Source organism: Neobacillus sp. PVCKKU3, assembly GCF_058323225.1.
Map to the genome: position 1 here is coordinate 1 of NZ_JBLVQN010000055.1, position 42,398 is coordinate 42,398.

41 protein-coding genes are annotated in these 42,398 nt (G+C 40.1%); 15 read left to right on the plus strand and 26 right to left on the minus strand.

Annotation, left to right across the window (positions count from 1 at the left end; translation table 11 throughout):
* Nucleotides 1–32: 32 nt before the first annotated feature.
* Nucleotides 33–332 carry an aldehyde dehydrogenase family protein gene (locus ACNQGS_RS25910; RefSeq protein WP_491489870.1) on the minus strand — a complete coding sequence of 100 codons (300 nt, stop codon included), beginning with the start codon at nucleotides 330–332 and terminating at the stop codon, nucleotides 33–35.
* A 551-nt stretch (nucleotides 333–883) separates the two neighbouring features.
* Here ACNQGS_RS25910 and ACNQGS_RS25915 point away from each other — a divergent pair.
* From ACNQGS_RS25915 to ACNQGS_RS25930, 4 genes are all read left to right on the plus strand, one after another.
* A complete protein-coding gene (locus ACNQGS_RS25915) occupies nucleotides 884–1,006 on the plus strand; it encodes a hypothetical protein (protein ID WP_491489872.1) in 123 nt (40 codons plus the stop codon).
* 618 nt (nucleotides 1,007–1,624) lie between these two features.
* Nucleotides 1,625–2,506, plus strand: a complete 882-nt coding sequence (locus tag ACNQGS_RS25920; protein WP_491489874.1) for a selenium metabolism-associated LysR family transcriptional regulator — start codon at nucleotides 1,625–1,627, stop codon at nucleotides 2,504–2,506.
* Between the two features lie 21 nt (nucleotides 2,507–2,527).
* Nucleotides 2,528–3,103, plus strand: coding sequence for a CD3073 family putative ECF transporter S component (locus tag ACNQGS_RS25925; RefSeq protein WP_491489876.1), 576 nt, complete (start codon nucleotides 2,528–2,530; stop codon nucleotides 3,101–3,103).
* A complete protein-coding gene (locus ACNQGS_RS25930; RefSeq protein ID WP_491489878.1) occupies nucleotides 3,093–3,557 on the plus strand; it encodes a CD3072 family TudS-related putative desulfidase in 465 nt (154 codons plus the stop codon). Before ACNQGS_RS25925 ends, ACNQGS_RS25930 begins: the two co-directional genes overlap by 11 nt.
* A 132-nt stretch (nucleotides 3,558–3,689) precedes the next feature.
* On the opposite strand, the gene ACNQGS_RS25935 is transcribed toward ACNQGS_RS25930, so the two are convergent.
* Together ACNQGS_RS25935 and ACNQGS_RS25940 are read right to left on the minus strand one after the other, a co-directional pair.
* Nucleotides 3,690–4,625, minus strand: coding sequence for a diguanylate cyclase domain-containing protein (locus ACNQGS_RS25935; protein WP_491489879.1), 936 nt, complete (start codon nucleotides 4,623–4,625; stop codon nucleotides 3,690–3,692).
* Between the two features lie 26 nt (nucleotides 4,626–4,651).
* Nucleotides 4,652–5,422: an EAL domain-containing protein gene (locus tag ACNQGS_RS25940; protein ID WP_491489880.1), complete on the minus strand. Its 771-nt coding sequence runs from the start codon at nucleotides 5,420–5,422 to the stop codon at nucleotides 4,652–4,654.
* A gap of 444 nt (nucleotides 5,423–5,866) precedes the next feature.
* On the opposite strand from ACNQGS_RS25940, the gene ACNQGS_RS25945 reads away from it, so the two are divergent.
* From ACNQGS_RS25945 to ACNQGS_RS25960, 4 genes are all read left to right on the plus strand, one after another.
* Nucleotides 5,867–6,460 carry a DUF5317 domain-containing protein gene (locus ACNQGS_RS25945; RefSeq protein WP_491489881.1) on the plus strand — a complete coding sequence of 198 codons (594 nt, stop codon included), beginning with the start codon at nucleotides 5,867–5,869 and terminating at the stop codon, nucleotides 6,458–6,460.
* A gap of 169 nt (nucleotides 6,461–6,629) precedes the next feature.
* A complete protein-coding gene (locus tag ACNQGS_RS25950) occupies nucleotides 6,630–8,444 on the plus strand; it encodes a bifunctional diguanylate cyclase/phosphohydrolase (RefSeq protein WP_491489882.1) in 1,815 nt (604 codons plus the stop codon).
* A 3-nt stretch (nucleotides 8,445–8,447) separates the two neighbouring features.
* Entirely contained in the window at nucleotides 8,448–8,633 is a 186-nt protein-coding gene (locus ACNQGS_RS25955) for a hypothetical protein (protein WP_491489883.1), read from the plus strand.
* Between the two features lie 24 nt (nucleotides 8,634–8,657).
* On the plus strand, nucleotides 8,658–9,476 hold the full coding sequence (locus ACNQGS_RS25960) for a mechanosensitive ion channel family protein (RefSeq protein ID WP_491489884.1): 819 nt from the start codon (nucleotides 8,658–8,660) through the stop codon (nucleotides 9,474–9,476).
* 74 nt (nucleotides 9,477–9,550) lie between these two features.
* Here the strand turns inward: ACNQGS_RS25960 and ACNQGS_RS25965 are convergent, their stop codons facing one another.
* The 9 genes from ACNQGS_RS25965 to ACNQGS_RS26005 form a co-directional block, all read right to left on the minus strand.
* Nucleotides 9,551–10,231: a serine/threonine protein kinase gene (locus ACNQGS_RS25965; RefSeq protein WP_491489885.1), complete on the minus strand. Its 681-nt coding sequence runs from the start codon at nucleotides 10,229–10,231 to the stop codon at nucleotides 9,551–9,553.
* A 473-nt stretch (nucleotides 10,232–10,704) separates the two neighbouring features.
* Nucleotides 10,705–11,088 carry a RidA family protein gene (locus ACNQGS_RS25970; RefSeq protein ID WP_491489923.1) on the minus strand — a complete coding sequence of 128 codons (384 nt, stop codon included), beginning with the start codon at nucleotides 11,086–11,088 and terminating at the stop codon, nucleotides 10,705–10,707.
* Between the two features lie 21 nt (nucleotides 11,089–11,109).
* Nucleotides 11,110–12,153: an aldose epimerase family protein gene (locus tag ACNQGS_RS25975; RefSeq protein WP_491489887.1), complete on the minus strand. Its 1,044-nt coding sequence runs from the start codon at nucleotides 12,151–12,153 to the stop codon at nucleotides 11,110–11,112.
* A gap of 64 nt (nucleotides 12,154–12,217) precedes the next feature.
* Nucleotides 12,218–13,708 carry a Na+/H+ antiporter NhaC gene (gene nhaC, locus ACNQGS_RS25980; protein ID WP_491489889.1) on the minus strand — a complete coding sequence of 497 codons (1,491 nt, stop codon included), beginning with the start codon at nucleotides 13,706–13,708 and terminating at the stop codon, nucleotides 12,218–12,220.
* Nucleotides 13,709–13,731: 23 nt separating this feature from the next.
* A complete protein-coding gene (locus ACNQGS_RS25985; RefSeq protein WP_491489891.1) occupies nucleotides 13,732–14,907 on the minus strand; it encodes a MalY/PatB family protein in 1,176 nt (391 codons plus the stop codon).
* Between the two features lie 12 nt (nucleotides 14,908–14,919).
* Nucleotides 14,920–16,416, minus strand: coding sequence for a xylulokinase (gene xylB, locus ACNQGS_RS25990; RefSeq protein ID WP_491489892.1), 1,497 nt, complete (start codon nucleotides 16,414–16,416; stop codon nucleotides 14,920–14,922).
* Between the two features lie 12 nt (nucleotides 16,417–16,428).
* A complete protein-coding gene (locus ACNQGS_RS25995) occupies nucleotides 16,429–17,595 on the minus strand; it encodes an ROK family transcriptional regulator (protein ID WP_491489894.1) in 1,167 nt (388 codons plus the stop codon).
* A gap of 18 nt (nucleotides 17,596–17,613) precedes the next feature.
* Complete coding sequence (xylA, locus tag ACNQGS_RS26000) at nucleotides 17,614–18,939, minus strand: xylose isomerase (RefSeq protein ID WP_491489924.1); 1,326 nt, start codon at nucleotides 18,937–18,939, stop codon at nucleotides 17,614–17,616.
* Between the two features lie 484 nt (nucleotides 18,940–19,423).
* Entirely contained in the window at nucleotides 19,424–20,887 is a 1,464-nt protein-coding gene (locus ACNQGS_RS26005; RefSeq protein WP_491489895.1) for an amidohydrolase, read from the minus strand.
* Nucleotides 20,888–21,205: 318 nt separating this feature from the next.
* On the opposite strand from ACNQGS_RS26005, the gene deoD reads away from it, so the two are divergent.
* The 4 genes from deoD (at nucleotide 21,206) to ACNQGS_RS26025 (ending at nucleotide 25,408) form a co-directional block, all read left to right on the plus strand.
* The gene (deoD, locus tag ACNQGS_RS26010; protein WP_491489897.1) at nucleotides 21,206–21,919 is read left to right on the plus strand and encodes a purine-nucleoside phosphorylase; all 714 of its coding nucleotides are present in this window, start codon (nucleotides 21,206–21,208) and stop codon (nucleotides 21,917–21,919) included.
* 156 nt (nucleotides 21,920–22,075) lie between these two features.
* Entirely contained in the window at nucleotides 22,076–23,485 is a 1,410-nt protein-coding gene (locus ACNQGS_RS26015) for an MFS transporter (RefSeq protein WP_491489898.1), read from the plus strand.
* On the plus strand, nucleotides 23,482–24,660 hold the full coding sequence (gene deoB / locus ACNQGS_RS26020; protein WP_491489899.1) for a phosphopentomutase: 1,179 nt from the start codon (nucleotides 23,482–23,484) through the stop codon (nucleotides 24,658–24,660). Before ACNQGS_RS26015 ends, deoB begins: the two co-directional genes overlap by 4 nt.
* A 13-nt stretch (nucleotides 24,661–24,673) precedes the next feature.
* Nucleotides 24,674–25,408: a GntR family transcriptional regulator gene (locus ACNQGS_RS26025; protein WP_491489901.1), complete on the plus strand. Its 735-nt coding sequence runs from the start codon at nucleotides 24,674–24,676 to the stop codon at nucleotides 25,406–25,408.
* Nucleotides 25,409–25,588: 180 nt separating this feature from the next.
* Here the strand turns inward: ACNQGS_RS26025 and ACNQGS_RS26030 are convergent, their stop codons facing one another.
* The 4 genes from ACNQGS_RS26030 to ACNQGS_RS26045 form a co-directional block, all read right to left on the minus strand.
* Nucleotides 25,589–25,888 carry a hypothetical protein gene (locus tag ACNQGS_RS26030; RefSeq protein ID WP_423799984.1) on the minus strand — a complete coding sequence of 100 codons (300 nt, stop codon included), beginning with the start codon at nucleotides 25,886–25,888 and terminating at the stop codon, nucleotides 25,589–25,591.
* Nucleotides 25,889–26,322: 434 nt separating this feature from the next.
* Complete coding sequence (locus ACNQGS_RS26035; protein WP_491489902.1) at nucleotides 26,323–26,706, minus strand: VOC family protein; 384 nt, start codon at nucleotides 26,704–26,706, stop codon at nucleotides 26,323–26,325.
* 161 nt (nucleotides 26,707–26,867) lie between these two features.
* A complete protein-coding gene (locus ACNQGS_RS26040) occupies nucleotides 26,868–27,554 on the minus strand; it encodes a tetratricopeptide repeat protein (RefSeq protein WP_491489903.1) in 687 nt (228 codons plus the stop codon).
* The gene (locus ACNQGS_RS26045) at nucleotides 27,443–28,753 is read right to left on the minus strand and encodes an SEL1-like repeat protein (RefSeq protein WP_491489904.1); all 1,311 of its coding nucleotides are present in this window, start codon (nucleotides 28,751–28,753) and stop codon (nucleotides 27,443–27,445) included. The genes ACNQGS_RS26040 and ACNQGS_RS26045 overlap by 112 nt, the downstream gene beginning before the upstream one ends.
* A 689-nt stretch (nucleotides 28,754–29,442) precedes the next feature.
* Between ACNQGS_RS26045 and tagU the strand changes: the two genes are divergently transcribed.
* On the plus strand, nucleotides 29,443–30,372 hold the full coding sequence (gene tagU / locus ACNQGS_RS26050; RefSeq protein ID WP_491489905.1) for a polyisoprenyl-teichoic acid--peptidoglycan teichoic acid transferase TagU: 930 nt from the start codon (nucleotides 29,443–29,445) through the stop codon (nucleotides 30,370–30,372).
* A gap of 164 nt (nucleotides 30,373–30,536) precedes the next feature.
* On the opposite strand, the gene ACNQGS_RS26055 is transcribed toward tagU, so the two are convergent.
* The 6 genes from ACNQGS_RS26055 to ACNQGS_RS26080 all read right to left on the minus strand — a co-directional run bounded on the left by ACNQGS_RS26055 (nucleotide 30,537) and on the right by ACNQGS_RS26080 (nucleotide 38,533).
* Nucleotides 30,537–31,949 carry a sodium:solute symporter family transporter gene (locus tag ACNQGS_RS26055; RefSeq protein ID WP_491489907.1) on the minus strand — a complete coding sequence of 471 codons (1,413 nt, stop codon included), beginning with the start codon at nucleotides 31,947–31,949 and terminating at the stop codon, nucleotides 30,537–30,539.
* A gap of 54 nt (nucleotides 31,950–32,003) precedes the next feature.
* Nucleotides 32,004–33,638, minus strand: coding sequence for an N-acyl-D-amino-acid deacylase family protein (locus tag ACNQGS_RS26060; protein ID WP_491489909.1), 1,635 nt, complete (start codon nucleotides 33,636–33,638; stop codon nucleotides 32,004–32,006).
* A complete protein-coding gene (locus ACNQGS_RS26065; protein ID WP_491489910.1) occupies nucleotides 33,631–34,848 on the minus strand; it encodes a YgeY family selenium metabolism-linked hydrolase in 1,218 nt (405 codons plus the stop codon). Before ACNQGS_RS26065 ends, ACNQGS_RS26060 begins: the two co-directional genes overlap by 8 nt.
* Before the next feature lie 121 nt (nucleotides 34,849–34,969).
* A complete protein-coding gene (gene dpaL / locus ACNQGS_RS26070) occupies nucleotides 34,970–36,196 on the minus strand; it encodes a diaminopropionate ammonia-lyase (RefSeq protein ID WP_491489911.1) in 1,227 nt (408 codons plus the stop codon).
* A gap of 17 nt (nucleotides 36,197–36,213) precedes the next feature.
* Nucleotides 36,214–36,591, minus strand: a complete 378-nt coding sequence (locus tag ACNQGS_RS26075) for a RidA family protein (protein ID WP_491489926.1) — start codon at nucleotides 36,589–36,591, stop codon at nucleotides 36,214–36,216.
* Nucleotides 36,592–36,775: 184 nt separating this feature from the next.
* Nucleotides 36,776–38,533, minus strand: a complete 1,758-nt coding sequence (locus ACNQGS_RS26080) for a sigma 54-interacting transcriptional regulator (RefSeq protein WP_491489912.1) — start codon at nucleotides 38,531–38,533, stop codon at nucleotides 36,776–36,778.
* Between the two features lie 366 nt (nucleotides 38,534–38,899).
* Here ACNQGS_RS26080 and ACNQGS_RS26085 point away from each other — a divergent pair, with 366 nt between their 5' ends.
* Nucleotides 38,900–39,079 carry a YvrJ family protein gene (locus ACNQGS_RS26085; RefSeq protein ID WP_491489914.1) on the plus strand — a complete coding sequence of 60 codons (180 nt, stop codon included), beginning with the start codon at nucleotides 38,900–38,902 and terminating at the stop codon, nucleotides 39,077–39,079.
* Nucleotides 39,080–39,112: 33 nt separating this feature from the next.
* On the opposite strand, the gene ACNQGS_RS26090 is transcribed toward ACNQGS_RS26085, so the two are convergent.
* The 3 genes from ACNQGS_RS26090 to ACNQGS_RS26100 all read right to left on the minus strand — a co-directional run bounded on the left by ACNQGS_RS26090 (nucleotide 39,113) and on the right by ACNQGS_RS26100 (nucleotide 40,961).
* A complete protein-coding gene (locus ACNQGS_RS26090) occupies nucleotides 39,113–39,472 on the minus strand; it encodes a hypothetical protein (RefSeq protein WP_491489916.1) in 360 nt (119 codons plus the stop codon).
* Nucleotides 39,473–39,639: 167 nt separating this feature from the next.
* On the minus strand, nucleotides 39,640–40,077 hold the full coding sequence (locus ACNQGS_RS26095) for a GNAT family N-acetyltransferase (protein ID WP_491489928.1): 438 nt from the start codon (nucleotides 40,075–40,077) through the stop codon (nucleotides 39,640–39,642).
* 335 nt (nucleotides 40,078–40,412) lie between these two features.
* Entirely contained in the window at nucleotides 40,413–40,961 is a 549-nt protein-coding gene (locus tag ACNQGS_RS26100; protein WP_491489918.1) for a hypothetical protein, read from the minus strand.
* 360 nt (nucleotides 40,962–41,321) lie between these two features.
* On the opposite strand from ACNQGS_RS26100, the gene ACNQGS_RS26105 reads away from it, so the two are divergent.
* The gene (locus ACNQGS_RS26105; protein ID WP_491489919.1) at nucleotides 41,322–42,020 is read left to right on the plus strand and encodes a VIT1/CCC1 transporter family protein; all 699 of its coding nucleotides are present in this window, start codon (nucleotides 41,322–41,324) and stop codon (nucleotides 42,018–42,020) included.
* Nucleotides 42,021–42,094: 74 nt separating this feature from the next.
* Here the strand turns inward: ACNQGS_RS26105 and ACNQGS_RS26110 are convergent.
* Nucleotides 42,095–42,398: DinB family protein (locus tag ACNQGS_RS26110; RefSeq protein WP_491489921.1), on the minus strand; the 304-nt coding region annotated here is incomplete at its 5' end.

Genomic DNA, 42,398 nt, shown 5'->3' on the forward strand with positions numbered 1-42,398 from the left:
AATCAGTTCAACCTTCTTTTTTACATATTAAATTATTCCGCATCCATAAATGGATAAGCAATATCTGCAGTTGGCGCAAAGTTTTCTTTGATGACACGAGGACTGGTCCAACGAATCATGTTAAAGACAGAACCTGCTTTGTCATTTGTACCAGAACCACGTGAACCGCCAAATGGCTGTTGATTGATCATCGCACCTGTAGGTTTGTCATTGATATAGAAGTTTCCAGCTGCACCGGATAGACGGCGTTCTAAGTGAAGAATGGCCCCGCGATCTTTAGCAAAGATCGAACCTGTTAAGGCATACATAGATGCTGTATCTACTGCATGCAATGTTTCTTCTAATTGACTTCCGCTGCTGAATTAATAATCACAATGGCTTGATTTCAGATAGAGGGCCAATTTGTTCCTGTAAACAAAAAGCCTTCTTTATTGGCTACCCAAATTGCTCTTATTTCTCGATTTCAGTCGCCAAGTGCCTCGGTTGGCTACCCAAATTGCTCCTGTTCCCTGATTTCAGTCGCCAAGAGCCTCGATTGGCTACCCAAATTGCTCTTGTTCCCTGATTTCGGTCACCAAGAGCCTCGATTGGCTACCCAAAATACTCCTGTTCCTCGATTTCGGTCACCTAGAGCCCCGATTGGCTACCCAAATTGCTCTTGTTCCCTGATTTCGGTCACCAAGAGCCTCGATTGGCTACCCAAAATACTACTGTTCCTCGATTTCGGTCACCTAGAGCCCCGATTGGCTACCCAAATTGCTCTATTAAACATATTCCAGTCGTCAAACCATATGTAATTTATCTTGAGAATTTAGTAGTGAAAAACCTTGCGAATGAGCTAGTAATAGTTTGTGATTAGAGTACAGGGATGGAGGCTTTTTTAATGGTGAATGATCTAAAATCAGTTTGGAAAAACACCAATCGGGCAGTAAAAATGAAAGAACCAAACGTACGAATGATGCACGAGAACCGTCCCCATGCATCACCCCCTTTTAATTTGGAATAATTTTGTATATAATGGATATATAATAGAAAAAGAGAAGTGCTGGAACACTTCTCTCTTTGCAACTGCTACCGTCAGGGTGGTGGTTGTTAATGTGGATTTATTTTCGCGAACCACCCTTATGCTTGCTACGGCGCGGGGTGGTTTTTTCGTCTTCTAGGACGTTTTTTCCAAAAAAACAAGCGCTCGTTTCACGCAAAATTCCTTTCAAAACTTCTCGTAGAATTTCAAGAAAAGTTTCCAGGGGCATCACTCCTTTCCATAATAGAGAAAAGGAAGATCAACAACCTGGACACCCTCACAATATTCAGTTGCAACTCTATTCTAGCATTTTCTAAACATAAAATACTCTATCAATCTTCGACAAAATTCTAGTCGTGACCACAGCAACCATTCATTATGTTAGTGAATATGAAGGCAGAATAAAAGCCTTGCACTCTGTCAATTAAGGGTAATTAACAGCCTTCCCCTCGTAGGCAAAATCAAATTTCCCCCAAATAACCAGAGTGTATTCAATCCCAGCTTTCCAATAAATGATGCACGAGAACCGTCCCCATGCATCACCCTATAAAATTTTTAAATATCAAATATAAAAAATGCTAATACGGATGGAGCGAGCATATGAATTTAAATAAACTTGATGCTTTTGTTTTAGTTGTAGAGAAAGGGAGCTTTTCCGAGGCGGCAGCTGCTCTAAATAGTTCCCAGCCAGCGATTAGCCTTAAGATTAAGAGTCTGGAAGATCAGCTCGGACTCCCCCTGCTTGACAGGGGGATAGCGGGGATTCAGCCAACGGCTGCAGGGGCCCTGGTTTACCAGGCAGCGAAAGAATTGCGACGAAGATGGCAGAGACTTGAGGATGATCTGCATGGACTTCAAGAGACCCTAACCGGAAACCTGACCATCGGCGCCAGCACGATTCCAGGTACATACCTAGTTCCCGGTTTGGTAAAAGCTTTTCTCGATCATTTTCCAAACGTCGAGGTATCCATCGATATCAATGATTCCGAAGACACGCTTAAGAAGCTGCTCGACCAGCAATCGGATATCGCCATCGTAGGGCTGAAACCTACTTCCCCCAAACTAAGCTCCCGCCAGCTTACAAATGATTCGCTTGTGTTAATCACGCCGAATCATCACCCGCTCATTCATACGGCGGAGGCGGATTTTAGCCAGCTGCACCACTATGAATTTGTCGTCAGAGAAAGCGGTTCGGGCACCAGAAAGAGAATGGAAGAATTTCTCGCTGGGCATGGTTTAGAATTAACTGATTTAAAAATTGGATTATCCATTGGAAGCACAGAGGGGGTGATTGCCGCTGTCGAAGCCGGGCTTGGCATCAGCTTTATTTCAAAACTGGCTGCCCTTCCCGCAGTAAAGGCTGGCCGCGTCCAAATGGTCGAAAATATCGATCCAATTCAGCGCAGCTTTTATTTTACTACCCTTAAAGAAGCTGAAAATCGGCCGTTAATCAAAGAGTTTGCCAATTTATTATTTAAATAGTTTTTAAAGGGAGTGGAAACCATGAAAACCAGCAAAACGATGATTTTAACCTATTCGGCGATGGGAATTGCCTTAAATGTGATTTTAGGCACCGTCGTCTCATCTTTAAAAATTCCACTTTTGTTCTTAGATACGATTGGCACCGTGTTAATTGCTGTTTTATTCGGGCCTTGGTGGGGAGCGTTGGCGGGCGCTTTAACAAATGTAGTGCTTGGCGTGACAACTGGTGGTTCCGCTATTTTCTTCGGCCTTGTGAATGTAGCGATCGCATTAGTGGTAGGATATATTGCGAAAAGGTTTGATTTCACCAAATGGTATGTCGCACTCATAACAGGACTGATTTTATCGGTCGTGGCCCCATTAATCGGCACGCCCATTGCCGTTGCCGTTTTCGGCGGTTTGAATGGCAGCGGGATGGATGTAGTGGTGCTCTGGCTCCGGGCTGCCGGTGATAGTGTGTTTGCTTCCACGTTTATTTCCAGAATAAGCGGGAACTTTGTCGATAAAATCATTACTTGCCTGCTCGTTATGTTCATGGTCACCAGGCTGCCGTATTTTGCAAAACTGGTAAAGAAGGAGAACCGAAATGCAGCGTAGTAAACAGATTCTCATTGTTTCCCATTGTATCTTAAACCAGAATACCGTCATTCCGGATGAGGCCCGAGCAGCGGGAGCGATTATTTCAGCTGTCGAATGGGCAATGAAACAAGGCTATGGATTGCTTCAGCTTCCCTGTCCGGAATTCACTTTTCTAGGACTGGACCGCCCGCCAATGACGTATGAGCAATACAATACGCCGGAATACCGAAAGCATTGCCGTGAAATCCTGAAGTCTGTTTTGTTTCAAGCCGAGGATTACTTAAAAAACGGCTATGAGATTGCAGGAATTCTCGGCATCCAAAGCAGCCCTTCCTGTGACCCCACGCGCGGCGTTTTTATGGAAGAATTGACTGCGATGTTTGCGGAAAAGGCCATCAAACTAAAGACACTTTGGTATTTGCACAATACCAGCGAACCTGTTTTTGACAGCGATAAACATGTTGTAAAGTGACGCCCCTTATCATAAAAGCCAGCTTTGTCAAAAAGCAGGCTTTTTTTGATGCACGGGGACGGGATGATGCATGGGGACGGTTCTCATGCATCAAAAAAGAGGAAAATGATGCAAAAGAACCGTCCCCATGCATCACTTTATGTAACAGCTGCCAGTGATTTTTTTGCACCGTTTTTTGACTACTGCGGCGTATTCACCTAGTTCTTCTACGGTTTCGAAGGATCGGTTTTGATTGGTTACAATGGCAATGGACAATGACACCAACGCTATTTTTTCTTTGACGCCTTGCCGGTTCTCGCTGATGACGTATTGTTGTGACAGGTGGTTGGTGGAGTAAAATTGTTTAACCAACTGGTCAAATTCTCCTATAATCTTATTGCAGATGGATAAAAAATCATAATGACTTAGAATGGCAATGAAATCGTCTCCGCCAATATGTCCTAAGAAGTGATCTTCGTTAACAAATGTATTTTTAAGCAGCTCCGCTGTCGCTTGAAGAAGGTTATCACCCTTTTTAAAACCGTATGTATCGTTATAAGCTTTGAAATTATCTAAATCAAAGTATAAGATACTATAATCTTCCTGCTGGATGATTTCTTTTATTTTAATTTCTATAATATGATTGCCAGGCAAACCAGTCAGTGGATTTAAATAGCTCGCCAATTCCACCTGTTCTTGAACTAACTTAAGTAGTAAACTTTCAATACTGACGATGCCATGATACTTATTCTCTTTTGTGACAATCACATAGTCGTACCTCTCCTCATCCTTCCTTTCCATTGCTAATTTACTTACTTCCGTTATCGATTCATAATAATCAACAGTAAGCGGTTCCTTATTGGATATTAGGGTAACGGACCTTTCCATAAAGACATTATAGCCATATAAAGTCCCGATTGTTTGATAAAAATGAGTTCTGGTAATAAGGGAAACAGGTATTTCATCATTTACAACAACGATTCCCTGTATTCTAGTATTCTTTTTAAAAATATTATCTACCACTTTGTTTATCACATTCCGGGATATACACGGTATCGTTTCTGCAATATCACCAATATAAGCAACCATAGTTTCACCTTCAGTTTATTGCTTTCTCATGAATAAGGTAACCCCTGTGGAATTCGCCCCGGCCTTAGTTCCTCATTTGGTTTACCTAGAGCATATCCTTGGCCGTAATGTACTCCCTGCTCATGTATGAAAGCAAATTCTTCTATTCTTTCTATACCTTCTGCAATAATTTCTGTAGATGATTGTTTGGCATATTCGATGATTAATTTAACCAATTGCTGCTGTTCCCTATTTTGATCAATATGTTGAATGAGTGATCGATCAAGCTTAATAAATTCAGGCTTTAAATAAACCAGTGTTTTTAAACTATTGTAGCCCGATCCAACATCATCAATGGCGATTCGAAACCCTTGTGAGCGATAATTAGAAAGGACTTTTTCAAAAAGCGTAAAATCTGTAACGGCGCTTTTCTCCGTCAATTCAAAAACGACCTGTTTAGGATCAATCCCAAGCTCGGACAAAAGTTGAATGGTTTCTCCACTATGATAATTAGAATCTAATAAAACATGAGGGTGAATATTAATAAAGAGCAACGGAGTACGATGAGGCCCAATTCCACCATTCATCCTGTCAATAAAACGTTTAAGTGACATATTCCTGCAAAAACATTCAAATAAGAACACTTGATTCGATGTCCCAACAAATTCATAAAACATCTCTGTATTCGGGAATAACTTCGATTGGACAGGACGATTTAACGCTTCATACCCTACCGTATCACCTGTCCCCAAACACAGAATTGGCTGAAAGAATGTATGTAATGCTTGGTTTTTCAGGATTTCTTGTAATTCCTTCAACCTTCTTAAATGCAAAACCTCTTTCTTTCGTCTATTATTTAAATGCTTTAAATAAGAATAAAAAATACTATTCCTAAATGTCGGAAATGAATCCCTCTTTACATGACTGTACATACTCCGCACCTACTCTTAACATGAATAATCACTATTTTAAGACAGGAATATTAAAAGAATGTTAATCCAGTATGTATCTTTTGTAAACGATGCTCGAAATGATGCACAGGGACGGTTCTCTTGCATCAAAAAATAGGGAAATGAGGCAAAAGAACCGTCCCCATGCCTCACACCCATGCATCACTTGTCACATTTATTGTTGAAATTTATAAAAAATTGTTGTAATTTGCCGGGTGAATATTTTACTATAATAATTGAAAATATTACCTCAATTTCATAGATTCTGTAATTGATTGATATAAAAAATTGAATATAGGTGGGCAAGTAGAGATGGTGTATGATGGGATTTTGTTGGCTTTGGTTGTTGGGTTTATCCGGAAAGGGAATCTGAGGGGGCTGGCCCAGTTAAAGCTGAAGTGGGGCTGGGTTTTTCCTTTATTGTTAATTGTTCAAATTTTCACCTTTGTCTATCAGAATGATATCAAGATGCTCGGAAAAGCCAGTGAATCTATTTATATGATAGTATATATCATTGGTTTGCTATTTTTATACTTAAACAGACACCACAAAGGGTTTATGATTATTTTTATTGGTGTGTTTTTGAACTTTTTGGTGATGGTGGTAAACGGGGGAAGAATGCCGGTATCGGAAGAAGCAGCAACTGTGCTCGATCCCATGTATATCCAGGCCCTTAAGGACGGGTTATACGGTAAACATGTTCTATTAACCGACTCTACGATACTTGGGTTTTTAGGCGATATCATCCCATTAGCTCCCCCATATCCACGGACACAGGTCATTAGTATCGGCGATGTGGTGATGAATATTGGCGCGTTTCTGTTTATCCAATATTTAATGCTCCAGCCAAATAAAAAAAATAATGAAGATACCTCCCTTTCATTGAAAGGGGGTGAAACACGATGAAAAAAGCTCAAGGTCTTAAGATCACTGGTTTACTTTATAATGCAATCATTATTGCTTCTGCTATTATTGCGTTAACTTCAGGATTCAAATTAGGGGAATAAGTAGAGTTATAAGGAGAAGTTATTTTTATAACTTCTCTTTAAAAATTTATATATGAGAAGTGAAAAATATGCAATTCTTTAAAATTCCGGCTAATAAATATCTTTTCTTTATTTCACTAGTAGGTATAATCGTATTTTTCTCAATTGGTGACTATGGACACTACAGTAGTAAGGAATGGACGACCATTTATGCATTGATTGGTTCCATTCTATTGCTTAATCATTATAGTATTCTCCTTCCGCCAAAGGGCAATGCCCTTTCGATGGATTCTTCCATTTTTTTAGCATCCCTTTTTCTCTTTGGGCTAAATTTAACACTAACTGTTTTAATGATCTATTCGATTATTTTTACAATCTCCCACCGAAAAATGATTTGGTGGAAGCATGCCTATAATTTTTCTATTTACACCTTAATGATTACAGCTGCTTATTATGTATTTATTTTTATGGATGGAACAATTGGTACGATTCAAACAAATAATTTAGCTCCTTATATTGCATCTTTAGGTGTCTATTTTGCAGTAAATGTCGTTTTACTTGGAATTTACTTTATATTGGGTGCAACTGAAAGTTTAAGTAATGTGTTAACAGAAATGATCAAAGAGGCAATTGCCCCCTATTTTAGTACGTTGATGTTCTCAATCGTGTTGGCTATTTTAATGAATTCACACACCATTTTTGGCCTTTTCCTTTTTACTTGTATTTCCTTTTTACTATCGTTGGCATTTCAACAGCATTTTGAATTATTTAAAAAAATCTCTGAAAAAGCTAACAGAGATTACTTAACAGGTCTAAATAATCACGGATATTTTAAAGAACTATTGGAAAAAGAAGTCTCGATTGCCAAGGACTTGGAGCAGCCTTTAAGTGTCGCCCTGCTTGACCTTGATGATTTTAAAAAATATAACGATATTCACGGGCACATCCAAGGAGACCAGCTTCTGAAGGAGTTCGGTGCTCTTTTAGAAAAAGAAGCAAAATTGAACAGCTATACGGTTGCCCGCTATGGCGGAGAAGAATTCGCCATTCTCATGCCGAGGACAAGTCTTCATCAGGCCCATTCTTTTATCAATGAACTTAGAAAGAAAACTAATGATACCCATTTTAAAGGGGTTGAAAAACTGGCCTATGGCTGCCTATCCTTCTCAGCCGGAATTGCTGCCTGTTCGAAGGAAACATATAGCATTTCTGAGCTGCTAAATCACGCAGACCAGGCCATGTATTCCGCGAAGGACCAAGGGAAAAATCTCGTCCAGCTCTTTAATGAGAACTCCGAATATACGGTCCAGCACTCCCTGTCGATCGAAAAGGAGCTCGAAGAAGCGGAGCAACAGCTGAAAATTTTCCTTTCGAAGGATGTCTACACCTATCGTCACAGCAAACGGGTGTACCAGTATGCGGTTGATTTTTCCCGCAAGTTAAACTTATCGGATAGTGAGCGTAAGAATCTGATCCTTGGCGCTCTCATTCATGATATTGGCAAGCTCGAAATTCCACGGGATATTTTAAATAAAAAAGGAAAGCTTGAACCTCATGAATGGGAAATGATGAAAAAGCATGTGACCTGGGGCAAAGAAATTATCTCGACCAATAAAAAGCTGGAAGATCTAATTCCGTTAGTCGAACTCCATCACGAACGATATGATGGGAATGGCTATCCTTATGGCCTAAAAGGGGTATCGATCCCGAAATTAGCGAGGATTTTATGCATCATTGACTCCTTCGACGCCATGACAACCGAACGGCCCTATCAAAAAACAAAAACATTTAAAGAAGGCATCGCCGAACTAAGAGCCTGCTCCGGAAAGCAATTCGACCCCCAATTCGTCGAACCATTCATAGAAATCATCGAGCAGCTCGAACACGTGGAAGAAGTCGGGTGATGCATGGGGATGATGCATGGGGACGGTTCTCATGCATCAAAAATGATGCACGGAATGATGCACGGGGACGGTTCTTTTGCATCAATTATTGCATTGCTGACATATAAAATTCTATCCATCTTAGACAAAATTCGGGCGGAAACAGTGGCACCCGAATTTTTTCTCTTTAACCGCATTCCTATGGTATAGTGTAAAAAAATGGGGGTAGATAGGATGTCTTTCTTGGGACTATTCCAGCAGTTGCCCATAAAAGTTTTAACGGTGGCACTGCTGATTATATTTACGGTTTATTTGATCCGCAAATCCATCAGACTTTTCTTTGACAAAACAAGCTTGTTGGATGAAAAGCGGGAAGAGACATTGATGCATTTCGCCAACCAGGTGACAAAGGTATTGGGACTGGTATTTTTCTTTATTTATGTCCTTAGCCATTTCTTCAAACTGGAAAGGCTTGTCACCGGTTCGGTCGTGGTGGCAGGTGCCTTGGCATTGATCTTTCAGCATATCATCCGCGATTACATTATGGGGCTGACATATTTGTTTGAGCGCCAAATCCAGCTCGGGGATTATGTTATCATTAACGGAAACCATCAAGGTGAAATCGAGGGAATCAGCATGCGCCACTTGAATATCCGCCAGTATGACGGTTACCTCTATACAGTCTCCTATAGCAACATCACGGAACTTCAGAACGGGAGCCGGGGAAGGCGCCGGGTGAACGAAAGTCTTGTCCTCGATTATAAGCAAAATCCGGATGATGCCTTTAAAGTGATGGAAGAAGTGGCACAAACATGCAACGAGAAGTACGGTGAATACCTTTTAAAAGATGAGAACGGCGTTCCTGTGGAGAGTTTCCAATTCAACCAAATCACTGAACTGAACGTGGAGTTCAGTGGACACCGGTATTCATTATCAGGTCTTGTGAAGGAAGCGGATTACGTGGAAGCGGGCAAAAAGGTAAGGTATGAACTTGCGATGGCGGCATACAAGAACGACTTGATAATGGCAGAGAGCCCTAACACTAGCCATTAAAAATCATAATCTCTAGCTTTTATTCTGTTTTTTTATAGCAACCGTGAAAAGCCTGTGATAGAACCAATCACGGGTTACTTACGCTGTTTGCATAAAAGCTGGCTTACTCGCTGAGTAAATTTTTCCAACACAAAACTTGCTAAGTTAATCCGGAGATACCAATGTTTTATTGTTTTCAGAATCCATAAAGGCACTTGGATGCCAGAAATGAAGGAATAAAAGTTTTTATATGCCCATACAAGATGTTCCCAGCGGCGGTCGTTCCCCTTTTTGACATATTCCGATACGTCTAGAACTTTTCCTCTTCCATTTTGCAAAAGGATGTTTTTCAGGTGAATATCTCTCGGATTCAATCCTTGACTACGGACATACTCCCGAGCTTCCTCTACGTCCTGAATCGCTTGCTCGGTGATTGGAATGCCTTGCAATAGACAATCATAAAAAGTTACTCCCTCCTCGAAACTTAAAACGATGTAGTTGATTCCGCTCCCATAAAGTTGTGGGAAAAAACGGGACCCCTTTAAATGTTCGTAGACATATTTCTCCACTTCTTTTTTCTTTAATGCTTGAGAGGAATATACTTTAAATACATAGTTCGGCGTCATATGATAATGAAAAACGGCAGCATCCGTTCCGATTCCGATACATTTCAGACCCTCAGCAAACCCAATAATGGTAACAGGTTGATTATTTTCATTACCTTTCACTTCAATGTTCCTGAGTGCTTCTTCCGCCAGTTCCCAATCTGGAATCATGAAAACCTCCTTTTTATTTCGCTTTTTTACTTTGACAACAAATCCACTTCCCAATTTCAAGCATTTATATGTGTTGAGTATTTCTAGGTTCAAACAGCCCGTGGAGGATTGATCATTTAGCCCTCACATAAAGTTATACGATTATTGAAAAGGGAAGTTTCAGAAATTATTCCAACCACTGAAGATAGAAGGAAAAAGCCATGGGCGGGGGTCTGACCCCCATTTGGTACTAAGGAAAGAGGCACAGGGACGGTTCTTATGATTTAAAAGCTGTTTCGGGCTATAAATCATCGAACCTTCCAATCTAACAAACAAGGAGTTCAAAATGAAGCAAAAGAACCGTCCCCATGCTTCTAAAATAATAAAAAAGAGAAGTGCTACGTACACTTCTCTTTGTAACTGCCACCATTTGGGTTTAAGTGGTGCTTGTCCTTTTATGTTTTTTTCGAAAACCAGAATAAGTTTTAAGAACCTTATTTTTCTGTACTTGCAATTACCTCAATTTCAATCAATACATCTTTAGGAAGTCGGCTGATTTCGACTGTGGATCGAGCCGGACGATGGTCCCCCAATACCTTACCATATTCTTCATTTATCGTTGCAAATTGACTCATATCTTTTATAAAAATGGTTGATTTCACAATATGGTTTAGTGTGAGTCCTTCACTTTCCAAGATAGCTTTGATGTTTTTCATCACTTGTTGTGTTTGAAGAGTTATATCATCTTCTACGACATTACCTGTTTTTGGGTCAATTGGAATTTGTCCTGAAAGAAAAAGAAAACTTCCCACTTTTACTCCTTGTGAATACGGACCAATTGCTTTTGGTGCATTTTCTGTAAAAATTGTTTCCATTATACATCACATCTCCAACGGTTTTTATTTTATAACACTAAGGGTATAGGTTGTTTTAGCATGATACTCATCACCCTTTTTAAGCACAATAGCTGGAAAATGGGAATGGTGGATAGCATCTGGCAATCCTTGCGTTTCTAAGCAAACACCAAGATATTTTCGAGATTTTACACCTTGTATGGAAAAACCACTCGGGATTTGGTTACCTGTATATAGAACAACTGCAGCTTGGTCAGTTGTAACTGTTAGGCATCTACCACTTTCATGATCCACCAAATAAATAGGATGATTGTCATCTAATATAAAAGGATGATCATAGCCAAATCCAACCAATTTATTTTGTAGATGGCTTGATAGAACACCGTCCTTCAATTTTCTTCCATTTCGAAAATCAAAAGGTGTCCGATCAACATTTAAAATAAGTCCAGTAGGAATGAATTCAGAATCAAGTTCTAGGAAATGACGACTATTTAATGTAAGCGAATGATCTAGAATATCCCGCCTCATACCTCCACTTAAATTAAAGTAGGAATGATTGGTTAGATTTAGAGGGGTATCTTCATCGGTCTTTCCATGGTAAGTAATGACCAACTCATTCTGATTAGTTAACAAGTAACTTACATTTACATGTAAGTTACCTGGATACCCTTCTTCAGCGTCGGGGCTGAAATACGAAAATTGTACACCAGCTGTCCCCTCACTTTGAACCATCTCCGCCTTCCAAACGACATTATGAAATCCACGTTCTCCGCCATGAAGATGATTCCTGTTCTCGTTATTGCTCAATACATAAGTCTTTGAATTTAGCTCAAACTGAGCTCCTTTTATTCTTCCTGCTACTCGTCCGATAACGGCTCCAAAATAAGGAGACCATTTGAGATAGTCATCCAATTGATCAAATCCAAGAACAATATTTTCGATATGACCATTGCGGTCAGGAGCCTTAATAGCAGAAATAATACAACCATAATCTAGACAGGTAATTTCAATACCATTGTCGTTTTTCAACGTGTAAGCGGAAATGGGTTGATCTAACAATCTTCCAAATTCCTCTTTAACAACCTTCATAGATTTCCTTTACTCCTTATTAGCTGATTTTTCTACCCCATCAACTAATCCTTTTTTCTTCAGATTATCCCGCAGCTTTAGATGAAAGATTTTCCTGATTACCTTCAATCTCCGCAAGCATTTGTTTATGCTCTTCAGGCGATAACTTTGCAATTCCAAAGCCCGTAAAGCCCCAAATAGTAGCAAAAATAATTCCTGTCCAACATAATACAGCCCAAGGCAAATAGGATAAGGTGGCAACTCCTAATGTTCCAGCCATATAAGCCCCTGCCGCAGTCCAAGGTAAGATAGGTTCAATAATCGTAGCCGAATCTTCTACCGTACGTCCAAGGTTTTTAGGATGGAGTCCTCTTTTAATATAACTATCTCGTAACATTTCACCTGGCATGAGAATAGAAATTTGACCATTGCTTGTTACACCAATCATTGTCAGTCCCGTAATAATGGTTGTAACAATAAGACTGCCTGTCGATTTAACCTTACTCATCATTTTGTTAATGATTAAATCTAGAGATTTCGTTACTGAATAAGTCCCGGCGAAGGAAATAGCAGAGAAACAGATTAATAGTGTTCCCATCATTGAATTCATACCACCGCGGTTTAACAATCTAGGAATATCTGCAATCACGGTGTTCGGATCGAATCCTGGTGCTTTGATCATCGAAATATTAAAGCCACCCACAACTGAAGAGACAGCATCATTCAAAGTAAATCCTTGAAAAATCAATGCATTGGCCATTGCGAAAATCGACGAAATCAGCATGACCGGAATCGTAGGTTTTTTCCAGACAGAACCAACAAGCACAATCAGAATTGGAACAACTAAAAGAAGATTCCAGTTAAAAGCTAGATCCAATGTACTCATAATGGTGGAAACCTTTTCAGGAATTTCTGCAGTTGCTGAACCTGAATTTAAACCGACAACAATATAAACAATACCGGCAACAATAAAAGAAGGAACTGTTGTATAAAGTAGATGTCCTATATGCGTATATAGATTTACACCCGTTGCAATGGATGCAATATTAGTGGTATCTGATAATGGTGATAACTTATCTCCAAAATAGGCACCTGCCACTACTGCACCTGCTACAGCTGCTAAGTTGGCATCCATTCCAGCTGCAACGCCCATAAATGCAACACCGATTGTACCAGCAGAACCCCAAGAGGTTCCGGTACAAAGAGATACGACGGAAGTGACAAGGAAAGCTGTAATTAATAAAAATTGCGGATCAATAATCTTTAGACCATAGTAAATCATCATTGGAATCGTTCCGCCAACCATCCAAGCCCCTATCATAAAACCGACAACAATTAAGATCAGGATGGCTGGCATGGTTTTAGCAATTTTTTCAGAAATGGAATCCATAATATCTTGATACGAGTGGCCTAAATAAATAGCAATGGCTCCAGCAACAATGGCAGACATAATGATTAATGGCTCTGGAGGCAATTGAAAAAAGATATAACCGAAGGATAAAAATATAACCATTGCAAAAATCGGTAATAAAGCTAAGAACATTGTTGGTTCCTTAATTACTTTTGATTTCACCATCTTATTCACCCTTATTTATATTTTTATTGTGCAATCTTTTTGTATACTTGTGCAATACGGTTTAATCCTTCATGTAAGAGCGTTCTAGGTGTTGCAAGATTCAAACGGATAAAGCCCTCGTATTTCTTTCCAAATGAAGAACCAAAGCTTACATTTACCTTTGCCTCTTCTAATATCCAATGTTTTAAAACGTTTTCATTTGGACTCCAGTCCCTGCAGTCCATCCATACTAAATAAGTTCCTTCAGGTTCAATTAGTTTGATTTTTGGAAAATTCCCCTTGAAAAACTCCTTTGTAAAAGAAAGATTATCATCGATATAGCTTTTTAGACTGTTTAGCCAGTCATCGCAACATGTGTAAGCAATCTCTAAAGCTGGGACGGCAAAAAAGGTTGGATTATGAATCCCCGCCTGGATTAAAGATTCTTTAAACCTGGCACGATATGTTTCATTAGGAATAATAATATTGGCAATTTCTAGGCTTGCCAGATTAAACGCTTTTCCGGGTGAAGTACAAATAATCGATTGCTGAGCCAGTTGATCTGAAAGGCTTGCTACAATTGTATGCTGACGATCACCATGGATAAAATCTGCATGAATATCATCCGAAACCAAAAGAACGTTATATTTTAAACACAACTCCCCTAATCGCCACAGTTCTTCCTTTGTCCAAACCCTGCCGGTTGGATTATGCGGTGAGCATAATAAGAGGATTTTCACCCCCCCTCTCATCTTTGCTTCTGTGTCCTCAAAGTCTATTTCATAGCGGCCATTTTTTAATACTAATGGACTTTCGACCAGTGTCCTTCGGTTTACCGTTACGGCATTTGTAATAGGCGCATAGGATGGAGTATGGACGAGAACCTTATCCCCTTCCTGGATAAAATTCTGCAATATCAAAGATACCGCTTGCACAATTCGGGGACAAAAAACGATCCATTCCCGATTAATGTTCCAGTCATACCTCCTTTGAAACCAGCCTTCCACGGCATCATAGTAGGGAGGAAAAAGTTCTGTATAGCCATAAATCCCATGCCGAGCCATTTCCACCATTTTATCGACAAGGACTTGTGGTGCACGCAAATCCATATCAGCAACAGATAAAGCGATTACATCTCTGCCATAATCGTTAGAGATCCCGTCCCATTTAGCAGAATTCGTATGAAAACGATCCACGACCTCATCAAAGTTTGTGTTCATAATCAGCTGCTCCTAACGTATTAAGCTATCCTCTACTAAATAAATTTCCTCATATACACCTTTCAAAGAAGAATATATTTTTTGAAAAATAGGGAACATTTTCGAATAAATGATCGCGTTTTGCTCCATTGGTTCATAAATGAGACCCTCAATATCCATCTGCCTACAAGCATCTTGCAAAGATGAATACGTCCCATTTCCAACAGAAGCTAAAATGGATGCACCCAATGCTGGTCCACCTGTATTGGAAGACGTGACTAATGGAACCTGAAGCACATCAGCCAGTATTTGCATCCAAAGCGGGCTTTGGGTTCCACCACCGATCACTTTTGCTTGCGTAAATGGAATGTTCAACTTTTTAAGAATTTGGACAGAATCATATAAAGCAAATGCTACACCTTCTAATATGGCCCTTGTCATCTCCCCTCTCGAATGGGAAGAACTTAAACCGACAAAGGTTCCTTTGGCATATGGATCATTATGGGGTGTCCGTTCGCCTGACAAATAAGGAAGGAAAAAAAGTCCGTTACTGCCGGCCGCAGTCTTTTCGGCTTCGTGTAAAAGAGTGTCATAATCACTCTTGTTCACATCCTCAACCCACCACTTAAGAGAGGCAGCTGCTGACAACATGACTCCCATCACATGCCATTTCCCGCTGGCATCACAAAAGGTATGCAGACTATTATGACAGTCTACTGAATAGCTTTCTTTGGGTGCGAAGACTACCCCCGATGTGCCAAGCGATATAAGGGATGTTCCTTCCTGGAGAATTCCGCTGCCAACAGCACCAGCTGCATTATCACCTGCACCTGCTACAACCTTCACACCAACTGGAATTCCAGTTTGAGCAGAAGCAAATTCGTTTACCGTTCCTGCTATTTCAAAAGACTCATAGACCTTTGGAAGCATCTCTTCTCGAATCCCAAGAATGTCAAGCATTTCCTGTGACCAGGTCCGGTTCTCCACATTAAAATACAGCGTGCCGGAAGCGTCCGAAACATCCGTAAACATATTGCCTGTCAGCTTATATCCGATATAATCCTTTGGCAGCATAAAATAATGAGCTTCCTCAAAAATATTCGGTTTATTCTTTTTTAACCACAGAATTTTGGGTGCTGTGAACCCTGTAAGGGCAATATTCCCTGTATGTGTCGACAGGAAATCTTTTCCTATCTTTTCATTTAAAAAGGAACATTCTTCATGAGTCCTTTGGTCATTCCATAAAATAGCTGGGGTTATGACATCCCCATTTTTATTTAGAACAACTAAGCCATGCATCTGTCCGCTAATGCCAATTCCTTTAACCGCATCTGGAGACATAAACGTAAAAAGTTCTTTTAGTCCTTCAACGGTCGCATTCCACCAATCATCAGGGTTTTGCTCAGACCACCCCGGTTCGGGATGGTAAATGGGGTAGTCCTTGGTTACCTGATATTTAATTTCCTCTGCACTTTCGATATAGACAATCTTTACTCCAGACGTTCCAACATCAATCCCAATGTAACCCAAAACGGCACCTCCTTATTGCTCATCTGTAATGAATACTTTTTGAAGCGGAGTAACAGCAGCGCCTAATATGGATGAATCTGCATTCAACGTAGAAAATAAGATATCTACATCACTGCTACTATGGAAGACTGATTTTTCAAATACTAAATCTCTTAATTCATCAATAAATAAATTCCCATACTTCGCCAGATTACCGCCAATAACGATTTCCTTTGGATCTATCGCCAAGAGAATATTTTGCAAGCCCAGCGCCAGATTATTTAAATACTCACTAACCACAGCCTTCGTATCTTCGTCCCCAGCCTTATATTGAGCAGCAATATCATCTAGAGTACCGCCAGTTGTATGTTTTGTTTGGTTGTACCTATCCAATAGAACGGTCTCTGAACTAAACAACTCCCAGCAGCCTGTCCTTCCACATTTACACAATTTTTCAGAGTAACCGATATGCATATGTCCAAACTCGCCGGCACGCTCCTTATTTCCTCTATAAAAGCCATCCTTAGTCATAATCGAGGCCCCAATACCTTCCGTTATAGACACATAGACTGTTTGTTCCCCCACTTGTTTACGGCCAAGCAATAATTCGCCAAAAGCTCCAGCATTGGCTTCATTCTCAATATAAATGGGGAATGGAAACATCTCATTTAGAAATTCTAACGAGAATTGCTTTACTCCTAAATTTGGTGCTAGTTCAAGGACAAAATGCTCGCGATCGACAGTTCCAGGAACAGATAGGCCAATACCAGCAATTCGAGATAGCGGGATATCCAAGTCATGAACCATTTGTTTAATTTCATCAGTCAATTTCAAGATAATTCGATGGAAATCCGCTGTAATATCAAATTCATCCAACAAAAACTCTTCGCGACTTTGTATTTGACAACATAAATTAATAAGAACCATACTCACCTTAGTTGGAGCAATTTCTACCCCAATGGAATAAAGGGCATTAGGGATTAGGCGGATAATCTTTGGCTTCCTTCCACCAGTAGACTCTGCAATTCCCGCTTCTTCCACTAGCCCTTCCTCTATTAATTTTGTAAGGTTGGAGGTAACAGTTGGTATACTAATATTCGTCTTTTGGGCAATATCAAATTTTGTCAGTTGCCGGTATGAATAAAGTGTTGCCAAAATTTTATCTCTATTATTTAGTTTTTCTAAATTTTGAATATACATAAAACCACCAAATTCTATCTATTTCGTTCGAAAAATATAGGAGTTGACAATACTCTCAAGCATCTCTTGTCTACCTGAAGATAATTTACTATCACCATGCTCCAGTGCATATTGGTACAAGTCACTTAATCCTACTTTTCCGTCGATAATGTCTTGTCCAATGCCGCTCGTATAACTTTCGTAACGTTTTTCAATTACGTCTTCCAAAACACGGTCTTCAAGAAGTTTATGAGCAACTCTTAATCCTTTAGCAAATGTATCCATCCCAGCAATGTAGGCAAAGAATAAGTCTTCTGGTTCAAATGAAGCCCGTCGAACCTTCGCATCAAAATTCAATCCACCTGGTGCAATACCACCTTGTTTCAGTACCTCATACATCGCCATCGCAGCATCATAAATATTGGTAGGGAATTGATCCGTATCCCAGCCCAATAATAAATCCCCTTGGTTCGCATCAATACTTCCCAATGCGTCATGAATTCTAGCCATATTGAGCTCATGTTGAAAAGTATGTCCTGCCAAAGTAGCATGATTTGCTTCAATATTTAACTTAAACTCTTTTTCCAGCCCATAATGACGTAAAAATCCTAAGACAGTGGCAGTGTCAAAGTCGTATTGATGCTTGGTCGGTTCCTTTGGTTTAGGCTCGATTAACAGTTGTCCAGTAAATCCGATTTCATACTTGTAATCCACAACCATTTTTAAAAATCTAGCAAAATTGTCCAGCTCCAACTTTGTATCTGTGTTTAGGAGCGTTTCGTATCCTTCTCTTCCTCCCCATAGCACATAGTTTTCACCGCCAAGGCGTTTTGTGATATCCATTGCTATTTTCACTTGAGCGGCAGCTCTAGCAAATACATTTGCATGACAAGAGGTGGCTGCGCCATGCATAAATCTTTGATGGCTAAATGCATTAGTGGTTCCCCACAATAATTTAATCCCCGTCTCTTTCATTTTCTCTTCTATAAGATCAACGATTTCATACAGGTTTCTTTCAGTTTCCTCGAGTGTCTCCCCATCCGGCGCAATATCGACATCATGGAAACAGAAGAATTCAATTCCTAATTTCTGCATGAACTCAAATGCAGCAACTACTCTTCTTTTCGCAATAATCATTGGATCACCCAACGAATCCCATTCTCTCTCCATTGTTGGCAATCCAAATGGATCCATTCCCTTAAATGTAAACGTATGCCAATAACTCATAGCAAAACGCAGATGGTCCTTCATCGGCTTACCACCGATCATTTCTTCCGCATTATAGTATTTAAAAGATAATGGATTGGTTGAGCCTTCACCTTCATATGTAATTTTAGGTATATCTTTAAACACTGCTTCGTCAATAGTAGAAATATTCAAGAGAAGTGCCCCTTTCATAAGAACATTTATTTATTAAAATATTGTATTTGCTGTCTACATGAGATATTGTACACCCAACTGAAAACACTTTCAATCTTTTTAAAGTGGTTTTTAAAAGTATTTTTAAAAGTGTTTTAAAAAGTGTATACTTGGTGCTCGCCAATTCACTTCTCCGAACCATGACCGTCACCTGATCTGAGCGGGGGCTGCCCCCCGAATTACAGAAAAAATGGACCGCGTCTGCAATCCATTTATGTTAATTCTATTCAATTATCCGTAATCAGCAATTAGTACCACATGCTCCAACTTCATTTTTGCTCTCCTAATGGAACCATCCAAGCGATAATTCGGGAGGTAAATGGCGATGCTCCCCACTATTTTTCCTTCCGAGCTAAAAATTGGGGCGGCCGCGGAAAAGACATCCTTAAGGGCTTCCGTCTACAATCAAAAACACCTTGAAAATTTACCGTTATTCAGTTGTTTGTTTATGATATGGGAGAGTTTTCTCTACTTCTGCCACTTGTTTATAGATTCCTTCCATATCCTTTAAATTTTTCTGATAATCATACGTCTTTAGCTTTTTATTTTCCACAATCAATTTCCCATTCACGATGACATCCCGTACATTTTGCGGTCCTGCAGAATATGCAAGTGTTGCATATGGATCATACGTTGGGAATGTATTGGGCTCGTGTACATCTACAATAATAATATCTGCATACTTGCCAACTTCAAGTGATCCTATTTTTTTATCAAGCCCAAGTGCTTTTGCCCCGCCTATTGTCGCAAGTTCTACTACCTTACTTGGCGGCATTACACTTTGATCTTTGTTTACAAGTTTATGAATTCTTGCTGCATATCCCATTGTTCCAAATACATCCATTGTATTAGAGCTCATCGGGCCATCGGTACCTAATCCCATCTTAATCCCGGCTTTATCAATCTTAATCGCTGGTGCGACACCGGTAGCCCCTTTTGTATTGGCGATCGGATTGTGAGCAATCGTAGCTCCTTTTTCTTTAATAATGGCAATGTCCTCATCAGTGATATGGATCGCATGTGCAAGCATGGTATTTTTATCTAATATCCCTAAAGAGTTCAAGTATTGAATGACAGTTGGATACTTTTGGCCAAATTTCTTTTCCACTCGCTCTGCTTCATCCGCGAACTCTGCAGCATGAATTGCAAATGGAACATGATATTTATTCGCTAAATCTTTAGAGGCCTTAATCATTTCAGGACTAACTGTATAGGGAGCATGCGCCACAACAGACGGAGTAATTAACTCATGATCCTTATATTGTTTGATAAAATTTTCTGCATACTTTAGCCCGCCGTACGGTTCAGGTGCATCGACAACCGGAAAACTGATAACCGTTTCCCCGAGAACTCCTCTGATACCTATCTTTTCTGTTGCCTTAGCTACTTCATCCTCATGATAGTACATATCAGCATATGTCGTGACACCGCCCATAGCCATTTCAATTGCACCGTGAATGGACGCTTTGTAAATAAGATCCCTTGAAAGAAGCTTTCCTTCAAGTGGAAAAAACACATCAAATAATCGATTGCCGACTCCTTCCTCACCAATACTTCTAAACGCAACCATCGGAACATGATTATGAGTATTGATCATACCCGGCATCACAATATCGCCAGCAGCATCGATCACTTTTCCTGCTTTATATTGATTGGCCAGCTTTTCATCTCCAATGGCAATAATCTTTTTATCCTTTATCACAATGGTTCCATTTTTTATGACCTCTTTTTTTGCATTCATTGTAAGGATATTACCATTTTTAATCACAGTATCTGCCCTGATTCTCGCTGCTTCCACACGATTCTCTTTCGCTCCAACATTAAAGAATCCTAATAATAAAGTTGCTGTTGTTAAAATAATAATTGAAAAAAAACCAATAGCTCTTCGTTTCATTTTTTTCCTCCTATTGTTTAATGATTTAGAAGCATCTTTGCTCCGTTAATAAAATGCCCATCAACAACTAAATTATTGAAACTCCGACAAAAAACTACAAACTTTCGTTACACTTCTTCTCAATTTTCACAAAAAAACTCCTTTCCGTCGACATGGAGTGACAGGCACCATCCCTTTATGAACCATGAGAACCGTCCCCATGCATCATTTGTGACAATCCAATGAAAGTGCTTGCACAAAATAGTAAACTATGATATTTTTGACTTGTTTAAAAAATAGACATGTCTAAAAAACATACAACTAAGGAGCAAACAAACGATGGTTACGACTAAAGAAACACCTCATATTAAACCAAATGGAGTAGAAATAGCTGAAACGATTCTGTTACCTGGGGATCCGTTAAGAGCGAAGTTTATTGCGGAAACCTTTTTAGAGAATGCCCAGTGCTTTAACGAAGTAAGAGGAATGTTAGGGTATACAGGCACATACAAAGGGAAGAAAATTTCTGTTATGGGTACTGGAATGGGTGCACCAAGCATGGGGATCTATTCTTGGGAATTAATCAATGTCTTTGGCGTTAAAAATTTAATTCGAATTGGTACTTGTGGTGCCATGCAGGAAAACATTGATTTGTATGACGTTATTTTTGGCATGGGAACCGCAACGGATTCCAATTTCGGCCAGCAATTTAACTTACCTGGACAATTTCCATTAACGGCTTCATTCGAGCTTTTGGAAAAAGCAAAAAAAGTAGCAGACGAAAAAGGCCAGAAAGTTCACATTGGCAACATCTTATCAAGCGATGTATTTTATAGTGCCGATCCAACCGCAATCAAAAAATGGCAGGATATGGGCATCCTGAGTGTTGAAATGGAGTCTGTCTCATTATATTGGAATGCCATCCAAGCACGTGTAAACGCATTATGTATTTTAACAGTAAGTGATCATTTAATTACAGGACAACAAACTACTCCTGAAGAACGTCAAACCGCGTTTACGAAAATGATGGAAATCGCCTTGGAATTAGCATAAACAACCAAAACAGCCAAGCACCCCTCACCTCACCAAATATGATGGGTGCTTGGAATAACCGGCAAGCAAACAGTAAAATACTATTTTTTTTAAACAATTAGAAAGCGTTATCCTAGCTCAAAAACCAACATAATTAACGCGGAGGTATATTCATCAATGAATAGCTCAATTAATAAAAAACCAATTGTAAACGTAAGCAAAATCGTACCGGTTATACTAACTTTAATGATCTTTTCACTCGTGATCGATAACTCTTTTAAAATTATTTCTCCAGATTTAGTCAAGTATTTTGGCGTATCAGCAAGTACGGTTAGCTGGCAAGTAACACTTGCTGGATTAGTCATCGGGATTGGCGCCGTAGTTTATTCTTCTTTATCAGACTCAATTAGTGTTCGAAATCTATTAGCAGCAGGTATTATATTAATTTGTGCAGGTTCCTTACTTGGTTATATTGTCCACACGAATTACTGGTTAATCGTTGTTTCGAGAGTCATCCAAGCTGCTGGTTTAGGGGCGACGGAAACACTTTACTTAATTTTTGTCGCTAAATACGCAAGTCTAGAAGAACAAAAAAAATATATGGGATATAGTACGAGTAGTTTCCAGCTTGCCACCGTTATTGGGATCGTAACAGGCGGATTTGTTTCTACTTATCTGCAATGGCAAAACCTATTTTTAATTCCTTTACTAAGCTTATTATTATTGCCATTCATTCTTAAGTATCTACCAAAAGAAGAACGAAAGAAAAACAATGTAGACTTTATCGGTCTTATTTTAATTGCAGCAGTTGCTACTTCCATCATGTTGTATATGTCCTATTTTAATTGGAGTATTTTTATCCTCTTCCTTGCAGCAGTCGTTACATTCTTAATCTATATTAGTAAAAAGAAAAATGCGTTTATTACCATTGAATTTTTTAAAAACAAACAATTTGTATTTGTATTAATCGTGGCCTTTATCATTTATTCTACCTATGCCGCTTATGCGCTAAATACACTTTCGTTCCTATTAACAACAGTATATGATATCAAATTGGATACTGTTTCACTGATGTTCATTCCAGCATGTTTGTTAGCAGCACTCGTTGGGGCATTATCAGGAAAAATCGGGAAGTATTTAAGCAGTAAGCAATGTGTTTATTTAGCAATGGGATTAATTACGGTCAGCATACTAATGGGTACTTTCTTTGTAGACACATCTATTGCCCTATTTGTTGTCTCTCTAATTCTATTTTCTTGCAGCTTTGCCTTGTTATATGCACCGTTAATCGATACAAGCCTTAAAAATGTACCAGTGGAAAAATCAGGGACAGCATTAGGATTCTATAATTTATGCATCAATATCGCGATGTCAGCAGGTTTCACCTACTCATCCTTCTTAATTGATAAGAAAGATTTACAATTTGGCTTTTTAAAATTTACGTCAGATAATGCAACAGCTGTGAATTATGGTTCGATCATCCTGATTATTGCAGCCATTGCGTTGTTTGCGATCATTTTATTCTGGCTGTTAGTTGATCGAAAAGCAGAAAAGAATACTACGATTCAAAGGAAGAATGCAGCATGAAAAAGTTTAAACGGATACACTTGATCGTTATGGATTCAGTAGGTATTGGAGAAGGAAAAGATGCCGATCAATTTAACGATGTCGGTTCTCATACCCTGTTGCACATTGCCGAGTATATGAATGGACTGAATGTACCTAACCTGGCCAAATTAGGTCTTTCTCATATTGAAGAAATCCCAGGTGTACCAAAAGCGGACAAACCTCTTGCGTATTATACGAAACTACAAGAAAAATCCGTTGGGAAAGATACGATGACAGGCCATTGGGAAATCATGGGGTTAAATATTGATCAACCATTTAATGTATATCCAAACGGTTTCCCAGACAAATTAATTAATCAAATCGAAGAAATGACCGGCCGTAAAGTAGTCGGGAATAAACCTGCAAGCGGAACAGCGATCATTGACGAATACGGGGAGAATCAAACGAAGACGGGCGATTTGATTATCTATACATCAGCCGACCCGGTCCTGCAAATTGCAGCTCATGAAGACATCATCCCACTAGAAGAATTATATGATATTTGTGAAAAGGTCCGAGAAATCACCAAAGACCCGGCCTATTTGATCGGCCGAATTATCGCGAGACCCTATGTGGGCGAACCCGGGAACTTTACCAGAACATCCAATCGTCATGACTATGCCTTAAAACCATTCAGCAAAACCGTCATGAACAGCCTGCAGGACGAGGGCTATGATGTGATTGCCATCGGAAAAATTAATGACATCTTTGATGGTGAAGGCGTTACAGAAGCCATCCGTACGAAAAACAATATGGATGGCATGGACAAATTGCTCGAAGTCATCGAGAAGGATTTTACAGGAATGAGTTTTTTAAATTTAGTCGACTTTGATGCCTTATATGGCCACCGCCGTGACCCGGAAGGCTATGGGAAAGCGTTAGAAGCGTTTGACAAACGTTTAGATGAAGTATTAGAATCAATCCGGGAAGATGATCTGTTAATCATTACGGCTGACCACGGCAATGATCCAACATTTCCTGGCACCGACCATACACGTGAATTTATCCCCGTGTTGGCTTATTCGAAGCAATTAAAGGACTCTGGCAAACTTCCTGAAAACGATACGTTTGCGGATATTGGTGCGACGATAGCAGACAATTTCGATGTGGAAATGCCTGATAACGGTCAATCTTTCTTACCATTTTTAAAATAAAGGATCTGAATGAATGGATACAGTACCGGACAAATTGAAAAGACCACTATATATATATGTATATGACGAGCTTCTTCTTCAAATTACGAAAGGTGAATTTCCTGTAGGCTCAAGGCTTCCTTCAGAACCAGATTTAGCAAAGAAACTAGGCGTCAGTCGGGCAACATTAAGACAAGCGCTGGCCCTTTTGCAGGATGATGGAGTAGTAAGAAACATGCCAGGCAAGGGCAACTTTGTTATTGATTCCTTTTACAAACAACCTGATAGTGTTCAATTAGAAAAACTAAGTAACCCGATGCATAAGTGCCATATAAACCGATTTGACCGAATCGATACACATTATCGGCTAGAACCTGAAACGGAATATACGAAACAGGTGTTAAAAATAAATTCCTCCAGAGTAGCCGCTGTCGAACGTTTATATCGAACAGGGAATGATTTAGTAGGCTATGCTTTTACGTTTATGTCCATGGAAACGGTCGAAAGTTTCTCTTTGGACTTAGATAATAAGGAACAACTTCTGGACTTTCTAGAGAACCAGGTGTATGTGGATGCGAATCATGGAGAAATAGAAATAAGATATACACATACCGTTAATTTAGCCGATCGGAAAGAAAAATTAATTGGTCAGAATGAGTGTTTTCTACTATTAGAAAGTCTTTACGGCAATGGAGATCATCCATTGATTTATAATAAATTTTATATACCACAGCAGTTTTCGAATATAAAATTAAATATTTATAAATAGCTAATTTATGTGGAGACCACCTTGTGACAGCGCTGGGTGGTCTTCTTGTTTTTTAAGTAAATTTGTCCTAACAATAGAACGTATCTCTTTTTCGCCGCCAAAACATTCCAATACCTGTGATGGAGTGCAAAAAATTAAAAACAGCCCTTTAAAAGGCTGCTTCGTGATCGTACTTCATTTTTACTGTTCATGAGTCCAAGAGATTGCTTCTCCTGTAGATGGGCAGCTTGGGAATTTTTCTCCTTGGTTAAGTACTACATGTTCGCCATCTGCATCTACATAATGCCCTGATTCCATTACTGTTTCACCAGTTCTATGAGTATGGCTTTCGTGCGTCCAGGTTGTAGATTTCCCTGTTGATGGGCATTCAGGAAATGTTTCGCCTTGACGAAGTTCTTTCTTCTCTCCATCTGCATCTATATATTGCCCAGATTCCATTACTGTTTCTCCTGTATGATGATGGTCTGTGAAGTGACTCAAAAATAACTCCTCCTTTGAATTAGTTAACCACCATAGTCTCCCACAGACCCATTATTTTATTCTGTTAAAAAGGGTTTGGAAAGTAAATCGCTAATTTTGGAAAGTAAAAGTAGAAAATCAGAAAGTATTTGCCAAAAAGTGAAAGTAAAATCATCAAAGTGGAAAGTAACCACACCAAACCGGAAAGTATATCCAAATAAATGGAAAACACCCCAAATAGGTCATTATGTTTTCTCTTATTTTAACTGATCATTCACACAGTAAATCATATCCCACTGATCGGGTGCCTGCATTGTTTATTGAAAAAGGAACCTTGGATTGCCCCTGAACCGGTGTTTGTCTGATACCTTGACTCCCCTTTCTTGGCCAGGTTCCCCAATAGTGAACCAAATAAAAAAGCAAAGGTAAAAAAACTTTACCCTTGCTCAGAACATTTAACAATTACAGATCATTAAAACATTACCATCTAAATCCTTGAAGTTAAAATAAGCAAAATCACCTATGCGCTCTATTTCTTTAACAACTATTATTCCTTTATTTTTAATAAACTGGTATGCTTCATCAATATCTTTGACGAAGAAATTAAATAGAACGTGGTCTGAGGGCTTCAATTTAAAGCCTGGGTCAAATGTGTGATCATCTAAAGTAAGTCCGGTTTCTGAAGTTACAGGGACATTGTAAACAGGAGAATGAACTTCTTCCTTATTAAACGGTAACCCAAGTAAATCACTGTACCATTCTGCAGATTTTTTTAAATCACTAACATGAATAAATACATTATTTACCTTACAAGCAATTGGAGAAACCGTTGAATTCATATACTTTTCCACCTTTTTACTTTTTTGTATATTAATAATTCACCAAAGAATAAACAATACCTCTTAAAAATTCTAAATTAAATAAGGCTGTTGAGTTGGAAATCTTTGAACTGTCGTACTTAATAACTGTTAAAAACCAAACTATTGGCTGAATACAATTTTTAAAAAGAGTTAAAACGAATAGTAGTATGACCCTTTGGCGTCCAGCCTAATGACTCACCTTCAAACCCTTGCTCTGCTGCTTTCTTATACCATTGTTCAGCTTGGGGCTGGTCTTGCTCTACTCCTATCCCCTTTGCATACATATCTCCAAGTCTGTACTGGGCTGCGGCATGCTCTCGCTCTGCTGCCCTTCTGTACCATTCTACTGCATGGGCTTGATCTTGAACTACACCGAACCCATGTTCATAGGCATATCCCAGGCTATACTCAGCAGCAACACTTCCTTTCTCGGCTGCCCTCCTAAACCACTTTACGGCTTCCCGATAATCCTTGGCTACTTTAGATCCCTGCGTATACATGACCCCTAGTCGATACAGGGTATTCCTAAGATTTGCAATAGCAAGTGTATTGCTTTCCAGCGTCGTCGCCTTTTGATACCATTCCACCGCTTGAATCAGGTTTTGAGGTACTCCTAATCCCCTGGCATACAAGTCCCCTATACTATTGTGTGCCCACGCGTTTCCCTGTTCAGCCGCGTTTTTAAACCATTCAAACGCCTGCTCATAGTCTTTGGCTACTCCGTTCCCCTTCGCATAGGCAACTCCAAGCCTATACAGAGCACGATCAACTCCCTGCTCAGCCGCCTTTCGATACCATCCAACCGCCTGCTCAGGGTCCTTCTCCACTCCCCACCCATATTCGTATATCGCCCTAACTGAGCCTGGGCATCGGCATGGCCTTGCTCGGCTGACCTCATATACCATTTCATCGCTAGCTTATTATCTTTTCCTAATCCGGTTGAATCAGCATATGCCAGTCCAAGCCTATACTGGGCATTCACATCCCCCTGTTCTGCCCCTATCTTATATTGCTCCACCGCTTGCATTCGTTTTTCAGTTCCTTCAACCATAATCTGAGCAGGCTGAAGCCCTTGCTTGGCTGCCTTTCTGTACCATCCTAATGCCTGCTCAAGGTCTTGGGCTACTCCAAGTCCGTGCTCATACATGCCCGCAAGATTATACTGAGCACTCTCGTCTCCTAGCTCGGCCGCCTTTCGATACCATCCCACGGCCTGCTTTAAGTCCTCCTCTACTCCATTCCCATTGGAGTACTTCGTCCCTAGTGTATTTTGGGCACCAGTATGGCCTTGCACTGCAGCCCTCGTAAACCATTCCACCGCTTGTTTAAGTTCTGACTGTATCCCGGTATCTCCATATTCGTACTTGCAGCCAAGGTAAAATTGCGCCTGCGCGTGTCCTTGTTCTGCCGCACGATGATACCACTTCATGGCCCGATTAGGGTCCCGCTCCATTCCATATCCCCCGTCATACATTAACCCCATGCTATATTGAGCCTCTGCATGCCCTTGTTCCGCAGCCTTGGAGTACCATTCGATTGCCTTATTGTAATTCTGTTCAACTCCTTGAGCGTTATAATAGATCTCTGCAAGGCAAAATTGACTATCCGGATCGCCTTGTACAGCCGCTTTTTTAAACCAAAAAAATGCCTCTAACAGATTTACTTCTACCCCCGTGCCTCTCCGATAGATACTGCCTAGCTTTGCTTGTGCCCCTGCGTGCCCTTCCTCGGCTGCCCTTTTAAACCACTGAATAGCACTCACATAATCGGTTTCAATTATTCCTTCATAAAATAGTAAACCTAACACAAATTGGGACTCAACATGTCCTAATTCTGCCGCTTTTTTATAGTGAGTCGCTGCCTCAAGCCTATCACCCGTGAGTCTTGCTTCTTCTCCTGCTTGAAACTGCTTTTCTGCCTGCATTTCTTCAGAATTTAGGAATTTCTGCTGCTTTTCTTGTTTGCTTTCACTAGTTCTATAACTTTGAACATACCATTCCACAATATCTAGTAAACTGTCTAACACTCTTATTGCATCTTTAGCATTGCCAGGCCCGGGGTGAGGACCTATGTTCCCCATAGCCTTTATATGTCTCATCAAATTGAGAATTGGGATAGCAATTCTATGATTAAAACTTGGGTTATTTAGGATGTTGCCCAGAGAGGAACCTCGTGAATCTTGACCTGTTTCCTTCAAATATACATCCGAGACAATCTTTTCAAGTGCAATCCTAGACTTGGTTAAAGAACTCTTGGGATCAGAATAGATGTACTTATATGCCAGCTTAATTTGTTCGTTTATATCTTTATCAATTAATATAGTAAGAATCTCTGCTATACGTTGTTTTATTCTTCCTCGTTATAAATCATCTGTCCACCTCTTCTATAAGTACATTTTAACTAATTTTTACCTAAAGTATCTTAAAACTTTTCAATACTATTAAAATAATTGCCAACCATGTCATCCCCATTCATCCAACATCTTTTTTGGCAAATAACTATATAAAAAGTAAAGGACCCTTGGGATGGGAAGGTGTTTATGACTGTTATATTTGGCGGCACCTAACTTTTCTTGGAAAAAGTTAATAGTTACATAAATATTGTTTTGTGAGAAAATGAAAGACTGAAGTCAACTTTCTCTCAAAAAAACTGCCTCAGGACTTGTATCGTATATATAACCCAGCCAACAGTTTAAAATAAAGGAGGTTTTCATAAATGAAAACTCAAAAAAGGAAGAAAAAGTGGGTCAAAATTACGCTCATCACTCTTCTTGTGTTGTTCCTATCACTCGGAATTTACAGTTATTCCGTATACAAATCGTTTAAAACCGCCGTTGATACCATGCATCAGCCAATCGAACGAAAACAATCAGATAAACGCCAAGAGCCCGTTGAATTAAAGAAGGATCCATTTACAGTCTTAATGCTGGGTGTCGATGAACGGCAAGGAGATAAAGGTCGTTCTGACTCCATGATTGTCTTGGCTGTTAACCCTCAAAAACAGTCGGTAAAAATGTTAAGCATACCGCGTGACACACGCACTGAAATAGTCGGCAAGGGAAAAGAGGACAAGATCAATCATGCTTATGCATTCGGCGGAGTACCGATGGCAATGGATACGGTTGAAAACTTTCTCGATATCCCGATCGATTATTATATCCAGATTAATATGGAAGGCTTTAAAGACATTGTCGATGCGGTTGGCGGGGTAACGGTCCAGAATGACCTGGACTTTACTGTCGGCCAATACCATTTCGCAAAAGGAAAGATCACTCTAAATGGGGATGAAGCGTTAAGTTATTCGAGGATGAGACACGAGGACCCTAGAGGGGACTTTGGACGACAAGAAAGGCAGCGTCAAATCATTCAGGCTGTTATAAAAGAAGGTGCCAGCTTTTCTAGCTTAACAAACTTCTCTGACATCTTTTCCGCCCTTGGTAAAAATGTCAAAACAAACTTAACCTTTGACCAAATGGCAGCCATTCAAAAAAATGATAAAACGGCCGGAAACAGTATTGAACAAATCGAAATAAAAGAAACAGGCACAAAGATTAACAAAATTTATTATGGAATAGTCGCTCCAGAAGAGAAACAAAGGGTACAAAGTGAGTTAAAATCACAATTGGAGTTAAGCAATCCTAACTAAACGAATTTAATTAATGCTCGAATTAATGTGACCCTCCCAATCCAGCCCACACCTAACAATCAAAGCCAACAACCTTCAAAGTTGTTGGCTTTTTAGAATTAATATACCAATTTCACTACTAAAGAACGGTTTCCTTATCATGATTAGCAAGCTGCAATATCACTCTATGCCGTATAATGATCCTCCTGATTATACGCCGAAGGTGCTGCCGGGACTCCTCTATTAAGTTCGATTTTATTTACAATCAAGAAGGTTAATAGGCTGGCTGCGCTTCCGGCAATGACAGCCATGATACCGAATGGTTCTTTTGCCAGCTGCCATCCGAGCCCGATAACGGTTCCCGCAATAATAGAGTACAAACCGGCTTTTGGTGTAACTTTATCCCATACCAATCCTAGTAGATATGCTGCAAATGGACCGGTTGAACGAAGGGTAAAGGCAAAAACAAGCAACGGAATGATTTGTTGGCTGAATAAAGAAATGCCAACCGCCACAAAACCTGAGATCACAACAAGCATTTTACTTAATTTAAGCTCTTTATGAGGTTCCACGGCTTTCTTCGTAACAATTGGATAAATATCTTTTACGAATACACTTGCTACAGCAAGTAAGTTTCCAGAGGCACTAGACAATGTTGCAGAAATGACACCTGACAGGAGAAGCCCTGAAATAAGCGGCGGCAATAATTCAACAGAAACGGTTGCCAATGCATCATTGGCATTAATCGTTGGAAAGACAGCTAACGCAATTAAACCAAGAACAGCCGGAATGAAGGCATATAATGTCATTAAGATGCCGCATAATAGTGAACCTGTTACGGCTACTTTTTGATTTTTTGCAGAGTAGTAGCGCTGTACCGCTTCCTGTCCAGTTGAAAAAGTCATAAAGTACATGATGGTTAACCCGATGATGGTTCCCCATCCAATCTTGGTAAAGCCTAACTGTTCCTTCGGCAGGTTGGACATGACCGTGTCTACACCACCTGCACTGTGAAGAGCGAAGGGAACAGCAATCGCAAACCCGAAAACAATAAGGAAAAATTGCACAAAATCCGTAAGTGTAACACTCCACATTCCACCCAGATAGGTGTAGAACACAACCCCTAATCCTGCAATCAGAATTGCCCATGTTACACTAAAACCTGTTAATATATGGACAATTGATGCCGTTGCTGTAATTTGAACTGCAGCCAAGGCTGTTGAAGCAACAAAAGACAAGAAACTAGAAATAGCATAACTGCCTTTACCGTATCTCCGACCAATAATTTCCGGAACAGTTGTCGCCATTGCCTTCCGCATATAAGGGGCCACAAAGGATACTAGCAATATACCAATCCCGGCCGATACCACATACCAACCGGCAGACAGCCCCCAATCTCCATAAGCTTTAGAGGCGACACCAACAGAACTTCCTCCGCCAATCTCAGTTGCGGCCAATGTCCCTGCAAGCATAATTGGACCTAATCGACGGCCAGCAAGGTGATAATCGTTACTATCCTTGACCTTTGTTTTTGCATATAATCCAATTCCAATCATGGCTGCCATATAAACGATAACAATTGTCCAAATAATTCCCATAAATCATCCTCCTTAGAAATAGCTTGCATGACAATCTACATTTCAGCTCTGTTCTTAACGGGACAATAACTCTTTTTCATTAACTCCTTGAACCCCTGGATAATGACGGCGAATCACCTTTCCCACAGCTTTCCGATAAGCCTGCTCACCTTGAATGACAACCTCACCGTTGACGATGACCGTATCAATTCCAAGATTGAACTGGCGCGGTTTTTCAAATGTGGCTTGGTCGATAATTTCGTCTGGGTTAAAGATGACAATATCAGCGGCCAATCCCTCACGTAAGATCCCGCGGTCCTGCAAACCTATGATTCTCGCAGGCTGGGACGTCATACGGCGAATCATATCTTCTAACGGGAGAACCTTTTCTTCCCTTACATATTTTCCAAGAATCCGAGGAAATGAACCGTAGGCACGAGGATGTGGTTCACCGCCTAATAAACCGTCGCTTCCAATCGTCCCAGCCGGGTGTGCAAGGATTGCCTTAACGGATTCCTCATTCATGACAAAATCAATCATCCCAACGCCATTTTTCTCGTGAAGAATCAAGTCCAGAGCTACTTCGGCACAATTTTCCCGGCCGTCTAATTCAGCAATTTGTTCAATCGTCTTGCCTACACAATACTGTTTCTCAGCGGATTCTACGGATGTAACAATAATTCCATCCCAACCGGCCCATTTCGACATGCTGTCCCATCCCTTAAAGCCTGTTGCCATCTCCTCGATCATTTTCTTCCGAAGCCCTTCATCGGCGAGGCGTTCGAGCAGCTGATCGGTGCCGCCAGCATGAACCCAAGGCGGCAGAATGGCACTCAGCATCGTACTTCCGGCCGTGTACGGGTATTGGTCAAAGGTTACTTCTAACCCTTCTTCCCGCGCTTGGTCAATCTTTTTTAATACATCCGGTGTCTTATGCCAGTTATCCTTGCCGCAGTTCTTTAAGTGTGAAAAATGAAGGTGGGCTCCGCACCGCTTCATCATGTCGATCAATTCCTGCATGGATTCCAGAATTTCGTCCCCTTCACTTCTCTGGTGGATGACCAGCGGCACCCCGTATTCCGCAATTACTTGGCATAATGCCTCTAATTCTTTCATTTCGGCAAAACAGCATGGCGGATAAATTAATCCGGTCGATAAGCCAACTGCTCCTTCATCTAAAGAACGGCGGAGAACGTCTTGCATTTGTTTAATCTCGTCATCTGTAGCCGGACGATTGTCGAGTCCCATAACCTCCATCCGGATATTCCCATGCGGGGCAAGCACCGCCAAATTGTAGCTTGGATTGTTCTTCTCAATCTTATCTAAATATTCAGAAACCGTTGTCCAGTCCCATTCAATTGGCGGGTTGCCATCCAATCCAGCCAGATTTTTTCTCCATGGCGAAACATATTCCTTTGGCAGCGGGGCTGCAGCAATTCCGTCCTGCCCTAGCAAGTCGGTTGTAATTCCCTGGCGAACCTTTGCCTCGATCAAAGGCTCATCAAGAATAACAAGGTCGGAATGGGTATGCATATCAATAAATCCAGGACTTACAACTTGATTCTTCGCATCAATTTCCTCCTTCGCCTGGAGATTGGTTAATTTTCCAATCTTGGCGATTTTTCCGTTCTCTATCGCCAAGTCCCCGTAGTACCATGGCGAACCTGTCCCGTCAATAATTTTCCCGTTGCGAATGATTAAATCATACATGTCTTACCGTCTCCTTTTCCTTGGAATGAATCGATGTTAACGCTCTCATAATGGCCGAGTAGCCTGCTGTAGCTTTTACCAATTGCTCAATCTCGATATATTCATCATCAACGTGGGCCTGTGATTCTAACGACGGCCCAAAGCCGATGGTTGGAATATTTGCTTCACCTGCAAAGTGGCTTCCATTTGTACAGAAGGAATAATGAGACAGTTCAGGTGTGAGTCCAATCGCAGCTAATTCTTTTAATGGAAGCTGGACAAAATCTTCGTCATCATCATATACCCATCCCGGGAAAAATCGCTCATCTCTAATTAGGGCCCCTGTATAACAGCGTTCCTCGCCGAAAGCGTACTTTACGCTTGCTTTAAACTGCGAATCCCCCAACTGGAGCTTATCAATGAGATCCTGGATTGGCGCTAAAACGGATTCCTTTGTTTCCCCCACCAGCAGCCGGCGGTCAAATGTCACTGTACATAAGGATGGAACGACAGATGCCCCAGGATAAGGAGAGGATTTGATATCCGTTAATTCAAGTATTCCTTTTCCTAATACTTCATGTTCATTCACTGGCAGGTTACGAATCTCAGAAAGGAGCTTCATCATATGATAGACCGCATTAATTCCTTTTTCCGGATTAGAGGAATGGGCAGGCTTTCCAACGGTTTCGACGACGATTTCCGCACGGCCCCTTTGTCCCCGATTTAGTTTTAAATTCGTTGCCTCTCCAATGACGACATAATCTGGGTTTACAATTTCACTAACCCGTCTTGTCGCTACTCCCTCAAAGCACTCCTCATGGACGCTGCATGAAACAACCACCTTACCAGGAAAGGCTTTCTTTGTATCTTCAGCAAAATTGATTGCCGCAGCAATCATAGCACTAACGGCCCCCTTCATATCGGAGGTTCCTCTGCCATAAATTTTTCCATCTCTTATTTCGCCTGAAAAAGGGTCGACGGTCCACTGCTCAGTATGTACTGGTACAGTATCAATATGGCCATCCAATAATACGGTAGGTCCCTCCATATTGCCGTTTATAACGAGCATGACATTCCCGTACTCATCTACAATACATTCATCAAAGCCATGCTGTTCAGCATATGCCTTAATCTCTTTTGCCACCAAATCCTCTTGGCCGGAATAACTTTTTAATCTCACTAATGATTGACAAAGCTTAATCACGCTTTCTTTCCGTTTTTCTGATAACACCTTTACTCCCCCTATACAAAATTTCTATTCCTTTTCCAGATCGACTCTTAGGCCAGGCACTTCACCGCGTCATCCAAAAACTTTGAATATAGCTCCAAAAGCCTTGGCCCGAGCCCCTATTTTAAATCGGACAGCGCCCTTCCCAAACAACCTTTTTATAATGGTCCGGGTCAGTATCCCCTTCTGTGCTAATCAGCAAGATTCTTGAATTTGAGTCTAGTAATATCTCATCATTTACAGATTGGTCTGCTTCCAGTTTCCGTAAATAGTAGACAAGCCCGAGGGTCACCGCGCCTGATTCGCCAGAAATAACCCGAGGGTCATCCTTCAGCGGATTTCCGTAGAGCCTCATCCCCAATGCGGAAATATTATCGTTACAGGAGAAGGCTGCCTTAGCGTATTGACCCAATATCCGAAACGCCCTTGTATTCGGTTCCCCGCAAGCTAGGCCTGCCATGATGGTGTCCATATCTCCGCCGACAACCTCTCGCTTCCCTTCTTTATTGGCAAAGGACCTGTAGTAACAATCAGCTTTTTCCGGTTCCACTACGATAATCACCGGCGGATTTTCTCGATAATGCTGAACCATATAAGCAGCGACCCCAGCGGCAAAAGATCCAACTCCGGCCTGCAAGAAAATATGTGTAGGCGGTTCTCCTCCGGCGCTGCCCATTTGATCGACCACTTCTTTAGCCATCGATGCATATCCCTGCATGATCCAAAGCGGAATTTCATCATAACCTTCCCAAGCAGTATCTTGAACCATTACCCAGCCATTTTTATTTGCAAGGCTGGCACACATTCGAACAGCATCGTCATAATTTAACTCCGTAATATCCGCCTCTGCTCCTTCGTTCCGAATCGCATTCAGACGAATCAAGGACGAACCCTTTGGCATATAAATGATCGATTTATGACCCAGCTCTCTTGCCGCCCAGGCAACCCCGCGGCCATGGTTCCCGTCCGTTGCAGAAATAAAGGTGACTTCCCCAAGCTTTTCTTTTACTCGAGGAGACTGCAGTTCTTTAAATGAAAGGTTCTCAATGTTTTCGCCAAGTTGATTGGCCAGGTACTTTGCCACCGCATAAATACCACCCATTACCTTAAAGGCATTAAGGCCAAAACGGTACGATTCATCCTTCACTAGGATTTCGGAAACATTAAGATAGTCCGCTAAATTTTTTAATGAATGCAAGGGTGTTTCTGTATAGGATTCATGGGATTTTTGAAACTGGTGGATCTTTTCAACCTCTTTATCTTGAAAAAATGATAATTCATCGTCGTTATAGACAGGATCATAAAATGTATTGGAAACCCATTTCATATCCTTTCTCATGGTACTCTGCACTAACAACCCCTCCTTTTCTATTTTGTTACTGCAATAACTTCGATTTCCACCTTTGCCCCTTTAGGGATGGCAGACACCTCGAAACAGCTTCTTGCAGGCTTATGTTCTGAAAAATATGATCCATACACTTCATTTACACTTTGAAATGAATCAATAGAATCAAGGAAGATCGTCGCTTTCACAATATCCTCTAAACCCAGATTTAACTCTGACAGCAATTCTGAAATATTTTTTAAGATTTGCTCTGTCTGTTCGGCTGCGGAATCCCCTACTATATTCCCGGTTTCGCAATCTAACGGCAGCATGCCTGATAGAAAGACAAAACCATTGGCAATGATTGCTTGGGAATAGGGGCCTACCGCTGCTGGTGCTTTATTTGTTTGAACTTGTTGCAGCATATATTTGCTCCTCCTTTAGAGTTTTTCTATCCTTATACAATGCAAGTCGCGTGCCAAGATGAAGACCCCTTCAGTAAGCGCTTATATAAAAATGAAAATCTTAAAAAGGTACCAAAATGATACTCAAACTAAAAAATTCGGATCAAAATTCCTAGTAAAACAAAAAAGTCTCATTTTGATATCAAATATCAATTTGATACTTTTTTATTTTTCGAAACAGCGTAGCTCGCCCAATTCCTAATAATTGGCTTGCATCCTCCACGTTGAGCTGATGATTGTGAACGTATTGAAGAGCTTTTTTAATCAAATCCTTTTCCATTTCAACTAAGGAGAAAGATGTAGAGGTAAGAGGAATCTTCTGTTTTTCCATTTCTAGCTTTCGTTGAATTAATTCACCTGCTGCCTCCATGGTGATCCACCCATTGGTAATAAAATTAAATAGGTATTCAATAAAATTTTTCAGTTCTCGAACATTACCCTTCCATGGATAATTTAACATGGCACTTATGACATTCTTTCCAAAGCCTAATACATTCGCATGAAATTGTTCATTGAACAAGGAAATAAAGTGGTCACTCAGAGCAATGATGTCCTCCTTCCTGCTTCTAAGCGGCGGAATCACGATAGGAATGACATTGAGCCGGAAATACAAATCCTCCCTAAACAGTCCATTATTCACCATTTCCTGCAAATCTTTGTTCGTTGCCGCGATCACCCTTACATCAACTGGGATCGTATGGGTACTGCCAAGACGTTCTATTTCCTTCTGTTGGAGAACACGCAGCAGCTTCACTTGTAACAGCGGAGGCATCTCGCCTATTTCATCTAAAAAGATCGTCCCTTGATGGGCCAATTCAAATTTACCCGGCTTCCCTTTTTGATTGGCACCAGTAAACGCGCCTCTCTCATAACCAAACAACTCACTCTCTAATAAGTGCTCAGGAATAGCACCACAATTGACAGTAATTAAGGGATGCTCCTTCCTCATACTCGAATGGTGAATGGCTCTGGCGAATTCCTCCTTCCCTGTACCGCTTTCCCCTTGAATTAAGACGGTGGAGTCAGATTGGGATACCTTAAAGGCGTATTTTTTTACCTCCGTGATTTGTGTGCTGACACCAATAATTTGGTCAAACGGTTTCTTTTGGTCCTCCGCTGCCATTTCTGCAAGATTTCGAATCTCTTTGACATCCTGAATACTAATCAAATACTCCGTCTGATATGATGCTAGAGAAGATAGTTTTTGTTTAGTCAAAAGCAAAGATTTCTCTCCCCTGCTGGTTACAAGCGTAATGGTTCGACTCAAAACCCCTGACTCCCAAGCAAAATCACGAATTAAGTTTTGTACATGGAGAGGAACTGCCTTGTTTTCTGCTCCCAATAGCATTTCAGCTTTTAGGTTCATTTCATTCAGCTTTCCTTTTTCGTCAATCACAATCATTCCTACATGAACAAGATCCATCAACTTTTCCATTTTTTCTGAGTTGCTTGTAAGCTGTTGATTCAAATGGTATAAATGCAATTTACTTGATAAAAGGTCTGCCATTTTTCTTAAAAAAGTCAATATTCCATCCGTGTTCTCAAACAAACGCTGGCGCTGCTCCTCGTTAAATGCCAATAGCCCAATCACACCAATCGCCCGGTTATCATATGTAATTGGCGTGCAAATCTCCCCGGTCTCTGAGCAATTTTGGAAAAATTGGCATCTCTGACAAACCTCTGCATACCCAGGATTTGTGATAATGACTGGCTGCCCGGTACGAATGGCAGATTTATAGACGAGATCCCCTTCCATTTTGTGAAGGACACTTACCCGTTGCTCCCCTGTACCTGCAACTCTAATAAAATGATGATTGGCAATTTCAACCTCAATCTTTAAAACAGCCGCTATTGCATCTGCAATACTTTGGACAACAGGCTGAATATTCATTAAATCCATTCTTTCACCCCTACTTTCAGCTAGTATAGTATCAATGTGATACTATACTATACTATATTTGTAATTTTGGGACTATTTAAATTTAAATTATTTGTCAAAGAATTTCCGTAATTACTTTTTACAACCACATCTACTCACAAAATTTCCAAACGCACGTTTACTTTGCAAAGGCAACCCGATTACCTCATAAAAACCGACAATCTTCCCTCCGTTAACCTACATAAACATTTACTTCTTAAATTATAAACTTTTAAAAAATTAATCCTCCCCCTGTCCTTTTCCCTTCAATACGTTTAAGGGGGGAGGCCGGTTCTTTAACGAAACCGGCCTCTTTAAAAATATTAATCGGAAAGGAGCGAATCTGCCGTGGAACAAATCATCTCATTTATCAATGAGGTTGGCTTCCCTATCGTTGTGACCCTCTATCTTCTCTATCAAATAGAATCCAAGCTAGATTTAGTCGTTCAGTCGATCCAAAGGCTGACTGAGCGAATGATGCGTGTCTATTTTTATTTTGGGCTTACGTTTTTTATACTTCAAAATTAGAATTACAAATATTCTCTTAATTTTTGTCTAATATTAATAAATAAAACTCGCAATAATATAGTAAACATAAGTTAATTGACTAATTATTACTAAGCAAATTGAACAGATATTTATTAACTTTGAATACCCCAGCTTTTTAAAAAGACGGTAGATTAATAGGGAAAGACCTAGAATTATCAATTGTGCTATAAATGCTATGTAGTGATATGCATGCACAGCCTCTGCCCCTCCAATGTAAATACCTGTACCTACTAAAATAATCCCTAATAGTCCAGATATCCCAGCCATAATTGCCAGAGCACCACCACCCTTAGTTTTTACCATTTGTGCTGGAAACAATGATATTCCTAACATCATGAAACTTATCAAAATATGAAGTAAAAATTCTAACACATTTATATACCCCTCAATCTTTTACCATGCCTTCCAATTTGCTAAGAATTACCGACTAGATTGACTCCCTCGCTCTCTATCCCCGTATAAAACCAATACAATAATTAAAAAATACTGAGCATTAAGTAAAAGAGCGTATTAGTTGGTTGTAGATACGCCACCAATTTTTAAAGCTTCAGCTTTAAACCTTCATGTGTTGCTTTAAAACCTAACCGTTCATAAAACCTTAAGGCATCTGGTCTTTTTTTATCAGTTGTCAGTTGTACTAAATGACAACCACGTGCTTCTGCACGTTGAATTGCCCATTTTATAAGTTCAGTACCTACACCCTTACCTCTTACAGAAGCTGATGTTCTCACTCCTTCGATAGTAGCTCTCCATCCACCTTGATGTGTTATATATGGTGTAAAAGTAATTTGTTGCACCCCAATCACTTCATTACCGTCACACGCCACAACTAACTCGTTATTAGGGTCAGATGTAATAGCCTCAAATGCTTTTATGTAACTACTAGGAAGTGGATGCTCATAACGCTCACGTTTAATTCCCAAAACATCATCAGAAAGCATTGCAACAATACTGTCTAAATCTTTTTCAGTAGCCATTCTAAACCTTATTTCTGTGTTCAATCAAATCACCCCTTTTATTAAATTCTATGCTAACTGAATTGACCCCATAAGTTAATTGGTATTACTTTATGACATTTAATAAGTTTCACTTATAGCTAGATTTTCCTATCAACTATTCTGCCAAGTTAGTTCAAGAAAAAAAGACCGCCGCCGCGATCTTCTTTAGCTATTCTATTGAGGGTAGGTTAGTGGAAAAAGAAAAGCTGACATTTGAAGCACTTATTTAAAAGTCACTAAATTGTTACAGTTACGTCATTACACCTGAATATAGACTATTTCTCTGATTTTAAAACGGCTTATGCACATATTGTTTATAAAAAGGAATGAATTAAAAATAGAATGGCAAAAGCAACACCAGACCGTAGATGCCACTTCCGGTCCATTCTTTGATATCGAAATAGTCCTGATATCGGAACAGGAAGCAGGACAATCAAGGAAAGCAATCCACTTATATTATTAAAATCAAATTTGAAGCCGTGCATAAAGACAGCCACCGTATGCACGATAATAAAAGCGATGGCGAGAATGGCTACTGGAGTATGCCATTTTCGGGCAAAGCGCAGTAAAGTGGACAACCTTTTTTTCAAATTGGCTTGACCTTTTAAATAATCAAGCTTCATAACACGAAGAAGCACATAATAAGCAAGTACAAAAAATAAGGCAATTCTTGCATTGGAGCCAAAATCTTTAAATGTATGTTTGAACTGCCTGCTGTGCAGAGTGGTTAATGGAAGCTGTGATAGTCCCTTCAGTTCCCAAAGCACGATCAAAGCAGCGATAATAATCGCCACAATTACCCATATGCGTTCCTTTTTAGGAATCCATCCTTGTTTTTGAGCCTTGATTGCCCGTGTATTCATTGGTTTGTCCTCCTATTAATTAAAGTAGTATTTGTATACCTTCTGCATTTTTTAATCCAAAACAACTTTTACATTCTTAATTTGGTCATTGTCACCGAATCCTATTTTTTCGAAAAACAAACCATTTAAAGTAAAAATAAGCCTCAAATACAATGTAGCACGATAAATGAATACATTTTCTAAATTAATGAATTTTTAATTATAAATTAATAAGAAAATAGCTTAATTATTTGCATACTAAATTATATTTGACGAATAAAATATTCCCAATTTTGTTCGTAGAATTTTTTACAAGCGACAGTAAATACTATAAAAAATCGGGCTCATAATGGTAAAATTAGTTAATTGGAGGTGAAAAATATGGATCAACACCTGCATCACGTAGAAGAACATTTTTCTGGGTCTGACTTCATTCGGGATGTTGTCATTGGTATGTCAGACGGATTAACCGTACCATTTGCATTAGCTGCTGGTTTGTCCGGGGCTGTTGATACAACAACATTGATTCTCACGGCAGGAAGTGCTGAAATTGCAGCAGGGTCAATTGCAATGGGGCTCGGAGGATACTTGGCAGGTAAAACAGATGCGGAACATTACGAATCTGAACTTGCTCGCGAACAGCGCGAAGTAATAGAGCTTCCGGAACGCGAAGAAGAGGAAGTATCCGAAATTTTCAGGGGATATGGACTTGAAGAAGAACAAATCAAATCGATTACAGAAACCATGAAAAAAAACCCTGAAAAATGGGTGGATTTTATGATGAGATTCGAATTAGGGTTGGAGAAACCAGAGCCTACAAGAGCTAGGAACAGTGCGATTACCATTGCCGTTTCTTATATTGTCGGCGGGTTAATTCCACTGTTCCCTTATTTTATCTTTAGGCATCCTGCAACAGCTTTAATGGTTTCTGTAGTGGTCACACTGATCGCTTTGATGATTTTTGGATACGTAAAAGGAAGGTTCACGGGAACTTCACCTATTAAGAGTGCTGTTCAAACCACGATTACTGGGGGAATTGCAGCAGCAGTTGCGTTTGGTCTGGCGAGAATTCTCACTTGAAGGAAACCTCACAAACTTACTCAACAAAAAAGGCAATGTCAATTAAACATCGCCCAAAATACTTCTAGATAAAATTAATCTTCTGTTCCTAATACATCTGTATTTGGGGGCTCATAACCCATCTGACGGAGCATGGCTACTATTTGTCCCTTGTGATGAAACTCGTGAGTAATGGTGTGCATAAGCAATTTTCGAGGAGTAATAGATAATCGTTCAGGTGCTTCTCTCCAAGGGATCTCTCTCTCAATTAGCACGTTTAATTCATGGCCATGTAGTTCTAATAATTCATTTACGATTGAATCTACTTGTTCAAATCGTGCTTTTATTTCCTCTAAACTGAGATTATGTAATTCTTCTTTTGGAGTAAGTGGTTTTTTA

Excerpts from the sequence above, each read along its gene's own strand:
- ACNQGS_RS25915 (WP_491489872.1), top strand. The coding sequence starts at position 884 with ATGGTGAATGATCTAAAATCAGTTTGGAAAAACACCAATCGGGCAGTA.
- ACNQGS_RS25920 (WP_491489874.1), top strand. The coding sequence starts at position 1,625 with ATGAATTTAAATAAACTTGATGCTTTTGTTTTAGTTGTAGAGAAAGGG.
- ACNQGS_RS25925 (WP_491489876.1), top strand. The coding sequence starts at position 2,528 with ATGAAAACCAGCAAAACGATGATTTTAACCTATTCGGCGATGGGAATT.
- ACNQGS_RS25930 (WP_491489878.1), top strand. The coding sequence starts at position 3,093 with ATGCAGCGTAGTAAACAGATTCTCATTGTTTCCCATTGTATCTTAAAC.
- ACNQGS_RS25935 (WP_491489879.1), bottom strand. The coding sequence starts at position 4,625 with ATGGTTGCTTATATTGGTGATATTGCAGAAACGATACCGTGTATATCC.
- ACNQGS_RS25945 (WP_491489881.1), top strand. The coding sequence starts at position 5,867 with ATGGTGTATGATGGGATTTTGTTGGCTTTGGTTGTTGGGTTTATCCGG.
- ACNQGS_RS25950 (WP_491489882.1), top strand. The coding sequence starts at position 6,630 with ATGCAATTCTTTAAAATTCCGGCTAATAAATATCTTTTCTTTATTTCA.
- ACNQGS_RS25955 (WP_491489883.1), top strand. The coding sequence starts at position 8,448 with ATGGGGATGATGCATGGGGACGGTTCTCATGCATCAAAAATGATGCAC.
- ACNQGS_RS25960 (WP_491489884.1), top strand. The coding sequence starts at position 8,658 with ATGTCTTTCTTGGGACTATTCCAGCAGTTGCCCATAAAAGTTTTAACG.
- ACNQGS_RS25965 (WP_491489885.1), bottom strand. The coding sequence starts at position 10,231 with ATGATTCCAGATTGGGAACTGGCGGAAGAAGCACTCAGGAACATTGAA.
- ACNQGS_RS25975 (WP_491489887.1), bottom strand. The coding sequence starts at position 12,153 with ATGAAGGTTGTTAAAGAGGAATTTGGAAGATTGTTAGATCAACCCATT.
- nhaC (WP_491489889.1), bottom strand. The coding sequence starts at position 13,708 with ATGGTGAAATCAAAAGTAATTAAGGAACCAACAATGTTCTTAGCTTTA.
- ACNQGS_RS25985 (WP_491489891.1), bottom strand. The coding sequence starts at position 14,907 with ATGAACACAAACTTTGATGAGGTCGTGGATCGTTTTCATACGAATTCT.
- ACNQGS_RS25995 (WP_491489894.1), bottom strand. The coding sequence starts at position 17,595 with ATGTATATTCAAAATTTAGAAAAACTAAATAATAGAGATAAAATTTTG.
- ACNQGS_RS26005 (WP_491489895.1), bottom strand. The coding sequence starts at position 20,887 with ATGAAACGAAGAGCTATTGGTTTTTTTTCAATTATTATTTTAACAACA.
- deoD (WP_491489897.1), top strand. The coding sequence starts at position 21,206 with ATGGTTACGACTAAAGAAACACCTCATATTAAACCAAATGGAGTAGAA.
- ACNQGS_RS26015 (WP_491489898.1), top strand. The coding sequence starts at position 22,076 with ATGAATAGCTCAATTAATAAAAAACCAATTGTAAACGTAAGCAAAATC.
- deoB (WP_491489899.1), top strand. The coding sequence starts at position 23,482 with ATGAAAAAGTTTAAACGGATACACTTGATCGTTATGGATTCAGTAGGT.
- ACNQGS_RS26025 (WP_491489901.1), top strand. The coding sequence starts at position 24,674 with ATGGATACAGTACCGGACAAATTGAAAAGACCACTATATATATATGTA.
- ACNQGS_RS26035 (WP_491489902.1), bottom strand. The coding sequence starts at position 26,706 with ATGAATTCAACGGTTTCTCCAATTGCTTGTAAGGTAAATAATGTATTT.
- tagU (WP_491489905.1), top strand. The coding sequence starts at position 29,443 with ATGAAAACTCAAAAAAGGAAGAAAAAGTGGGTCAAAATTACGCTCATC.
- ACNQGS_RS26055 (WP_491489907.1), bottom strand. The coding sequence starts at position 31,949 with ATGGGAATTATTTGGACAATTGTTATCGTTTATATGGCAGCCATGATT.
- ACNQGS_RS26060 (WP_491489909.1), bottom strand. The coding sequence starts at position 33,638 with ATGTATGATTTAATCATTCGCAACGGGAAAATTATTGACGGGACAGGT.
- ACNQGS_RS26080 (WP_491489912.1), bottom strand. The coding sequence starts at position 38,533 with ATGGATTTAATGAATATTCAGCCTGTTGTCCAAAGTATTGCAGATGCA.
- ACNQGS_RS26095 (WP_491489928.1), bottom strand. The coding sequence starts at position 40,077 with ATGGCTACTGAAAAAGATTTAGACAGTATTGTTGCAATGCTTTCTGAT.
- ACNQGS_RS26100 (WP_491489918.1), bottom strand. The coding sequence starts at position 40,961 with ATGAATACACGGGCAATCAAGGCTCAAAAACAAGGATGGATTCCTAAA.
- ACNQGS_RS26105 (WP_491489919.1), top strand. The coding sequence starts at position 41,322 with ATGGATCAACACCTGCATCACGTAGAAGAACATTTTTCTGGGTCTGAC.